At 71.7% G+C, this 57253-nt stretch carries 46 protein-coding genes and 1 tRNA gene (1 of these 47 cut by a window edge); 20 read left to right on the top strand and 27 right to left on the bottom strand.

Features of this window, described 5'->3' with window-relative positions; translation table 11 throughout:
* Together ACFYNP_RS28220 and ACFYNP_RS28215 are read right to left on the bottom strand one after the other, a co-directional pair.
* A protein-coding gene (locus tag ACFYNP_RS28220; RefSeq protein ID WP_388789225.1) for an ABC transporter permease crosses the window boundary here: on the bottom strand, positions 1-2199 show its 5' portion. Its footprint begins 381 nt before the window's first position; only the first 2199 of its 2580 coding nucleotides appear in the window; it begins with the start codon at positions 2197-2199; its stop codon lies off the left edge, out of view.
* Positions 2196-3017: an ABC transporter ATP-binding protein gene (locus tag ACFYNP_RS28215; RefSeq protein WP_388789223.1), complete on the bottom strand. Its 822-nt coding sequence runs from the start codon at positions 3015-3017 to the stop codon at positions 2196-2198. Before ACFYNP_RS28215 ends, ACFYNP_RS28220 begins: the two co-directional genes overlap by 4 nt.
* 238 nt (positions 3018-3255) lie before the next feature.
* Here ACFYNP_RS28215 and ACFYNP_RS28210 point away from each other — a divergent pair, with 238 nt between their 5' ends.
* Complete coding sequence (locus tag ACFYNP_RS28210; RefSeq protein WP_388789221.1) at positions 3256-4839, top strand: MFS transporter; 1584 nt, start codon at positions 3256-3258, stop codon at positions 4837-4839.
* A 29-nt stretch (positions 4840-4868) separates the two neighbouring features.
* On the opposite strand, the gene ACFYNP_RS28205 is transcribed toward ACFYNP_RS28210, so the two are convergent.
* From ACFYNP_RS28205 to ACFYNP_RS28195, 3 genes are all read right to left on the bottom strand, one after another.
* Complete coding sequence (locus tag ACFYNP_RS28205; protein WP_388789220.1) at positions 4869-5768, bottom strand: cellulose-binding protein; 900 nt, start codon at positions 5766-5768, stop codon at positions 4869-4871.
* A gap of 291 nt (positions 5769-6059) precedes the next feature.
* Complete coding sequence (locus ACFYNP_RS28200; RefSeq protein ID WP_388789217.1) at positions 6060-8705, bottom strand: SUKH-4 family immunity protein; 2646 nt, start codon at positions 8703-8705, stop codon at positions 6060-6062.
* Positions 8706-8713: 8 nt separating this feature from the next.
* Positions 8714-9700, bottom strand: a complete 987-nt coding sequence (locus ACFYNP_RS28195; RefSeq protein ID WP_388420491.1) for an SMI1/KNR4 family protein — start codon at positions 9698-9700, stop codon at positions 8714-8716.
* 260 nt (positions 9701-9960) lie between these two features.
* On the opposite strand from ACFYNP_RS28195, the gene ACFYNP_RS28190 reads away from it, so the two are divergent.
* Both ACFYNP_RS28190 and ACFYNP_RS28185 read left to right on the top strand, forming a co-directional pair.
* On the top strand, positions 9961-10485 hold the full coding sequence (locus ACFYNP_RS28190; RefSeq protein ID WP_388789215.1) for a YwqJ-related putative deaminase: 525 nt from the start codon (positions 9961-9963) through the stop codon (positions 10483-10485).
* 104 nt (positions 10486-10589) lie between these two features.
* Positions 10590-11078, top strand: coding sequence for an SUKH-3 domain-containing protein (locus tag ACFYNP_RS28185; protein ID WP_388420489.1), 489 nt, complete (start codon positions 10590-10592; stop codon positions 11076-11078).
* 127 nt (positions 11079-11205) lie between these two features.
* On the opposite strand, the gene ACFYNP_RS28180 is transcribed toward ACFYNP_RS28185, so the two are convergent.
* Complete coding sequence (locus ACFYNP_RS28180) at positions 11206-12525, bottom strand: sensor histidine kinase (RefSeq protein ID WP_388420503.1); 1320 nt, start codon at positions 12523-12525, stop codon at positions 11206-11208.
* Positions 12526-12690: 165 nt separating this feature from the next.
* Between ACFYNP_RS28180 and ACFYNP_RS28175 the strand changes: the two genes are divergently transcribed.
* The 4 genes from ACFYNP_RS28175 to ACFYNP_RS28160 all read left to right on the top strand — a co-directional run bounded on the left by ACFYNP_RS28175 (position 12691) and on the right by ACFYNP_RS28160 (position 16321).
* Positions 12691-13551 (top strand): hypothetical protein, encoded by an 861-nt coding sequence (locus ACFYNP_RS28175; RefSeq protein ID WP_388789212.1) that lies wholly within the window; start codon positions 12691-12693, stop codon positions 13549-13551.
* Positions 13552-13578: 27 nt separating this feature from the next.
* Positions 13579-13650, top strand: a tRNA-Gln gene (locus tag ACFYNP_RS28170).
* 130 nt (positions 13651-13780) lie between these two features.
* Positions 13781-15229 (top strand): bifunctional UDP-N-acetylglucosamine diphosphorylase/glucosamine-1-phosphate N-acetyltransferase GlmU, encoded by a 1449-nt coding sequence (gene glmU / locus ACFYNP_RS28165; RefSeq protein ID WP_388789209.1) that lies wholly within the window; start codon positions 13781-13783, stop codon positions 15227-15229.
* A 117-nt stretch (positions 15230-15346) separates the two neighbouring features.
* A complete protein-coding gene (locus ACFYNP_RS28160; protein WP_100574128.1) occupies positions 15347-16321 on the top strand; it encodes a ribose-phosphate diphosphokinase in 975 nt (324 codons plus the stop codon).
* A gap of 73 nt (positions 16322-16394) precedes the next feature.
* Here the strand turns inward: ACFYNP_RS28160 and ACFYNP_RS28155 are convergent, their stop codons facing one another.
* Both ACFYNP_RS28155 and ACFYNP_RS28150 read right to left on the bottom strand, forming a co-directional pair.
* On the bottom strand, positions 16395-17282 hold the full coding sequence (locus ACFYNP_RS28155) for a serine hydrolase (protein WP_388789206.1): 888 nt from the start codon (positions 17280-17282) through the stop codon (positions 16395-16397).
* Entirely contained in the window at positions 17279-18229 is a 951-nt protein-coding gene (locus tag ACFYNP_RS28150; RefSeq protein WP_388420485.1) for a LysR family transcriptional regulator, read from the bottom strand. The genes ACFYNP_RS28155 and ACFYNP_RS28150 overlap by 4 nt, the downstream gene beginning before the upstream one ends.
* Before the next feature lie 234 nt (positions 18230-18463).
* Here ACFYNP_RS28150 and ACFYNP_RS28145 point away from each other — a divergent pair, with 234 nt between their 5' ends.
* From ACFYNP_RS28145 to ACFYNP_RS28135, 3 genes are all read left to right on the top strand, one after another.
* A complete protein-coding gene (locus tag ACFYNP_RS28145) occupies positions 18464-19051 on the top strand; it encodes a 50S ribosomal protein L25/general stress protein Ctc (RefSeq protein WP_388420484.1) in 588 nt (195 codons plus the stop codon).
* A gap of 148 nt (positions 19052-19199) precedes the next feature.
* Entirely contained in the window at positions 19200-19796 is a 597-nt protein-coding gene (gene pth / locus ACFYNP_RS28140) for an aminoacyl-tRNA hydrolase (protein WP_388420483.1), read from the top strand.
* Between the two features lie 76 nt (positions 19797-19872).
* Positions 19873-20340: a hypothetical protein gene (locus ACFYNP_RS28135; protein ID WP_388789203.1), complete on the top strand. Its 468-nt coding sequence runs from the start codon at positions 19873-19875 to the stop codon at positions 20338-20340.
* Between the two features lie 509 nt (positions 20341-20849).
* Here ACFYNP_RS28135 and ppc read toward each other — a convergent pair.
* Positions 20850-23579: a phosphoenolpyruvate carboxylase gene (ppc, locus tag ACFYNP_RS28130; RefSeq protein ID WP_388789200.1), complete on the bottom strand. Its 2730-nt coding sequence runs from the start codon at positions 23577-23579 to the stop codon at positions 20850-20852.
* Between the two features lie 216 nt (positions 23580-23795).
* Here ppc and ACFYNP_RS28125 point away from each other — a divergent pair, with 216 nt between their 5' ends.
* The 3 genes from ACFYNP_RS28125 (at position 23796) to ACFYNP_RS28115 (ending at position 27526) form a co-directional block, all read left to right on the top strand.
* The gene (locus tag ACFYNP_RS28125; RefSeq protein ID WP_388420480.1) at positions 23796-24794 is read left to right on the top strand and encodes an acyl-CoA desaturase; all 999 of its coding nucleotides are present in this window, start codon (positions 23796-23798) and stop codon (positions 24792-24794) included.
* Positions 24791-25531, top strand: coding sequence for a TetR family transcriptional regulator (locus ACFYNP_RS28120; RefSeq protein ID WP_388420479.1), 741 nt, complete (start codon positions 24791-24793; stop codon positions 25529-25531). The genes ACFYNP_RS28125 and ACFYNP_RS28120 overlap by 4 nt, the downstream gene beginning before the upstream one ends.
* Before the next feature lie 261 nt (positions 25532-25792).
* On the top strand, positions 25793-27526 hold the full coding sequence (locus ACFYNP_RS28115; protein WP_388789197.1) for an FG-GAP repeat domain-containing protein: 1734 nt from the start codon (positions 25793-25795) through the stop codon (positions 27524-27526).
* Between the two features lie 101 nt (positions 27527-27627).
* Here ACFYNP_RS28115 and ACFYNP_RS28110 read toward each other — a convergent pair whose 3' ends face one another.
* Positions 27628-27990 carry a VOC family protein gene (locus tag ACFYNP_RS28110; protein ID WP_388420477.1) on the bottom strand — a complete coding sequence of 121 codons (363 nt, stop codon included), beginning with the start codon at positions 27988-27990 and terminating at the stop codon, positions 27628-27630.
* A gap of 10 nt (positions 27991-28000) precedes the next feature.
* Positions 28001-28849 (bottom strand): trans-aconitate 2-methyltransferase, encoded by an 849-nt coding sequence (locus ACFYNP_RS28105; protein WP_388789195.1) that lies wholly within the window; start codon positions 28847-28849, stop codon positions 28001-28003.
* Positions 28850-28980: 131 nt separating this feature from the next.
* Between ACFYNP_RS28105 and tamR the strand changes: the two genes are divergently transcribed.
* Positions 28981-29478: a MarR family transcriptional regulator TamR gene (gene tamR, locus ACFYNP_RS28100; protein WP_382595847.1), complete on the top strand. Its 498-nt coding sequence runs from the start codon at positions 28981-28983 to the stop codon at positions 29476-29478.
* On the opposite strand, the gene ACFYNP_RS28095 is transcribed toward tamR, so the two are convergent.
* Positions 29437-30204 carry a response regulator transcription factor gene (locus ACFYNP_RS28095; protein ID WP_199846362.1) on the bottom strand — a complete coding sequence of 256 codons (768 nt, stop codon included), beginning with the start codon at positions 30202-30204 and terminating at the stop codon, positions 29437-29439. The genes tamR and ACFYNP_RS28095 overlap by 42 nt on opposite strands.
* 261 nt (positions 30205-30465) lie before the next feature.
* Here ACFYNP_RS28095 and ACFYNP_RS28090 point away from each other — a divergent pair, with 261 nt between their 5' ends.
* Positions 30466-30909: a GNAT family N-acetyltransferase gene (locus tag ACFYNP_RS28090; protein ID WP_388420475.1), complete on the top strand. Its 444-nt coding sequence runs from the start codon at positions 30466-30468 to the stop codon at positions 30907-30909.
* Positions 30910-31839: 930 nt separating this feature from the next.
* Here the strand turns inward: ACFYNP_RS28090 and galK are convergent.
* The 3 genes from galK to galT are packed head-to-tail and all read right to left on the bottom strand — an operon-like array spanning position 31840 to position 35019.
* On the bottom strand, positions 31840-33006 hold the full coding sequence (gene galK / locus ACFYNP_RS28085; RefSeq protein WP_388789192.1) for a galactokinase: 1167 nt from the start codon (positions 33004-33006) through the stop codon (positions 31840-31842).
* Positions 32999-33967, bottom strand: a complete 969-nt coding sequence (galE, locus tag ACFYNP_RS28080) for a UDP-glucose 4-epimerase GalE (RefSeq protein WP_388789189.1) — start codon at positions 33965-33967, stop codon at positions 32999-33001. The genes galK and galE overlap by 8 nt, the downstream gene beginning before the upstream one ends.
* Positions 33964-35019 (bottom strand): galactose-1-phosphate uridylyltransferase, encoded by a 1056-nt coding sequence (gene galT, locus ACFYNP_RS28075; RefSeq protein WP_388420622.1) that lies wholly within the window; start codon positions 35017-35019, stop codon positions 33964-33966. The genes galE and galT overlap by 4 nt, the downstream gene beginning before the upstream one ends.
* Before the next feature lie 229 nt (positions 35020-35248).
* On the opposite strand from galT, the gene ACFYNP_RS28070 reads away from it, so the two are divergent.
* Positions 35249-36919 (top strand): sodium:solute symporter family protein, encoded by a 1671-nt coding sequence (locus ACFYNP_RS28070; RefSeq protein WP_388420623.1) that lies wholly within the window; start codon positions 35249-35251, stop codon positions 36917-36919.
* 14 nt (positions 36920-36933) lie between these two features.
* Positions 36934-37209: a hypothetical protein gene (locus ACFYNP_RS28065; RefSeq protein ID WP_388789186.1), complete on the top strand. Its 276-nt coding sequence runs from the start codon at positions 36934-36936 to the stop codon at positions 37207-37209.
* 62 nt (positions 37210-37271) lie between these two features.
* On the opposite strand, the gene ACFYNP_RS28060 is transcribed toward ACFYNP_RS28065, so the two are convergent.
* The 4 genes from ACFYNP_RS28060 to ACFYNP_RS28045 form a co-directional block, all read right to left on the bottom strand.
* Positions 37272-37949 (bottom strand): LuxR C-terminal-related transcriptional regulator, encoded by a 678-nt coding sequence (locus tag ACFYNP_RS28060; RefSeq protein WP_388420625.1) that lies wholly within the window; start codon positions 37947-37949, stop codon positions 37272-37274.
* Between the two features lie 296 nt (positions 37950-38245).
* Complete coding sequence (locus ACFYNP_RS28055; RefSeq protein ID WP_388789183.1) at positions 38246-40138, bottom strand: PQQ-binding-like beta-propeller repeat protein; 1893 nt, start codon at positions 40136-40138, stop codon at positions 38246-38248.
* A 46-nt stretch (positions 40139-40184) separates the two neighbouring features.
* On the bottom strand, positions 40185-41924 hold the full coding sequence (locus ACFYNP_RS28050) for a PQQ-binding-like beta-propeller repeat protein (RefSeq protein ID WP_388420627.1): 1740 nt from the start codon (positions 41922-41924) through the stop codon (positions 40185-40187).
* Positions 41925-42229: 305 nt separating this feature from the next.
* Entirely contained in the window at positions 42230-44035 is a 1806-nt protein-coding gene (locus tag ACFYNP_RS28045) for an ABC-F family ATP-binding cassette domain-containing protein (RefSeq protein ID WP_388420628.1), read from the bottom strand.
* 161 nt (positions 44036-44196) lie between these two features.
* Here ACFYNP_RS28045 and ACFYNP_RS28040 point away from each other — a divergent pair, with 161 nt between their 5' ends.
* Positions 44197-44916 carry a lipoprotein gene (locus tag ACFYNP_RS28040; protein ID WP_388789180.1) on the top strand — a complete coding sequence of 240 codons (720 nt, stop codon included), beginning with the start codon at positions 44197-44199 and terminating at the stop codon, positions 44914-44916.
* Positions 44917-45016: 100 nt separating this feature from the next.
* Here the strand turns inward: ACFYNP_RS28040 and ACFYNP_RS28035 are convergent, their stop codons facing one another.
* The 6 genes from ACFYNP_RS28035 to rsmI all read right to left on the bottom strand — a co-directional run bounded on the left by ACFYNP_RS28035 (position 45017) and on the right by rsmI (position 50952).
* Entirely contained in the window at positions 45017-45919 is a 903-nt protein-coding gene (locus ACFYNP_RS28035; RefSeq protein WP_388420630.1) for a 4-(cytidine 5'-diphospho)-2-C-methyl-D-erythritol kinase, read from the bottom strand.
* Positions 45920-46231: 312 nt separating this feature from the next.
* Positions 46232-47095 carry a 16S rRNA (adenine(1518)-N(6)/adenine(1519)-N(6))-dimethyltransferase RsmA gene (gene rsmA / locus ACFYNP_RS28030; protein ID WP_388420631.1) on the bottom strand — a complete coding sequence of 288 codons (864 nt, stop codon included), beginning with the start codon at positions 47093-47095 and terminating at the stop codon, positions 46232-46234.
* On the bottom strand, positions 47092-48420 hold the full coding sequence (locus ACFYNP_RS28025) for a ubiquitin-like domain-containing protein (protein ID WP_388420632.1): 1329 nt from the start codon (positions 48418-48420) through the stop codon (positions 47092-47094). Before ACFYNP_RS28025 ends, rsmA begins: the two co-directional genes overlap by 4 nt.
* 145 nt (positions 48421-48565) lie before the next feature.
* The gene (locus tag ACFYNP_RS28020) at positions 48566-49441 is read right to left on the bottom strand and encodes a TatD family hydrolase (protein ID WP_388420633.1); all 876 of its coding nucleotides are present in this window, start codon (positions 49439-49441) and stop codon (positions 48566-48568) included.
* Between the two features lie 68 nt (positions 49442-49509).
* Positions 49510-49872, bottom strand: a complete 363-nt coding sequence (locus ACFYNP_RS28015; RefSeq protein WP_100574101.1) for a hypothetical protein — start codon at positions 49870-49872, stop codon at positions 49510-49512.
* 192 nt (positions 49873-50064) lie between these two features.
* Positions 50065-50952, bottom strand: coding sequence for a 16S rRNA (cytidine(1402)-2'-O)-methyltransferase (gene rsmI, locus ACFYNP_RS28010; RefSeq protein ID WP_388420634.1), 888 nt, complete (start codon positions 50950-50952; stop codon positions 50065-50067).
* Positions 50953-51028: 76 nt separating this feature from the next.
* Here rsmI and ACFYNP_RS28005 point away from each other — a divergent pair, with 76 nt between their 5' ends.
* Together ACFYNP_RS28005 and ACFYNP_RS28000 are read left to right on the top strand one after the other, a co-directional pair.
* On the top strand, positions 51029-52846 hold the full coding sequence (locus tag ACFYNP_RS28005; RefSeq protein ID WP_388789178.1) for a dolichyl-phosphate-mannose--protein mannosyltransferase: 1818 nt from the start codon (positions 51029-51031) through the stop codon (positions 52844-52846).
* A gap of 134 nt (positions 52847-52980) precedes the next feature.
* Positions 52981-54609, top strand: coding sequence for a penicillin-binding transpeptidase domain-containing protein (locus tag ACFYNP_RS28000; RefSeq protein WP_388789176.1), 1629 nt, complete (start codon positions 52981-52983; stop codon positions 54607-54609).
* A 133-nt stretch (positions 54610-54742) separates the two neighbouring features.
* On the opposite strand, the gene ACFYNP_RS27995 is transcribed toward ACFYNP_RS28000, so the two are convergent.
* Both ACFYNP_RS27995 and ACFYNP_RS27990 read right to left on the bottom strand, forming a co-directional pair.
* Positions 54743-55537 (bottom strand): SDR family NAD(P)-dependent oxidoreductase, encoded by a 795-nt coding sequence (locus ACFYNP_RS27995; protein WP_388420637.1) that lies wholly within the window; start codon positions 55535-55537, stop codon positions 54743-54745.
* The gene (locus tag ACFYNP_RS27990; RefSeq protein ID WP_388420638.1) at positions 55534-56697 is read right to left on the bottom strand and encodes a serine hydrolase domain-containing protein; all 1164 of its coding nucleotides are present in this window, start codon (positions 56695-56697) and stop codon (positions 55534-55536) included. The genes ACFYNP_RS27995 and ACFYNP_RS27990 overlap by 4 nt, the downstream gene beginning before the upstream one ends.
* Positions 56698-57253: the final 556 nt, after the last annotated feature.

Here is a 57253-nt window from a genome sequence, read left to right as displayed (position 1 = left end):
GTACACGATGTTCAGGAGCCGGCCGATCTGGTCCTTCAGGTCCTTCTTGAAGTCCGTCTGGTTCTGCACCTTGTACTGCGGATAGGCCTTCAGCGACTCCTTCAGGGAGGCATAGGCGTCCTTGGCCCTCCCGTCGTCGGCCTTGGCGAACATCAGCAGGTTCTTCGGCATCCTGTCGGCCGGCACGTACTGCTCGACGGTCGTGATGCTGGTGTACATCGCGCCCTTGTCGACGTTGGTGTCGTCCGAGGTGATCGCCGCGACCTTCAGCCCGGCGGTGGTACCGCCCTTGAAGGCGACGGTCATCGTGTCGCCGACCTTGATCCCGTGTTCCTTGGCGTAGGCGTCGCCGACCGACATCGCGCCCCTGCCGTACGCCGCCGACAGGTCACCGGCGACGGTCTTGCGCCGCAGGTCGTCCTGGTAGGTGGGGTCGGCGGCGGTGACCTGGCCGTTCTGCGCCTTGCCGTCGGGAGCGGTCAGTCTGGCGTCCACCGACTTGTAGTTGGTGACGTGCGAGATGCCCGGGGCCTTCTTGATCGCGTCGGCGGCCTGCGGCACGATCGGCTGGCCGGCGCCGGAGGAGACGATGAAGTCCGCGCCGACCGACTTGTCGAGCTCGCTGGTGGCCGAGGCGACCATCGAGGAGCCGACCACCGACAGGCAGGCCACCAGGGCGAGCCCGATCATCAGGGCGGCGCCCGTCGCCCCCGTACGCCGCGGGTTGCGCAGCGCGTTGCGCTCGGCCATCCGCCCCACGGGACCGAACATCCGCAGCACCAGCGCGCTGATCACCCGCACCACGAGGCCCGCGAGCAGCGGCCCGACGACGACGAAGCCGATCAGGGTGAGCACGACACCGAGGCCGAGCAGGCCCGAACCGGCCGCCGCCTTCGAGGAGTTGGCGGCGGCGAACAGGGCCGCGGTGCCGGCGCCGGTCAGGACCAGGCCGATGGTGGCCCGGATCGCTCCGGCCTTGCCGTCGGCGGGGGTGCCGGCATCGCGCAGGGCGGCCATCGGCGAGACCTTCCCGGCGCGGCGGGCCGGAACATAGGCGGCGACGACGGTCACCACGACACCGAGGATCAGGCCGATGACGGGGGTCGTCCACTTGACGGTGAGGTCACCGGTCGACAGGTCCATGCCGATGGAGCTCATCAGCTTCATCAGGCCGACCGCGAGGCCCACTCCCGCACCGACCCCGAGGACCGAGCCGAACACGCCGAGCAGCAGGGCCTCCACGAGCACCGAGCGGTTGACCTGCTTGCGGCTGGAGCCGATGGCGCGCATCAGGCCGATCTCGCGGGTCCGCTGGGCGACCAGCATCGAGAACGTGTTGATGATGAGGAAGATGCCGACGACGAAGGCGATCCCGGCGAAGCCGAGCATGGCGTACTTCATCACGTCGAGGAACGAGCCGACGCCGGCGCGGCCCGCGTCCGCCGCCTCCTTCGCCGTCTGGAGCTTGTAGGAGCCCGAACCGAGCGCGGCCGCCACGTCCTGCTTGAGCCCGGCGTCGCTGACGCCGTTCGCGGCGGTGACGTCGATCTGGGTGAACACGCCGCTCGCGCCCAGGAGTTCACGCTGGGCGGTCGGGGTGTCGAAGTAGACGACGGCCGCGCCGGGGTTGGTCACCTTGAAGGTGGCGATACCGGTGATCTTCGCGGTGAAGTCGCCGGTGACGGCGATGGTGCGCAGCTCGTCGCCGAGCTTGAGATGGTGCTTGCCGGCGGTGTCGGCGTCGACCATCATCTCGGTCGGCCCGCGCGGGGCACGGCCGGAGGTGATCTCCATCGCCTTGAGGCTGTTCTCCGTCCAGTTGCCGGCGATGGTCGGCGCGCCGGTGCTGGAGCCCATGTTCTCGTTCTTGGCGTTGACGACCGTGACGCCGGTGCTGCCGATCGCGCCCGCGGCCGTGCGCACGCCGGGCACCTTGGCGACCTTGTCGACGAGCGAGGCGGGCAGCGCCTCGGGCTTGCCGGTCTGGGAGGTGGTGCCGTCGCCGGAGGCCGACTTGGGGCTGACCGTCACATCGGCCGAGGTCGCCGCGAACAGCTTGTCGAAGGTGGTGTTCATGGTGTCGGTGAGGACGAGCGTGCCGCACACGAACGCCACCGACAGCAGGACCGCGACGGCCGAGAGCGCCATCCGCCCCTTGTGCGCGAGGAAGTTGCGCAGCGAGGTCTTGAGCACGCTCATGACGTACGCTCCCGCGCGTCGACGTCGGAGGTCTGGGGCTGTCCCCCGGAAAAGCGCAGCATGCGGTCGAGGACCGCTTCGGCGGTCGGGCGGAACATCTCGTCCACGATGCGGCCGTCGGCCAGGTAGAGCACCCGGTCCGCATAGGAGGCGGCCACCGCGTCGTGGGTGACCATCACGATGGTCTGGCCCAGCTCGTCCACGGACCGGCGCAGGAAGCCCAGCACCTCGGCGCCCGCCCGCGAGTCCAGGTTTCCGGTCGGCTCGTCACCGAAGATGATCTCCGGCCGGGCCGCCAACGCCCGTGCCACGGCGACGCGTTGCTGCTGTCCGCCGGAGAGCTGGGTGGGCCGGTGCCCCAGCCGCCCGGCCAGGCCCACCGTCTCCACCACGCGCTCCAGCCACCGCGCGTCGGGCCTGCGGCCCGCGATGTCCATCGGCAGCGTGATGTTCTCCAGGGCGTTCAGCGTCGGCAGCAGGTTGAACGCCTGGAAGATGAAACCGATCCGGTCCCGGCGCAGCTGCGTCAGCTTCTTGTCCTTGAGCCCGGTGATCTCGGTCTCGTCCAGATGGATCTGGCCGCTCGTCACCGTGTCGAGGCCGGCCAGGCAGTGCATCAGCGTGGACTTGCCGGAACCCGACGGGCCCATGATCGCGGTGAACTGCCCCCGGGCGATGTCCACGTCGACCCGGTCCAGGGCCACCACCCGGGTCTCCCCCGACCCGTACGCCTTCACGACCTGGCGCGCCCGTGCCGCGACCGCCGCACGCCCTCCTCCAGTGCCCCCGTGTCGAGGAATGGTCACAGCCGTGGTCACGGTGGTTCTCCTAGGTCTCATGCAGCCGGTCGCCCGCCAGTGCGGGCGCCCCCTTCGGCTTCGAACCAAGGTAGGGAACGGGCCCCTCCCGCCACCTCCTCCGCCGGGACGAACAGGCCCTCCCCCCACGTAGGGCCCGCCCCCTAGGGGTCTCCACCCCGAGGACCACTACGTGTCAGGGCCCCTCCACCCCTGCCGCCGCTCCGGCCCCCAGTGAGAAGGTGGGGCCCCCAGATGCATGCACAGTGAAGGGATCTCGGTGAGCGTCTCCGGCGGAACACCCCACACCGAAGCGATACCCGGCGCGGCGCCCGCCGCCGCTCCGCGCGGGCGCGGCCCGGTCGTCGCGGCCCTCATGATGGGCATGGCCCTGGCCGCCCTCGACGGCACCATCGTCTCGACGGCCGTGCCCCAGATCGTCGGCGACCTCGGCGGGTTCGCCGTCTTCTCCTGGCTGTTCAGCGGCTATCTGCTCGCCGTGACCGTCACCCTGCCCGTCTACGGCAAACTCTCCGACACCTTCGGCCGCAAGCCCGTCCTCGTCGTCGGCGTCATCGTCTTCCTCGCCGGCTCCGTCCTGTGCGCGTTCGCCTGGAACATGGCCGCGCTCATCGCGTTCCGCATCGTCCAGGGCCTCGGCGGCGGCGCGCTCCAGGGAACCGTCCAGACCATCGCCGCCGACCTGTACCCACTGAAGGAACGCCCCAAGATCCAGGCCAAGTTGTCCACCGTGTGGGCGACCTCGGCCGTCGCGGGCCCCGCCCTCGGCGGACTCCTCGCCTCCTACGCGGACTGGCGCTGGATCTTCCTCATCAACGTGCCCGTCGGCGCCGTCGCCCTCTACCTCGTCATCCGGTACTTCATCGAACCCGCCCGCGAGGCGCCCGCCGCCCGGCCCCGCATCGACTGGGCCGGCGCCCTGTGCGTCTTCGCCACCGGCGCCCTGCTGCTCACCGCGCTCGTCCAGGGCGGCGTCGCCTGGCCCTGGCTCTCGGCGCCCTCGCTCGCCCTGCTCGCGGGCAGTGCCGCGTGCGCCGCCCTCACCGTGTTCGTGGAACGCCGGGCCGCCGAACCCGTCATACCCGGCTGGGTGTGGCGCCGGCGCACCATCGCCGCCGTCAACCTGGCACTCGGCGGGCTCGGCCTCCTCATGGTCGCCCCCACCGTGTTCCTGCCCACCTACGCCCAGTCGGTGCTCGGCCTCAACCCGACCGCCGCCGGGTTCGTCCTGTCCGTGATGACCCTGAGCTGGCCGCTCTCGGCCGCCCTTTCCAGCCGCGTCTACAACCGCATCGGCTTCCGCAACTCCGCGATCACCGGCATCGCGCTCGCCGCCCTGATCCTGGCCGCCTTCCCGCTGCTGCCGTTCCCCGGCCACGCCTGGCAGCCCGCCCTGCTGATGCTGCTGCTCGGCGGCGCGCTCGGCCTGTTCCAGCTTCCGCTGATCGTCGGCGTCCAGTCGACCGTGGGCTGGGCCGAGCGCGGCACCACCACCGCGTCCGTCCTGTTCTGCCGCCAGGTCGGCCAGTCGGTCGGCGCGGCCCTGTTCGGCGCCATCGCCAACGCCACCCTCGCCGCCCGCCTGGCCCATGCCCCCATGCCCGGCCTGCCCGGCGACCTCGACTCCGTCTCGCGCGCCCTGCACCACCCGGCGTCCCTCACCGCGGCTGCCGCCGACTACCTGCGCCGGGCGGTCGCGAGCGCGGTCGACCACGTCTACCTCGGCGCCGCGATCGCGGCCGTCCTGTCCCTGCTCGTCCTGGTGTTCCTCGCCCCGCGCCGCTTCCCCGTCCTCACGGACCCCACCCCCACAAAGGACTGAACTCCCGCACGGACAGGGCGAGTTGACCGTCAGCTCTCGCTCTCCGGGGGGCGTCCGGTGAGGGTGGCCAGGCTGTTGCGCACATGCGTCATGTGCGCCTGCACCTCCTCGCGGGCGGCGGTGTGCTCGCGCAGCACCCGGTCCGTCTCGGCCGCGATCCGGTCCTCATGCGCCCGCGCCCCCGCCACCAGCTCGGCGGCCCGCGCCTCCGCGTCCTCCTGACCGCGGTGCGCGTTCTCCTCCACCTCGGCGAACACCCGCCGCGCCTCGTCGAGACCCGCCTGCGCGACCGCCGTCAGCTCGGCGATCCTCGCGTCCAACTCCGCCTCGCGCGCGGCCCGTTCACGCTCGTCCGCGGCCAGCGCCTCGGCCCGCTCCTGGTCCTGCCCGGCCAGATACGCCTCGCAGCGCCTGCGCATCCCGTCCAGGTCACCGGCCGCCTCCTCGCGGCGCTCCTTGGCCTCGGTACGGGCCGCCAGACGCAGCTCGTCCGCCGCGGTACGGGCCGCGAGCAGGGTCCGCCGCACCCGCTCCTCGGCCTCCGCGAGCAGCGCCTCGCTCCGCGTCCGCGCCGCCTCCCGCAGCGCCCGGCCCGCCTCCTCGGCGGCCAGGACGTCCGCGGCGGCCGCCTCCTCGGCACCGGCCCGCACCGCGTCGGCCTCATCGACCGTCAGCGCGAACAGCGAGGAGGCCCGGCCGCCGAGCACCTCGTACGTCTGCGGGGCGAGCGCGCCGACCTGCTCGGCGAGGGCCGCCGCCTGGGCGCCCATCTGCTTGGCGAGGACGGTGAGCCGGGCCGCCCGCTCCCACGCCGCGTCCCGCTCCTGCGACAGCCGGGCCAGGGTGCGGTCGACCTGATCCGTACGGTAGCCGCGGCCCCGGCCCACCCCGAACGGCTGCGCCGCCGGCGGCAACGATGCTGCGCTCATCCCTGAAGCCTCTCTCCCGCACCCACTGGCGCCCGGTACGCGTTCTGGCTGCCCGGCGCTCATCCTGGCCGATCGAAGCGAAATGGTCATAACGCGACACTCCGCCCACACGGCACGGTCAAGGATGCGTCAATCGGCGCCAGAACCCGGAATCACCCGGGTGCCAGCCCCATCACACGCCGAAGGCGCCCACCGCGACCCGCACGGTGAGCGCCCCGGCACAGCGAAGGCGACGCGAAGGCGACGCGAAGGCGACGCGAAGGCGACGCGAAGGCGCCGCGAAGGCGCCGCTCAGAGCAGCCCGTCCCACATCTGCTCAAGGAGCACCGACCACCAGCTCTCCGGCGACGCCAGCGCCGCCGGGTCGAGGGCCGCGAGCTGCGCCTGGAAGTCGACCGTCCAGCGGCCCGCCTGCTCCGGGTTGAGCCCGAACCGCAGCCGCCACATCCGGCCGAGCAGCGCGAGCGAGCGGGCGAACTCGGGCAGCCCCGAGTTCACGAACTGCGGCGGCACCGACTGCCCGCCCGGCCCCGCCTCCACCGGCACCGCCACGATGTTCGCGGTCCCGTACTGGACACAGATCGCCCGCCCGAAGTCGGAGCCCATCACCAGATATGAACCCGCGTCCGCCGCCGGCTGCACCCCGCGCTGCTGCGCGAGCTCGGCCAGCGTCGGCACCGGCTGCCCCGGCACGGCCTGCGCCCAGAAGAACGGCCCGAAGTCCAGCGGCAGACCCGCCCACACCAGCGTGACCGCCACGACCTCCGGCACGCCCTGCCGCGACACCGCACGCTGGTCGAAGCGGAACACGCCCTGCGGACCGAACGCACCCGCCAGCTCGTGGGCCACGCCCTCCGGCGGCAGCGGAGGCACCGGCTGCACCGCCGGGATCGGCGCCCGCACCGGCTGGGGCCGGGCCGGACCATCCGCGACCTGCGCCAACTCGCCCTGGTGGGTGAGCAGATGCTGGACGCCCTGGCGGCGCGAGCCATGGTCCTTGCCGTACGGGGCGACGTGCGTGATCCGCACCTGCGGCCACTGCTCGCGGATCATCCGCGCACAGTAACCACCCGGCAGCTCGCACGACTCCAGCTCCGTGTGCAGTTCGAGCACATGGTCGGCGGGCACGTTCATCGCCCGCAGCTCGTGGAAGATCTGCCACTCCGGGTGCGCGGTACCGGGCGCCGAACGGCGGATGAGCTGCTGCTCGGAACCGTCGGGCGCGCGGTAGCGCAGCACCGCCTGATAGCCGGGGCCGACCGTCGGCAGCCCCGCCGGGGGCTGCTGCGGATACCCGTACGCGGGCGGCGCCTGCGGCCCGGGACCGCCGGGCGGCATCCCGGGGGGACCCGGCGGCATGGGCGCACCGGGACCGCCGGGGCCCATCTGGCCGGGCCCCGTCTGCGCGGGCCCCGCCAGCATCGTCGCGGCGTGGTGCACCCCACCGGGGGGCGTACCACCGGGCGCACCCGGAGGACCGGGCGGCAGCGGCGCACCGGGACCACCGAGACCGCCAGGACTTCCCGGCGGACCAGGAGGCAGCGGCGCACCCGGGCCGCCCTGACCCGACGGACCCACGTGATGCGGATCCGCGAACATCGTCGCGGCCTGATGCACCCCGCCCGGGGGCGTACCACCGGGCGCACCCGGAGGACCGGGCGGCAGCGGCGCACCGGGAGCACCCGGGCCACCCGGACTTCCCGGCGGACCAGGAGGCAGCGGCGCACCCGGGCCGCCCTGACCCGACGGACCTACGTGATGCGGGTCCGCGAACATCGTCGCGGCGTGGTGCACCCCGCCCTGCGCGGGCGGCGGCGCCGGCGTCTGAGGGGCGGCAGGACCCTGCCCCTCGGGGCCGAGCTGCGAGACCAACTGTGTCGGCAGGTAACCACCCGCCGGACCACCCGGCGGCGGAGTCGAACCCGGAGCCGGAGGAGGCACCGGCGCACCCGGGCGGGCACCCGGAGTGCCGGGTGCGCCGGGCGGGGGCGGAACAGTCGAGCCCCCGACTCGTGCGGCACGCGCACCCGGGGGCGGCCCAACAGCCTTGCTGGTGGCGGCATCCGCGATGTCCCCGACGCCGTCCGGCGCCGAAGGACCCGTCGGCGCGGCCGGAGCGGCCGGAGCCACCGGCGGCGGAGTGGCACCCCGCGGCGGCGCGGCCTGCGGGTCGTACGCGGGCGCGAGCGCCGTCGGCGGAAGCTGGCTGCCGCCCGCCATCAACGCCGTCTTCGCCTCGGGCAGCGCCCTCGGCGGCGCCTCGTCCTCGCCGTCCACACCGGAGAGCGGAGGCGCGAACACCGTCGCCGGAAGCGGCACCGAACCGTCGTCGGACCCGGCGTTGGTGTCCGTCCCGGCCCACGGCGTGGCCCCGGCCGGAGCGCCGGCGCCCGAGCCGGATACGGAACCGGAGGCGGAGGCGGGCGCGGAACCGGAAGCGGGCGCGGAACCCGAACCAGACCCGGAGCCCGAGTCGGAACCAGAGCCCGAGTCGGAACCAGAGCCCGAGTCGGAGCCGGAGCCCGAGTCGGAACCCGACGTGGAACCCTCGCCCCGCCGGTCCGGAATGCCCAGCTTGTCCGCCGCCTCCTGGAGCCACTCCGGCGGACTGAGCAGGAACGACGTCTGGTTCAGGTCGATCCGGGCCGGCGGCTCCGGCACGGGCGGCGCGTCCTCGGGAACCCCGTACTCCTCCTCGTACCGCCGGATCACCTCACCCACCGGCAACCCCGGCCACAGCGTCGCCTCGCCGCTGTCCCGGGCGATCACCAGGCGCTGCGCACCGCCGCCGCCCGAAGGCCCGTTCTCGCGGTCCTCCGCCCACACCACGAAACCCAGCTCGAACTCCCGCACCCGCACCTCACGGTGCTGATACGCGGGCACATCGCCGTTGATCCACTCTTCGGCACGCTCCTGCGCCTGAGCGAAAGTCACCATCGGCCGGCTCACTCCCCTACCGAGGTCGTCTCGACGGCACGCGCGAAGCCACCGTCCACCATCAGGTTCGCCACGGTCTCCAGCTCCGGCGGATTGCCCGCGAGCCGCCCGAGGAACGCGTCGAAGTCCTCACCACAGGGCAGCAGCAGACGCTCCACCCGCTCGTTCACGCTCAACCCGTCCTGATCCCGCGCGTCGTCGTAAGCGCAGAACCACACCGAACCGACCGCCGAACCCTTCACCTTCACCGCGAGGATCCCGCCCTGCACGAAGGCGACACCCAGATAGTCCTTGGTGAGGTGGTCCCGCAAACACTTGTTGACGTAGACGAGATCGTTGACCGCCGCCTCGTCCCGCACCGTGAAGAACGGCTGGTCCACCAGAAGACCCAGCTCCGCGTCGAGCGCCGCACCCACCGGGGCACAACCCCCCGCCGCCTTCAGGAACGACCGGTAGGCGCCCGGCAGGCGGTACCCCAAGTCCTCCTCCACACCCAGGAGTTGGGACTCCGTCACCGACACCGAGCCCTTCGGCAGCCCGAAGTGCGCCGGCCGCGTCTCCTGCAACGGCCGCGTACCGCGCTTGTCGTGCTCGACCCGCGCCGTCGCCAGACCGCCGTAATGCCGCAACAGGGCCTTCACCTCCACCGGCACCAGTTCGAGGCGACGGCCGCCGGGCACGTGGTGCCACGTCCAGCCGTGCGGCGTCGCCACCGGCGCCACCGTGTCCCACAACTCGTGCCCCGCGGCGGCCAGCGCCGCGTTCGCCGACACATAGTCGGTCAGCCGGAGCTCATCCACCCCGAACCCCTCGGGCGGCTCCGCGATCTCCGCCGCCGCACGCGCGTACGCCGAGAAGACCGGGAAACCGTTCTCGTCCACCCGCACCCCCCTGGGATGCCGGGAGGCGCGGACCGGATCCGGGAAGTGCACGACCTGCCCGGCATAGGCCGCGTTCGGTGGCGCGGCATGCTGCCCGAGCCGACCTGTCGTCATGGCGGTTGCCCCCTGCTGCGTGCTCCTGCGTCTGGCTGGTGGGACCAGACTATGCGGTGCCGCAATACCGCCGACCGGCCCCGCGACCGGCCCCGCATTCGGTCACCAACCGTCACCCGCATATCACCCTGCGCCCGCGACGCGCGGCTTATCACGCCCCAGCTTCCGTATCAGCGCCCCTATTTGGCAGGCTGTCCCCGCAACTCGGGGGCGCTGACACGTGCGGCGAAAGCCGCCGCCAGTGGGAGGAACACCGCACCATGCACACCGCACCAGGCGAAACATCCGCAACCAGCGCGATAAACACCGTAAAAGAGACACCCGGCGACCCGCGCCTTCACTGGAGCGCCACCCCCGGCACCGCCGTGCCCTTACTGAGACACCGCCGCGACGGCATCCTCCCCGCCATCGCCGCCGCCCTCTCCGTCCGCGGCGAAACCCTCACCTGCACCGCGGGCAAGGGCGAACAGCCGCCCGCCCTGCACTCCCTCGTCCAGGACTACCTGGACACCCTCACCAGCGGCCAGCGCGAACGCTTCACCGGCCGCTGCCCCGAAGCGATCCTGCTCTCCCGACACCTGACCGCCGTCGAGACCGCACGCTCCAAACGCGCCCAGCGCAAACCCCTCACCCACGGCGAAGCCCGCCGCGCACTCAAACACGCCAAACTCACCGCCCGCCGCATACGCGAGGACGGCGACCCCCTCCACGGCAGCTACGCCCCGCCCTGCCGCTCCTGCGCCGCGCTGCTCGACCACTTCGGCGTCCGCAGCGTCGAACCCTGAGCCGGCCGCCCCGCCGAACTCGCGGCTCTGACCCACCCCGCCCCGCCGAACTCACGGCCCCGACCCAACCCCACGCCCCCGAACTCACGGAAAGACCGCGGCCGATGCCGGACGTCTCCACCACCCGCTTCCCCGTCCCCGTCGACGCCGCCCTGCGCACCGCCGGCTGGCAGCCCGGGCGCTGGGACATCCGCCAGGCCGAAGCCTGGGCCGACGTCCTGCGCGCCCACACCTCCCCCGCCGGCCACCGCCACACCGTCTTCCCCGCCGCCGTCGAAGCCTGGGCCGAATTCGGCGGCCTGCGCCTCACCGCCCCCGGACCCGGCCGCCGCAACGCGCCCGCCGCCCTGCGCTTCGACCCCCTCGCCGGGCTCCACCTCGCCCGCACCCTCGCCGACCTCGGCCGCGCCCTCGAAACCGACATCGCCCCGCTCGGCGAAGAAGGCGACCAGCAGGCCGTGCTGGCCATCGACGCCCAAGGCCGCGTGTACTCCCTCGACCACACCGGCGACTGGTACCTCGGCCCCGACATCGACCACGCCCTCAACACCCTGGTCACCGGCACCCAGCCCATCCGCCTCACCTCGGGCTGACCCCGACCCGGCACGGCTGCCCCCGACCAGGCGGGCCGGCCTCCCCCACCCCACGGCCGTGCGTCGCCGATCGCGCAGTTCTCCGCGCCCCTGTGGGCGACCCGCCGCCCGGGTCACGGGCTACGGGCTACGGGGCCACCGGGGCCCGGTCGGGAAGCACCGCCGACACCCGGAACCCGCCCGCATCCGTCGTACCCGACACGAAGACGCCACCCAGCGCCTTCACCCGCTCCCGCATCCCCACCAGACCATTGCCCCCACTGGGCAACCCCGCATCCGCCGTGACACCGTCCGCCGGACCGTTCTCCACCTGCATCGCCACCTCGGCCTCCCGCCGGGCAAGACGCACCATCACCTTCGCGCCCGCCGCATGCTTGTGGACGTTGGTCAACGCCTCCTGCACCACCCGGTACGCGGTCTGCTCCACCAGCGCGTCATAGTCACGCACCTCCCCCTGCACCATCAGCTCCACCACCATCCCGGCCTCCCGGGACTGCCCCACCAGAGCCTCGATGTCCGCGAGGCAAGGCCCCTCCTCCGCGGCCGCCGCCGCGGCCGCCGCGGCCGCCCCCACCGCGGCCAGCGGCACCGGATCCACCCGCACCGCCACCGGCGGCTGATCCGCCGCGCGCAGCACCCCGAGCATCTCCCGCAGCTCCGTCAACGCCTGCCGGCCCATGTCACCGACCAGCGCCGCGTTCTTCACCGCCTTCTCCGGATCCTTGCGCGCCACCGCCTGCAACGCCGCCGCGTGCACCACCATCAGCGACACCCGGTGCGCCACCACGTCGTGCATCTCCCGGGCGATCCGCGTCCGCTCCTCCGTACGCGCCCACTCCGCCCGCTCCTCGGCCCGGTCCGCGAGCAGCGACAACTCCCGCTCCAGCGAATCCGCCCGCTCCCGCAACGACTCCATCAACCGCCGCCGCGCCCCTATATACAGCCCGTACAGCAGCGGCGGACCCGTGATCCCGAGCGACATCACCGCCGACATCAGCGGCACGTACCAGTACCCCGGGTCGTAATCACCCCGCGCCACACTCTGGTGCAGCCGTACGAACGTGACGATGAACGTCCCCGCCACCGACATCCCCGCCAGCGCCGCCGTGATCCGGCGCGGCACCTCCGACGCGGCCAGTGTGTAGAGCCCCACCACGCTCAGCAGAAAACCCATGCTGGTCGGCGTCACCGCGATCGAGACAAGCACCACCGCGATCGGCCACCGACGCCGCAGCGCCAGCGAAGCCCCCGCCATCAGGCCGAGCACCATCCCGGCCGGCACGGGCAGCCCCGAGCCCCCCGCGAAACCCACACCCTCCAGCGCACACTCCAGCGCGGAGAACACCCCGAGCGAGACATCCAGCACCGCGCTGCGTCTGCGCTCCCACCACCACCAGCCACGGGAGGTCAACCCCGTGGCTTCCTGGTCAGCCCCCGTTGCGGTCATGGCTCCCAGACTACGGGCGGGCGCGAACGATTTTCCTATGGCTTTCGTCCCGCGCGCGCTGCACAGAATCTCCCCCAACACGCCGTGAAGCGGTACGAATCCTACGATCCGGTGAATCACCCGGACATTCGAGCGGGCGTCCGGACGCCGGACGAACGTGTCCGTATGACATCAGCCACACCCGGCAAGTACGCCGACTTCGAGGGCCTGCGGCGGCAGGCGATCGCGCTGCGGCGCGAGGGGCTCAGCCGCCGCCAGATCCGCGACCGCCTGTTCGTCGACAACAACGACCTCCTCAACCGCCTCCTGAACGGCGAGCCCGCCCCCGAGTGGACCAGGCGCCCCAACGCCAAGGACGACCTCCGCGACCGCGCGCGGGAGCTGCGCGCGCAAGGCATGACGTACGACGCGATCCAGGCCGAGCTCGGCTGCTCGAAGAGCTCCATATCGCTCTGGGTGCGGGACCTGCCGAAGCCGGCGCCGCGCTACACCGACGAAGAGCGGCGCGCCCTGATGAACGAGGGGCTCGCGCGCCTGCGCGCAGCTCAGGACGAGGAACGCCAAGCGACGAAAAGGGCGGCACGCGACGAGATCGGGCGGCTGTCCGAACGGGAGCTCTTCATGGTGGGCGTCGGGCTCTACTGGGCGGAGGGAGCCAAGGACAAGACGTATCGACGCACCGAGCAACTGCAGTTCATCAACAGCGACCCCGACGTGATCAAGATCTACCTGCGATGGCTGGAGCTACTGGGGGTCTCGCGCGAGCGGATGCGCTTCCGCGTCAGCATTCACGAGTCCGGAGACGTGGCCGGCGCCGAGCAGTTCTGGGCCGACCTGGCCGAAGTCGATGTCTCCGTTTTCCAGCGGGCCACCCTCAAGAAGCACAACCCGCGCACCAGGCGAAAGAACACCGCAGAGACGTACCGGGGGTGTTTGGTGGTCTACATGACGAAAGGTGCTCATCTATACCGTCGCATGGAAGGCGCTTGGTACGGCATAGTGTTGGGTGCCCATCCGGCAACCTGACCGAATGTCCGGTTTAGCCGGTTTCCATCCCCCGTGGTGTAATTGGCAGCACTGGGGCTTTTGGTGCCCTATGTCCGGGTTCGAGTCCTGGCGGGGGAGCATCGCGGTCACGGGTCCTGACGATTTCCGTCAGGACCCGCCGCATTTCCCCAGCCCCCACCCCGATTTCATCCGCGAAGCCCCCCGGTATCCTTCGGGTGTCCACCCCCCGAAGCCGAAGGGCACCTCCGTGAGCGCAACCCGCCCGGCCGCCGTCGTCGTCCTCGCCGCGGGTGAGGGCACCCGCATGAAGTCGGCCACTCCCAAGGTTCTGCACGAGATCTGCGGGCGCTCGCTCGTCGGGCACGTCGTGGCAGCCTCCCGTGAGCTGGACCCCGAGCACCTCGTCGTGGTCGTCGGCCACGCCCGCGAGCAGGTCTCCGCGCACCTGGGTGCGATCGACGCCGGAGTGCGGACCGCGGTGCAGTACGAGCAGAACGGCACCGGGCACGCGGTCCGGATGGCGCTGGAGGAGCTGGGCCAGTCCATCGAGGGCACGGTCGTCGTGGTGTGCGGCGACACGCCGCTGCTGACCGGCGCGACGCTGGCGGAGCTGACCCGTACGCACGAGAACGACCGCAACGCGGTGACCGTGCTGACCGCCGAGGTCGCCGACTCGACCGGCTACGGCCGCATCGTGCGGGACGACGTGTCGGGTGCGGTAACCGCGATCGTCGAGCACAAGGACGCCTCCGAGGCGCAGCGCGCGATCCGTGAGATCAACTCGGGTGTGTTCGCGTTCGACGGGGCGCTGCTCGCGGACGCGTTGGGCAAGGTGCGTACGGACAACAGTCAGGGCGAGGAGTACCTGACGGACGTGTTGGGGATTCTGCGGGAGGCGGGGCACCGGGTGGGTGCGTCGCTGGCCGGGGACTTCCGGGAGATCCTGGGGATCAACAACCGGGTGCAGTTGGCCGAGGCGCGCCGTTTGCTGAACGACCGGCTGCTGGAGCGGGCGATGCTCGCGGGTGTGACGGTGGTGGATCCGGCCACGACGTTCGTGGATGTGCAGGTGACGTTCGAGCAGGACGCGGTGGTGCTTCCGGGGACGCAGTTGCTCGGTTCGACGCATGTGGCGTCGGGTGCCGAGGTGGGTCCCAATACGCGGCTGACGAACACGGTGGTGGGCCGGGACGCGCGGGTCGACAACGCGGTGTCGTACGACTCCGAGGTGGGCGAGGGTGCGACGGTCGGTCCGTTCGCGTATCTGCGGCCGGGGACGCGGCTCGGGGCGAAGGCCAAGATCGGTACGTATGTGGAGACGAAGAACGCGTCGATCGGCGAGGGGACGAAGGTTCCGCATCTGTCGTACGTGGGCGACGCGACGATCGGTGAGTTCACGAACATCGGCGCGGCCAGTGTGTTCGTGAACTACGACGGTGAGGCGAAGCATCACACGACGATCGGCTCACACTGCAAGACGGGTTCGGACAACATGTTTGTTGCTCCCGTCACAGTGGGGGACGGTGCTTACACCGCCGCGGGTTCGGTGATCACGAAGGATGTGCCGCCCGGTTCGCTGGCCGTCGCCCGGGGCCAGCAGCGGAATATCGAGGGTTGGGTGGAGCGCAAGCGTCCGGGAAGTGCTGCCGCGCAGGCTGCTCAGGCTGCGGCCGAGCAGTCGGGCGGGGAGAACTGACCGGATTCGGGTGCACCTTTCTCGGGCTACCGTGATAGGTGCACATATTCGGCTGGCTCGCCGCGAAAGGGACCGCGCGGGTGCAGCAGCATCGAACACGTCTGAGGAGACTGTGCTGTGACCGGGATCAAGACGACCGGCGAGAAGAAGCTGATGCTCTTCTCCGGCCGCGCCCACCCCGAGCTGGCCGAGGAGGTTGCGCACCAGTTGGGTGTGGGCCTCGTGCCGACGAAGGCCTTCGACTTCGCGAACGGTGAGATCTACGTTCGTTTCCAGGAGTCGGCGCGTGGTGCGGACTGCTTCCTGATCCAGAGCCACACGGCTCCGATCAACAAGTGGATCATGGAGCAGCTGATCATGATCGACGCCCTGAAGCGGGCGTCGGCGCGCTCCATCACCGTGATCGTTCCGTCGTACGGCTATGCCCGTCAGGACAAGAAGCACAAGGGCCGTGAGCCGATCTCGGCGCGTCTGGTGGCCGATCTGCTGAAGACCGCGGGTGCGGACCGCATCCTGACGGTCGATCTGCACACGGACCAGATCCAGGGCTTCTTCGACGGTCCGGTGGATCATCTGACGGCGCTGCCGGTCCTCGCGGACTACGTGGGCGCGAAGGTGGACCGCTCGAAGCTGACGATCGTGTCTCCGGACGCGGGCCGGGTGCGGGTCGCGGACCGCTGGTGCGACCGGCTGGACGCGCCGCTGGCGATCGTGCACAAGCGCCGTGACAAGGAAGTCGCGAACACGGTGACGGTGCACGAGGTCGTCGGTGACGTGAAGGGCCGTGTCTGCGTCCTGGTGGACGACATGATCGACACGGGCGGCACGATCTGTGCCGCCGCGGACGCGCTGTTCGCGCACGGTGCGGAGGACGTCATCGTGACGGCCACGCACGGCATCCTGTCGGGTCCGGCCGCGGACCGTCTGAAGAACTCCAAGGTGAGCGAGTTCGTGTTCACGAACACGCTGCCGGATCCCTCGGACCTGGAGCTCGACAAGATCACGGTGCTTTCGATCGCTCCGTCGATCGCCCGCGCGGTGCGCGAGGTGTTCGAGGACGGCTCGGTGACGAGCCTCTTCGAGGAGAACTAGCCTTAGTCTGCTGGGAGTTGGGGCCGCGTCCGGTGTCGGACGCGGCCCTTCCTCATGTCCGTTCCCGCCTTCCTCATGTCCTTTCCCGGCCGTTGCGCAGGGCGTCGACGGCGATGCGGGCGGCGCGTCCGATGGCGGCGTCGGCGGCGGGCAGGGTCGCGGCGGTGGAGGCGGCGCGGGTGAAGACGGCGACGGCGTAGCGGCCGCCGTCGGGGTATTCGACGACGCCGGCCTCGTGGCGCTGGGTGGGCAGGGTGCCGGTCTTGCCGCTGACGCGTACGTCGTCGAAGGGGAAGCCGGAGGCGAGGCGGTGGCTCCAGGCCTGGACGCCGAGGACGGCCCGGAGTTCCTCGCCCCAGGCCCCGGCGCACACCTCGTCGCGCCAGACGGCGGTGAGCAGGGCGGCGATCTCGCGCGGGGTGGAGCGGTTGGTGCGGGCGGGGTCGAGGACGGTGAGGCGGGCGACGGCGGCGGGGTCGACGAGGGCGGCGGGTCCGCTGTCGCCGGTGTCGGCGACCATCGTGGCGTAGAGGCCGGCCTGGTTGTGGACGGCGATGGTGCGGGTCAGGCCGAGGGCGTTCATGGTGGCGTTGACGGTGTCGAGGCCGAGGTGGTCCCAGAGGATGTCGGCGGCGGCGTTGTCGCTGACGGCGACGGCGAGCGAGGCGAGGTCGCGCAGGCTGAGCCGGGCGGCGTCGCGCATGACGGCGAGTCCGGTGGGGCCGGGTGCGCGGGCGCCGGCGGGGATGTCGACGGGGGTGGTGGGGTCGAGGCGGCCGGCGGCGGCTTCGCGGTAGAGGGTGGCGACGAGGCACAGCTTGTGGACGCTGGCGGTGGAGACGGGGGTGTCGGCGGCCAGGGCGACGGTGGCGCCGGTGTCGATGTCGGTGGCGCAGAGCGCCCCGCCGAGGCCGGCGTCGGTGAGGGCGGCGGTGAGGCGGCCGCGTACGGGGGTGTTCACAGCGGGAACTCCGATGCGGGGCGGGGGAACAGGCGCCGCGGGGTGGCGGTGGGGAGGAGCCCGGCGTGTTCGCGCAGGACGTCGTGGGCGGCTTCGGTGAACAGGCGCACGGCGGGCCCGTCGCGTCCGGCGGGCCAGGCGGTGGAGGTGCGCCAGGTGAGGGGGTTGCCGCGCAACGGGCGCCAGGTGGTGCCGGGTTCGGGTGCGGGTCTGGGCACGAGGGCGGCGACGTGGGTGCCGGACAGGATGAGGGCGCGGGTGAATTCGATGCCGGCGACTTCGCGTACGGCGCTGGGGGTGCAGCCGTGGCGGGCGCAGGCGGTGAGCGTTTCGTCGTGCAGGGCGGGGGCTGTGGGGCGGGGGAAGAGGACGAGTTCGCGGCCGTCGAGGTCGGCGACGTCGACCTCGGGGTGCTCGGCGAGCGGGTCCTGGTCGGCGAGGAGGGCGCCGAGCGGCTGGTGGAGCTGGGGGCCGAAGCCGAGGCCGGTGGCGGGGCAGGGGTGGCGGACGATGCCGGCGTCGAGGGTGCCGGCGGCGAGTTCGGCGGTCAGCTCGGCGGTGGTGAGTTCGCGAAGGTCGAGTGCGCCGCCCGGGCTGCGTTCGCGGTAGGCGGTGAGCAGGGCGGCGACGGTGGCGCCGCCGAGCTGGGGCGGGACGGCGGCGCGCAGGGTGCCGGCGGCGCCGCCCTGGACCCGGCCGACGAGGGTGCGCAGCCGGTCGGCGGCGTCGAGCAGGGCGTCGGTTTCGGCCAGGACGAGGCGGCCGGCGGGGGTGAGGGTGGCGCCGGTGCGGCCGCGGTCGAGGAGGCGGACGCCGAGTTCGCGTTCCAGGCGCTGGATGCGCTGGGACAGGGAGGGCTGGGCGACGCGCAGGCGTTCTGCGGCGCGGCCGAAGTGCTGTTCTTCGGCGACGGTGCGGAAGTACCTGAGGTGCAGCAGCAGGTCCATGAACAGCAAGGATAGGCGAGTGCCTATGGGACTGACTTCGATCGTCCGGTTCGGCCCCCGGCCCGGCTGTTGATCCAATTGGGCGGCCGGGGGGTGTCCGGGTACTCTGGGTCAGTTGCTCGGCGAGGGAGGCCGTACCTGAGGTACGGCGGTCCGTTATCGACGCGCTCTTCGTAGCAGGCCAGTCGTGGCCGGGTGACCACCTTTTCTGGATCACCTTTACGAGGAGTGCACATGTCTGAGGTCAAGCTCGCCGCTGCCGTCCGTGACAGCTTCGGCAAGGGCGCCGCCCGCAGCATCCGCCGCGAGAACAAGGTTCCCGGCGTCATCTACGGTCACGGCACCGAGCCGGTCCACGTCACCCTTCCGGGCCACGACCTGCTGCTCGCGCTGCGTACCCCGAACGTCCTGCTCTCCCTGGACCTCGACGGCAAGACCGAGCTCGCGATCCCGAAGGCCGTCCAGCGTGACGCCATCAAGGGCTTCCTCGTCCACGTCGACCTGCTGCTCGTCAAGAAGGGCGAGAAGGTCACGGTCGAGATCGCGGTCGAGACCGAGGGCGACCTGGCCCCGGGCAGCTTCCTGGTCGAGAACGTGCTGAACACGATCTCCGTCGAGGCCGAGGCCACCCACATCCCGACCTCCGTCTCCGTCTCCATCGAGGGCCTTGAGGCCGGCGCGGCGATCCACGCCAAGGACATCAAGCTGCCTTCCGGCACCACCCTGGTCACCGACCCCGAGGCCGTCGTCATCCAGATCCTGGCCGCGCAGGCCGAGGAGCCGGCTGCCGAGACCGAGGACGCCGAGGGCGCCGAGGCCTGAGCCGCACGCTCTGCCTGAGACCGTGCCGGGCACGGACTCCGACGGGGCGGCGGGCCACACTTGGCCCGCCGCCCCGTTTTTCTGTGTACGTGTTGTTCCTGCTGTACGTGTTGTTCCCGCTGTACGTGACCGAGGAGACGCAGCCCCCATGACGACCGACGACGCGAACGCACCCTGGCTGATCGTGGGCCTGGGCAATCCGGGTCCGGAGTACACCGCGAACCGGCACAACGTCGGATTCATGGTGGCGGACCTGCTTGCCGAGCGGATCGGCGGCCGGTTCAAGGCGCACAAGGCGCGGGCGCAGGTGGTGGAGGGACGGATCGGTCCGCCGGGCCCGCTGAACCGCCGGGTGGTGCTCGCGAAGCCGATGTCGTACATGAACCTGTCGGGCGGGCCGGTGACCGCGCTGCGCGACTTCTACAAGGTGCCGGTCGCCAACATCGTTGCGATTCATGACGAGTTGGACATCGACTACGGGGTGCTGAGGCTGAAGCTGGGCGGCGGGGACAACGGGCACAACGGCCTGAAGTCCATCACCAAGTCGCTGGGCGCGGACTATCACCGGGTGCGGTTCGGCATCGGGCGCCCGCCGGGGCGGATGCAGGTGGCGGACTTCGTCCTGAAGGACTTCTCCTCGGCGGAGCGCAAGGAACTGGGTTACTTCGTGGACCGGGCGGCGGATGCGGCCGAGGCGCTGGTGATCGAGGGCCTGGAGCGGGCCCAGTCGACGTACAACTCCTGACAACGGCACGCAAAGGGGCCGTCGGCACGGGCCCGAGGTTGACCGTGTGCGGTCATTGCCGCCAGGATCGCGCCCCATGACGAAGCGGAGCCGTACCTTCCTGCTGGTCGTGGTGCGGGCAGCGGCGGCCCTGGTCGCCGTGGTGCTCGTGGTGGCCGGGTTCTGGTCGTCGTGGGGCACGGCGCAGCACGTGATGCTGGCGAAGGGGCGCGATCACGGGCGGCTGACGGTGACGTCCTGCGCGGCCGACGTGTGCACGGGGCGGTACGCGCCCGCGCCCGGGTCCGCCGCGCACGCCCGCGTGACGATCGCGGAGTCGGTGGCGGCTCGGCGGGGCGACGATCTGCCGGTGGTCCTGAAGCCCGGCACGGATGACGCGGTACGCAGCGGCCTCGCGGGCCTCCTCTACGCCTGGCTCCCGCTGGCCGGAGCGCTGCTCCTGGCCTCGCTGCTGGTCGCGGGGGGTGTGCGGATGCCGCGGACGGCGTGGGCGGTGGGGCTCCTCGGCGCCGCCGCGATGGCCTCGGCGTTCATCGCCCTGTAGCGGTCTGCTCCTCATGCGCCGGAGTGGCTGGGACCTCCCTCGCGCCCCGTGCGGGCCCGCCCTTTCGCGCAGTTCCCCGCGCCCCTCAAAAGCGCCTTCGTCCGCGGACCGTGCGGCCTGTTCGCGCAGTTCCCCGCGCCCCTCAAATCCGCCTTCGTCCGCAGACCGTGCGTGGCCGTTCGCGCCGTTCCCCGCGCCCCTGTAGGCGAACCGGGGTCCACCCCTCGCGCCCACCGCGGCGGAGCCGCGCAAGGTCACAGCCCCGCGCCCCTCGGTGGATCAACGCCCGCCCGTATCGGGGCATTTCAGCCCGTCATGGGGGGCTCCCCTGGCCCTCCACGCCTTGGGGGGTTCGAGGACGAGCGCCGTTCAGGCGCGAACGGGGTCGGGGGCGGAGACCCGGGAACGGCCCCGCCCCTCCCTGCATCCCCCGGAGGGTTGTGGGAAGGGGCGGGGCGGGGCGAAAACCCGGGGTCCGGGGCGGAGACCCGGCGCACCCCGGGCCGGGGTCAGCCCGTGTTGCGGAGGCCCGCCGCCACGCCGTTCACCGTGAGGAGAAGGGCACGGGACAGCAGCGGGTCCGGGGCCTCGCCCCGGTCGGCCGCCGCCCGCTGACGCGCGAGCAGCGCGACCTGGAGGTAGGAGATCGGGTCGAGATACGCGTCCCGGATCGCGAACGTCTGCTGCAACACGGGGCTGGCGCCCAGCAGTTCGTCCCGCCCGGTGATCCGCAGAACTTCGCGCACCGTCAGCTCGTGCTCCGCCTCGATCGCCGAGAACACGTGCTTGAGCTCCTCCGGCACGAGCGTGTCGACGTAGTGCCGGGCGATCCGCAGGTCCGTCTTCGCGAGCGTCATCTCCACGTTGGAGAGGAAGTTGCGGAAGAAGTGCCAGCGCTCGCTCATCTCGCCGAGCACCTCTTCGAGTCCCGCCTCACGCAGTGCCTTGAGCCCGGAGCCGACGCCGTACCAGCCGGGCACGATCTGCCGGGACTGGGTCCAGCCGAACACCCACGGGATGGCCCGCAGCCCGTCGAGGCCCGCACCGGAGTCCGGGCGGCGCGAGGGCCGCGAGCCCAGGTGCAGCTCGGCGAGCTGGTCGACGGGGGTGGACGCGAAGAAGTACGCGGGCAGGTCGGGGTCCTCGACCAGCGTGCGGTACGCGGAGTGCGCGGCGTCGGACACCGTGTCCATGGCCGCGTCCCAGCGCGCGAGCGCCTCGTCGGACTGGCGGGGCGCGGTGTGCAGGGCGGAGGCCTGGAGCGTGGCCGCGACGGTCAGCTCCAGGTTCTCCCTGGCCAGGGACGGGATGAGGTACTTGTCGGAGATGACCTCGCCCTGCTCGGTGACCTTGATCTCGCCTTCGAGGGTGCCCCACGGCTGGGCGAGGATCGCGTCGTGCGAGGGGCCGCCGCCGCGGCCGACGGTGCCGCCGCGGCCGTGGAAGAGCCGCAGCCGTACGCCGTAGCGGTGGGCGACGTCGCGCAGGCGGCGCTGGGCGCGGTGGATCTCCCACTGGGAGGTGGTGATGCCGCCGAACTTGGAGGAGTCCGAGTAGCCGAGCATGACCTCCTGGACGTCGCCGCGCAGCGAGACGAGGCGCCGGTAGGAGGGGTCGGCGAGCATCTCGTCGAGGATGACGTCGGCGGCGCGCAGCTCGTCGGTGGTCTCCAGGAGCGGCACGATGCCGATCTTGGCCCAGCCGCCGTGCAGGTCGACGAGGCCGGCCTCGCGGGCGAGGACGGCCGCGGCGAACACGTCGTCGGCGCCCTGGCACATCGAGATGATGTACGACTCGATGACCTCGGGTCCGAAGCGTTCGAAGGCTTCCTTGATGGTGCTGAAGACGCCGAGGGTCTTCTGTCCCGCCGCGTCCAGCGGGGCCGGGGTCGGGGCGAGCGGACGGCGCGAGCGGAGCTCCTTGGCGAGGAGCTTCTGCCGGTATTCGCGCGGCATGTCGGCGTAGCGCCAGGACTCCTCGCCGAGCCGGTCGAAGAGCTGGCCGAGCGCGTGGTGGTGGGCGTCGGCGTGTTCGCGTACGTCCATGGTGGCGAGCTGGAGGCCGAACGCCGCGAGGGTGCGGATCGTGCGGTCCATGCGGCCGTCGGCGAACAGGGCGCCGCGGTGGGCGCGCAGCGAGGTCTGGATGAGGGTGAGGTCGGCGATCAGGTCGGCGGTGCCGAGGTAGTCGCGGCCGGGCTGGTGGGTGGTGCCCTTGGCGAGCCGTTCCTTGGTGTGGACGAGCTTCTGCCGGATGGCGGTGGCCTTGAGCCGGTAGGGCTCCTCGGCGTTGAGCCGCTTGTAGCGGGGGCTGATCTCGGGGAGGGCTTCGAGGTCGGCCTGGAGCGAGCTGAGCAGCTCTTCGGTGGCGCCCGCGTAGCGGATGGAGTTGGAGAGCAGTCCGCGCAGGAAGTCGATCGTGTCGAGCGCGTCGTTGATGCCGTGCTCGTGCTGGAGGATCAGCACGTCCCAGGTGACCTTGGGGGTCACGTTGGGGTTGCCGTCGCGGTCGCCGCCGATCCAGGTGCCGAAGGTGAGCGGGCGGGTGCCGGGCGGCAGCTCGACGCCGACGCGCTCCAGTTCGGCCGCCAGGTCCTCCAGTACGTCCCCGACGGCGCCGGCGTGCAGCTCGTCGAGGTAGTAGATGGCGTTGCGGGCCTCGTCGGCCGGCTCGGGGCGTACGACGCGGAGCTCGTCGGTCTGCCAGACCAGGTCGATGTTCTCGGCCAGGCGCAGGTCGTGCCGGCGCCGGTCGGACTCGACGACCGGGGTTTCCAGGAGTTCGGCGATGCGCCGCAGCTTGTTCAGGACGGAGCGGCGGGCGGCCTCGGTGGGGTGGGCGGTGAAGACCGGCCGGACGTTGAGGTTCTTGACGCTCTCGCGGACGTGCTCGGGGTCGCCGTCCTTGAGCATGTCGGCGGTGCGGGCGAGCAGGCTGCCGTCGGCGGCGCGGCGGGCGCGCAGTTCGCGCCCGCGGTGGACCTGCTCGGCCACGTTCGCGAGGTGGAAGTAGGTGGAGAACGCGCGCACCAGCTTGGCGGCGGTCTCGACTTCGGTGCCGCCGAGGAGGTCGGCGGCGGCTTCGCCGTCACTCCGGGTCAGCGCGCGGACCCGCTCGACGAGCTCCAGGAGCTCGGGTCCCTCCTGTCGGACGAGGGTCTCGCCCAGGAGGTCACCCAGTCGGCGGATGTCGGCGCGCAGCTCGTTGCTGGCGGCGGGAGTCTGGTCGGCACTGCTCACAGGTGCGGCTCCTTGCAGTGTTTGAGCACGTCTGGAGGGTTCTGGAGGCTTGCGGACCGCGCTGTCCGACGACACCCAGGATAGGTGTCCCGTTCCGCCCCGCCGTCACGGGCTCTTGTCCCCAGCCTTGGCGCTGCCATACTTACGTTGCCGTAGGTTACGCATCCGTAGCCGGGCCTTCCGCTCGTTTTCCTCACCCTGCCGGGGGTACTCCCCATGACCACCAGTCCCGATCTGCTTCCGTCGTCGGACAAGGATCCCCTGCCGTCCGCGACGCTGGGCGGCGAGAAAAAGCGCAGCATCGAGCAGATCGCCCTGCTCCTCTTCATCACCGTCCCGTTCGTGGCCCTCGTCCTGGCGGTACCGCTCGCCTGGGGCTGGGGAGGGGTGAGCTGGCTCGATCTGGGCCTGCTCGTCTTCATGTACTACCTGGGCTGTCACGGTGTGACGATCGGCTTCCACCGTTACTTCACGCACGGCTCGTTCAAGGCGAAGCGCCCGCTGCGGATCGCGCTGGCGGTCGCGGGTTCGATGGCGGTGGAGGGGCCGCTGGTGCGCTGGGTGGCCGACCACCGCAGGCACCACAAGTTCTCGGACGCCGAGGGCGACCCGCATTCGCCGTGGCGTTTCGGCGAGACGCTGCCCGCGCTGATGAAGGGCCTGTGGTGGGCGCACATCGCATGGATGTTCGACGAGGAGCAGACGTCGCAGGAGAAGTACGCGCCGGATCTCCTCGCCGACCCGGCGATCCGCCGCATCTCGCGCGACTTCGTGTGGTGGACGATCCTGTCGCTCGCGATCCCGCCGCTGGTGGGGGGTCTGGTGACGATGTCGTGGTGGGGCGCGTTCACGGCGTTCTTCTGGGGCTCGCTGGTCCGGGTGGCGCTGCTGCACCACGTGACGTGGTCGATCAACTCGATCTGCCACGCGGTGGGCAAGCGTCCCTTCAAGTCGCGTGACCGCAGCGGCAACGTGTGGTGGCTGGCGGTGCTCTCGTGCGGCGAGTCGTGGCACAACCTGCACCACGCGGACCCGACGTCGGCCCGGCACGGGGTGATGCGGGGGCAGATCGACTCCAGTGCCCGGATCATCCGCTGGTGCGAGCAGCTGGGCCTGGCGTACGACGTGCGCTGGCCGAGCGCAGCACGTATCGACTCCAAGCGGAACGAAGCCGACCGGTCCCGGCGCAAGGACAAGGCCGCCGAGGCGGCATGATGGACGACGTGGCGACCGACTCCAGCACCACCCGCACCACCAGCACCACTGGTTCCTCTCGCACCACTGGTTCCTCCCGCTCCGCCGGGGCGACCGGCTCCGCCGAGAAGCCCCGACGCACCCGCCGGACCCGGATGACCGGGGCCGAGCGCCGGGAGCAACTGCTGGACATCGGTCGCACGCTCTTCGCCGAAAAGGGCTTCGAGGGCACCTCGGTCGAGGAGATCGCCGCGAAGGCGGGTGTTTCCAAACCGGTGGTGTACGAGCACTTCGGCGGCAAGGAAGGCCTGTACGCGGTCGTCGTGGACCGGGAAATGCGCTCACTGCTGGACGGGGTGACGGGCGCCCTGACCGCGGGCCATCCGCGCGAACTCCTGGAACAGGCCGCATTCGCGCTGCTCGACTACATCGAGACGTATACGGACGGATTCCGCATTCTGGTGCGCGACTCCCCGGTCGCCCAGTCGACCGGAACCTTCGCCTCACTGATCTCCGACATCGCCACCCAGGTCGAGGACATTCTGGGCCTGGAGTTCAAGGCACGGGGCTTCGACGCGAAACTGGCGCCGCTGTACGCGCAGGCGCTGGTCGGCATGGTGGCACTGACCGGGCAGTGGTGGCTGGACGTGCGCAAACCCAAGAAGGCGGAAGTCGCGGCCCATCTGGTGAATCTGGCGTGGCACGGTTTGGACGGTCTTGAACCGAAACCGCGGCTCATAGGACACCGGAAGAGCTGATTCGGCCCACCCACGGTCAAGATCAATCACCACCTGCCCCAATTTTCACTTCAACTACACAAGAATCGGCGGTAGTCTTCACCCACAATCCCGGGGGGGATTCCCGCCATTCCTCGCGTGCCATCACCCGTGACGGCCGTCAGTGCCGTCACGGTGTACGAGCCGCGCACCTTTCCGCGCGCCCATGCGACGACGAATACGCAGCGACGCGATTCTCCCCGGGTCTACCCGCTTATTCCCATGGGGGGAATTTTGTCCTCTGTGCGCACCAAGCGCGCGAGCCGCCTCGCGGCCTGCACCGCCATCGTCCTGTCGGCGGGCATGCTGCTCGCCGGCACGGCCTCGGCAGACTCCAACCCGGCCGGCCCGCACGCCGTCGTGAAGACGCCCAGGTCTGCCGTCGCCCCGAACATCACGCTGCCTCACCCCAAGGCCCCGCTCAAGGCGCCCGGCAAGGCCAAGCGCTCGCTGGCCGCGGACGCGGCCGGGGTCGCGAAGCCCCGCTTCGACGTGAGCGGCGACGGGTACACCGACCTGCTCGCCCGCGAACCCGACGACAAGCTGTACCTGGAGGACGGGAGCAGCGCGCAGAACCCCGAGTTCTACGGCCCCCAGAGTGCCTACAAGGACCTCATCCTGCCGGGTGACCTGGGTGGCGGCTCCGCTCCCGAGGCCCTCGACCTGTCCCCGAACGGCGTCCTGACGCTGCACCCGGACGCCGACCCCAACGGCATGTACTCCAGCGGCTGGTCCGGCTCCGGCTGGAACATGTTCAACAAGGTCGTGTCGGTCGCCGATGTCACCGGCGACGGCCACAACGACCTGATGGCCCGCACCCCCGGCGGCGACCTCTACCTGTACGCCGGCACGGGCAACCTGAGCGCGCCGTTCGCGGCGGGCAAGAAGGTCGGCAGCAGCTGGAACATCTTCGACCAGATCGTCGGCGCCAACGATGTGAACGGCGACGGCCTGGGCGATGTCTACGGCCGCACGCCCAACGGTGACCTGTACTTCTACGCGGGCACCGGCAACGCCGCGAACCCGCTGAAGGCGGGCGTCAAGGTCGGCTTCGGCTGGGACGCCTACAACCAGATCGTCGCCGTCGACGACCAGAGCGGCGACGGCCGCGGCGACCTGGTCGGCCGCGACCTGTCGGGCACGCTGTGGATGTACGTCTCCCTGCCCGACGGCCGGCTCCAGGCCCGCAAGCAGTTCGGCAAGGGCTGGCAGGGCGCCCAGCTCTTCCCGTCGGGCGCCAACGTGGCGTACGGCAAGCAGGACCTGTTCGGCCTCGACGGTGCCGGCACCCTGTCCTACTACTACGGACAGGGCGACGGCTACCTGTCGGCCGCACACCCCGGAGACAAGGGCGGCTGGGCCGGAGCGAACTACATCTCCAGCCCCTCCTCGCTCAACAGCGCCAGCCGCTGGGCCAACGTCCTGGAGATCGCCTCCTGGGGCAACCTGTACGTCAACGGGGCCGACCTCGGCGGCGGCTGGGGCATCTACAACACCGTCATCGGCGTGGGCGACCTCACCGGTGAGGGCAACGGCGACCTGCTCGCCCGTCAGGGCGGCAACGGCCACCTGTACCTGTACCCGGGCAACGGCCAGGGCACCGGCGTCTACTCGCGCATCGACGTGGGCGCGGGCTGGAACGCGTACGACAAGCTCTTCGGCGCCGGTGACATCAACGGCGACGGCCTGCCCGACCTGCTGGCCCGCACCCCGGGCGGCGAGCTCTACCTGTACGCGGGCACCGGCAACGCCAAGGCCCCGTTCAAGAGCCGGGTCAAGATCGGCACGGGCTGGAACACGTACAGCGGCAAGATGCTCGCGGCCCCCGGCGACCTGACGGGCGACGGCCGCTCGGACATCCTCGCGGTGGACTCGGCGGGCAACCTGTGGCGTTACGACGCCGATGGCTCCGGCGGGCTCAAGGGCCGGGTGAAGATCGGCTACGGCTGGAACACCTACAAGTACGGCATCTACTAGGCCGGCACCAGCGGTACCGAGCGCCCTGTCCCCTCTGTGCGAGGGGGCAGGGCGCTCCCGTTTCAGGGCGAGTGGCTCGGCGAGTGGCTCGGGCGAGCGGTTCAGGCGAGCGGCTCCAGGAACTCCAGGCGGTTGCCGACCGGGTCCTCGGAGTAGAACCTGCGGTGCCCCGGCAGGCCCTCGTCCCACCCGACCGGGGCGCCGTGTTCCGCGAGCCGGCGGGCGTACGCCTCGATCGAGGTGACCCGCAGCCCGGGGTGGGCCTTCCTCGCGGGCCGGAAGTCCTCCTCGATGCCCAGGTGGAGCTGGACGTCCCCGGACACGAACCAGCAGCCGCCGCGAGCGGCGAGGGGCGGGGGCTTGGGGATCTCGGTCATGCCGAGGACGTCGCGGTAGTACGTCCTCAGCCGCGGCTCGCTGCCCGGCGGGGCGGCGAGTTGGACGTGGTCGACAGCGGAGAGCATCGCCGGGCCCCTACTTCTTCCTGGCGACCGCGAAGATGCGGCGGAAGGGGAAGACCGTGCCGTGCGGGCCCGGCGGGTAGGCCTCGCGCAGGCGGTCGCGGTATTCGGCGAGCAGGGCGTCGATGGCTTCCTGGTCGCCGTCGAGGGCGGTCAGGACGGGGCGCAGGGCGGTGCCCTTGACCCAGTCGAGGACGGGGTCGAGGCCGGTCAGCAACTGGCAGTAGACGGTTTCCCAGACATCGGTCTCGCAGCCGAGGTCGGCCAGGCGGGTCAGGTAGTCGGCGGGCTCCAGAATGTGGACGTAGCGGCGGCCGTGGTCGTCGAGGCGGCTGCGCCAGCGCGGGGACTCGCAGAGTTCGGCGAGGATCGCGTGGCTGGGCGAGGTGAAATTGCCCGGAACCTGGAAGGCGAAGGTGCCGCCGGGTGCGAGCCCGTCGATCCAGGCCGGGAACGACTCGGGGTGGTTGGGGACCCACTGCAGGGCGGCGTTGGAGACGATCAGGTCGTACGGCTCGCCGGGGGTCCAGTGCGCGGCGTCGGCGACCTGGAAGTCGAGCCAGCCGCCGCCCGCGGTGGTGCCGGCGAAGTCCTTGTCGGCCTGGGCCAGCATCTGCGGGGAGAGGTCGAAGCCGGTGATGCGGGCGTCGGGCCAGCGGTCGGCGAGGCGGGCGGTGACGTTGCCGGGGCCGCAGCCCAGGTCGGCTATCCGGGGCGAGAGGCCGCCGGTCGTGGGCAGGTCGGGTATGCGGGTCAGCAGGTCCAGGAACGGCCGGGTGCGGTGCCCGGCGTGACGCAGATACTGCTGCGGGTCCCAGACCGGCGGCCCGGGTGGTGTGGTCGACGATGAATCGGAATGCATGTTCGAGCCCCCTTGCAGGTACGGCCGGTCGAAGCGGAACAGGGTCCCGGCCCCTCCATGCCCAATGGTGGCTCGATATATATCTTGACGTCAAGAGACTTCACATCGAGGGACCCTCTACACTGATCGACATGGAGGATGAGGTCGACCGATTGGTCGCTGCATGGCGCCGCGAGCGCCCGGACCTCGACGTGGAACCACTTGAGGTGCTCAGCCGGGTGAGCAGGCTGGCCCGCCATCTCGACCGGGCCCGCAGGCTCGCGTTCGCGGAGCACAGCCTGGAGCCCTGGGAGTTCGACGTCCTGACGTCGCTGCGCCGGGCCGGCGCGCCCTACCAGCTCTCCCCCGGCCAGCTCCTGACCCAGACGCTCGTCACCTCGGGCACGATGACCAACCGGATCGACCGGCTCGCCAAGAAGGGCCTGGTCGAGCGGCTGCCCGACCCCAGCGACCGGCGCGGGGTCCTGGTCCGGCTCACCCCCGAGGGGCGCGACCGCGCCGACCAGGCACTCGCGGGCCTGCTCGAACAGGAGCGGGCCATCCTCGGCGAGCTCAGCCGCCAGCAGCGGGGTGAACTGGCCGCGCTGCTACGCCAGTTGACCGCCCCGTTCGACAACATCCCCGGCTAGGTCGACCGGGCCCACACCGGCCCGGCGGGCCAGCGCGACGGCCGCGAGCGTGGAATGCACGCCCAGCTTGCCGAGCACGTTCTGCATATGGGTCCGCACGGTGTGCGGGGACAGGAACAGGCGCTCGGCGACCGCCTTGCGCCCGAGGCCGGCCACCATGCAGCGCAGCACTTCGCGCTCGCGCGGGGTGAGCGACTCCACGAGCCGCTCGGACTCGGTGCGGTGCTTGCGCGCGGCCGTCAGCTCCCGCAGTACGCCCGTGAGCAGCGCGGGCGGCAGATGCGTCTCGTCGCGCAGTACGCCCCGGATCACGGCGAGCAGCCGTTGCAGGGAGCAGTCCTTGGCGACCCAGCCGCACGCTCCGGCCTGGAGGGCCAGGGCGGCCCGGCGCGGGTCGTCCTTCTCGGCGAGCACGACGGTACGCACCGCGGGCTGGCCCACGCGGACGCCCGCGACCAGCGAGATCCCGTCCACCAGGCCGTCCGCACCACCCCCGTCGGGCACCACACGGGCGACCGGGACCGCGGCCGATGCGCCCAAGTCCGCGTCGACGAGCATCACATCGAATCTGCGGCCCTCGGCCGCGCCCCGCTCCAGACAGCGCAGCGCCGCGGGACCGCTGCCGGCCGCGGCGACGTCCACGTCGGGCTCCGCGGCCAGGGCCGCGGCGAGCGACTCGGCGAAGATGCGATGGTCGTCCACCACGAGAACTCGGATCCGTACCAAGTGACACCCCCAGGGTTCGGTGGCGGACCGGTACGGGTACGACGCCCGGAGCCGGCGACCGCAGTCGCACGGCCGCCGCCGTGCACTGAGTTCTACCCCACCCCGGGCGACGTACCCGACTGTCTCGCCCCCTGATCAACACCGGCCCCCACCGGTGCTGTGCATCAGCGTAGGGCCGTGAGCTGTGAGCGGAAGGCACTTTGCCGAACTGAGGGAACCCGTCCGGCTACTTGGCGTGTGCGAATGTTTAGGGTGAGTTCCATGTTTCGTCTTGAGACAGAAGTGGACAAGGCCCGGCAGGCGCAGTTGGGGCGGCGCCTGCGGGACACCAACACCGAGCGGTCGCCGGCGCTGCGGGCCCTGCGGGGGACGCCGGCCGGGAAGGAAGTACCGCTCCACGTCTGGGGGTTGAACGAGGAGGGCCTGCTGGCCGGGGGCCTGACCGGGCGGACCTGGGCGGGCTGGCTCCACGTCGACCTCCTGTGGGTGGACGCGGGGCTCCGCTCCGGGGGGCTCGGCAGCCAACTCCTCGCCCGCGCCGAGGAGTTGGCGCGCTCCGAGCGGGGGTGTGGGTTTGCCCGGGTGGAGACGTGGGACTTCCAGGCGCCGGGGTTCTACCGGGGGCGGGGGTACGAGGTCGTGGCGGTGATCCCCGACTATCCGCCGGGGGTCACGGAGTACACCCTGACCAAGCGGCTGCCCTGACCCGGGGGCGGCAGGTCTGGGGCCCCAGGGGCCCCAGACCCCGGGGGTTTGCCCACCCACCCGCCCGTTGCCCGGAGTTGGAGAGTTCCAGCCCCTGGGGCTCCGCCCCAGACCCCGGGGGTTTGCCCACCCTCCCGCCCGTGCGGCGGGGTTGGTGGGTTCCGGCCCCTGGGGCTGCGCCCCAGACCCCTGCGGGGGCTCTGCCCCCTGCACCCCCTGGGGGTTTGCCCGCCCTCCCGCCCGTGCGGCCGGGTTGATGGGTTCGGCCCCTGGGGCTGTGCCCCAGACCCCCTTCGAGGGGCTGCGCCCCTCGGACCCCCGCAGGGGGCTGCGCCCCCTGCACCCCCCGGTTCGGGGCTCCGCCCCGGACCCCGTATCGCGCCTAAAGGGCGCTCGTCCTCAAACGCCGGACGGGCTGAAGGTGCCCGGTACGGGCCCGTACCGATCAGCCGGACGGGCTGGAGATACCTCCACCGGCCCCTACCGATCAGCCGGACGGGCTGAAGTGCCCGATGCGGGCCAGCACCAAGGCTTTTAGGGGCGCGGGGAACTGCGCGAGAAGCGACCACGATCCGCAGACGGAAACGGGGGTGAGGGGCGCGGGAAACCGCGCCACCAACCACCCACGGTGGACGGACGAGAGGGAGGTGGGGGCGCGGGGAACTGCGCGATCAGCCACGCACGGTCCGCAGCCGGACCAGGGGCCCGGGGCCCAGCCCCGTAAAGCCGGCCGCCCCTATTCCACCCCCGGAGGGTTGCGGGAAGGGGTGGGGCGGGGCGAAAACCCCGGGGTCTGGGGCAGAGCCCCAGCGCAGAGGTCCACCACAGGGGCCCAGCACAGGGACCCAGCGCAGAGCCCCAGCACAGAGGCCCAGCACAGGCGCCCAGCGCAGAGGCCCAGTACACCCGCCCCGGACGAGGGGGGGACCCTCAGGCCAGGCGCCGCGCCCCCGGCGAGGGGGCCGCCTCGAAGATTCGGGGCGAGGCCCACCCGGACCGCTCGAAGGCCACGGCCACGGCCTTCGAGACCGCACCCAGCACCGCCTCCTCGGCCAGGACGATCGCCGAGCCCCCGAAGCCCCCGCCCGTCATCCGCGCCCCGAGGGCCCCCGCGGACACCGCCGTGTCCACCACCAGATCCAGCTCCGCACAGGACACCCGAAGATCGTCCCGGAGGGAGGCATGGCCCTCGGTGAGCACCGGGCCCACCCCGCGGACGTCGCCCGCCGCGAGCAGCCCCGCCACCCGCGCCACTCGCTCGTTGTCGCTCACCACGTGCCGCACACAGCCGCGGACCGTCTCGGAGGACAGCTCCCCCAGCGCGTCGGGGAGTCGCGCGTAGGGGAGTTCGCGCAGGGTGCGTACACCCAGCTCCCGCGCGCCCCGCTCACAGCCGGCGCGCCGCTCCGCGTACGCGCCGTCTCCCAGCGCGTGTTTCACGCGGGTGTCCACCACCAGCAGCCGCAGCCCCTGCGCGGGGAGGTCGAAGGGAATGTGACGTGTCGTCAGGTCACGCGCGTCCAGGTGCAGGACATGGCCCTCCACGCAGCACGCCGACGCCGTCTGGTCCATGATCCCGCACGGCACGCCGACGAACGCGTTCTCCGCCCGCTGCGCCAGCGCGGCCAACTCCGGGAGGGAGAGCGGGAGTTCGTACAGGTCGCGCAGGGCGAGGGCGGTGACCACCTCAAGGGCGGCCGAGGAGGACAGGCCCGCTCCCGTCGGCACCGTCGACGTCAGGTGGATGTCCGCGCCCGGCACCGCGTGGCCCGCCTCGCGCAGTGCCCACGCCACGCCCGCCGGGTAGGCCGCCCAGCCCGCGCCGGACAGCGGTTCCAACTCGTCGGCGCGCAGCTCCACCACGGGTCCCGCGATGTCGGCCGAGTGGATCCGCAGGACCCCGTCGGTGCGTCGGGACACCGCCGCGACCGCCGTGTGCGGCAGGGCGAGCGGCATGACGAAGCCCTCGTTGAAGTCGGTGTACTCGCCGATGAGGTTGACCCGGCCGGGCGCGGCCCACACCCCTTCGGGCCCGTACCCGTACAACTCCCGGAAGGCGGCGCCCACTTCCTCGGCCGGCGTGCTCCGTTCACTCACCGGTGTGCTCCGTCCGGCGCGCGAACGCCCAGGCGTCCGCCACGATGGCGGCGAGGTCGGCGCGCGAGGGCTGCCAGCCGAGGCGCTTGTGGGCGCGGGCCGCGGAGGCCACCAGGACCGCCGGGTCGCCGCCGCGCCGCCCCGCGACGACCTCGGGGATCTCGTGGCCGGTCACCTTGCGCACGGTCTCGACGACCTCGCGGACCGAGAACCCGTTGCCGTTGCCGAGGTTGCAGACGAGGTGCTCGCCGGCGGTCGCCGCGTCCAGGGCGAGCAGGTGCGCCTCGGCCAGGTCCGCCACGTGGATGTAGTCGCGGACGCAGGTCCCGTCGGGGGTGGGGTAGTCGTCGCCGTAGATGGAGATGAAGTCCCGCTCCCCCAGGGCCACTTGGAGGATCAGGGGGATCAGGTGGGACTCGGGGTCGTGGCGTTCTCCGCACCTCCCGTACGCACCCGCCACGTTGAAGTAGCGCAGGGACACCGCGGCCAGGCCGTGGGCCGCGCACTCCCCGGCGATCATGTGGTCCACGGCCAGCTTGGAGGCTCCGTAGGGACTGGTGGGGGCGGTGGGGTCGGTCTCGGTGATCGGGGTCGAGACGGGTTCGCCGTAGGTGGCCGCGGTGGAGGAGAACACCAGCCTGCGCACGCCCGCCTCGCGCATCGCGGCGAGCAGCGCCATCGTGCCGCCGACGTTGTTGGTCCAGTACTTCTCGGGGACCGCCACCGACTCGCCGACCTGGGAGAACGCCGCGAAGTGGAGGACGGCGTCGAAGGACGCGTCGAGCCATCGGGCGGCGTCCTGGATACGGCCCTCGACGAACTCGGCCCCGGCGGGAACGGCCTCGCGGAAGCCCGTGGAGAGGTCGTCGAGGACGGTCACCGTGTGGCCGGCCTCGACCAGGTGGGCCGCCACCACGCTGCCCACATATCCCGCACCGCCCGTCACCAGGTACTTGCTCACTTGCTGGCCACCTCTCGCAGTCGCTCGGCCGCGGCCTCCGGCGGCACGTCGTTGATGAACACGCTCATGCCGGACTCGGAACCCGCGAGGTACTTCAGCTTGCCGGAAGTGCGGCGGATGGTGAAAAGCTCAAGATGGAGCCCGAACTCGCCCCGGTCGACGGCGCCCTCGCCCCGGAACGGCGCCTGGTGCCAGGCGGCGATATAGGGGGTGGGCGGCTCGTCGGGGCCGAAGATCCGGTCGAAGCGGCGCAGGAGTTCCAGGTAGATCCGGGGGAACTCGGCGCGGGCGTCGTCGTCGAGGGCGCGCAGGTCGGGGACGCGGCGCTTGGGGTGGAGGTGCACCTCGTAGGGCCAGTGGGCGGCGTACGGCACGAAGGCCACCCAGTGCTCGCCCTCCAGGACCACCCGGTCGCCTTCGGTGAGCTCGCGCCGGACCACGTCGTCGAAGAGGTTGCGGCCGCCGGTGCGCTCGCGGTGTTCGGCGAGCGAGCGGAGCATGAGGGCGGTGCGCGGGGTGGTGAAGGGGTAGCCGTAGATCTGGCCGTGCGGGTGGCCGAGGGTGACGCCGATCTCGGCGCCCCGGTTCTCGAAGCAGAACACCTGCTGGACCTGCGGGAGTTCGGCGAGTTCGGCGGTGCGGTCGGTCCAGGCCTCCAGGACGAGGGCGGCCTGGTCCTCGGTGAGGTCGGCGAAGGACGCGTCGTGGTCCGGGGTGAAGCAGACGACCTCGCAGCGGCCGGAGTCGCCGGCGAGCGAGGGGAAGCGGTTCTCGAAGACGACGACGTCGTAGTCGGCGGCCGGGATCTCGCTGTCGCGGCCCTCGCGCGAGGGGCACAGGGGGCAGGCGTCGGCGGGCGGCAGATAGGTGCGGCCCTGGCGGTGCGAGGCGACGACCACCGTGTCGCCGAGCAGCGGGTCGTGGCGCAGCTCGGACGCGGTGGAGACCGGGTCGAGGGGGCGGTGGTCGGTCTCGTCCCGGACGAGGTCGTCCCGCGCGTCGTAGTAGAGCAGCTCACGTCCGTCGGCGAGCCGGGTCGACGTCTTCTTCACCTGCAACCTCCACCATCCAACAGAATCGCACACAACAAACCACAAGCCAACAGCACCCGTCAATGGGCGCGCAAGCGCCTGGCGGGCCCTGAACGATCACTGCCAGTGCCGTCGCCGAAACGCACCCTCGATCACAATCAAACAAACAATCTCATCAAAACTGTTCAGTTTCTGAACATGGAGGCGTAGGTTCCCGTCCGGATCAGTAAGCGCGACGAAGCGAGTACGCATGCAATATCTGGCCGCGGGGCTCCGGCTCCCCACCAACGGGCTCGACTACACGATTCTGGCGATCTACTTCATCGTCGTTCTGGGCATCGGCTTCGCCGCCCGCGCCAGCGTGAAGACCAGCCTCGACTTCTTCCTGTCGGGCCGCTCGCTGCCGGCCTGGGTCACCGGCCTCGCCTTCGTCGCGGCCAACCTCGGCGCCACCGAGATCCTCGGCATGTCCGCCACCAGCGCCCAGTACGGCGTGGCGGTCGTGCACTGGTACTGGATCGGCGCCATCCCGGCGATGGTGTTCCTCGGGCTCGTGATGATGCCCTTCTACTACGGTTCGAAGGTCCGCTCCGTACCGGAGTTCCTGCTCCAGCGCTTCGACAGGTCGGCTCACCTGCTCTCCTCGGCGCTGTTCGCGTTCGCCGCCGTCCTGATCGCGGGCGTCAACCTCTACGCCCTCTCGATCGTCGTGGAGGCGCTGCTCGGCTGGCCGCAGTGGGTGGCGATCGTGGTCGCCGGTCTCTTCGTGCTCGCCTACATCACCATCGGCGGCCTCTCCTCGGCGATCTACAACGAGGTGCTCCAGTTCTTCGTGATCCTGGCCGCGCTCATACCCCTGACCATCCTCGGCCTCAAGCGGGTCGGCGGCTGGGACGGCCTGACCAGCTCGCTCAAGAGCAGCCACGGCCACAACTTCCTGTCCGCGTGGGGCGGCACCGGCATCGGCCAGTCCAACCCGCTCGGCGCGAACTGGCTGACCATCGTGCTCGGCCTCGGCTTCGTGCTGTCCTTCGGCTACTGGACGACCAACTTCGCCGAGGTGCAACGGGCGCTGTCCGCGAAGAACCTGAGCGCGGCGCGGCGGACCCCGCTGATCGCGGCGTTCCCGAAGATGTTCATCGTGTTCCTGGTGATGATCCCGGGCCTGGTCGCGGCCGTCCTCGTGCCGAAGATCGGCACCCCGGGCTCGTCCCTGACGTACAACGACGCGATCCCGCTGCTCATGCAGGACCTGCTGCCCAACGGTGTGCTCGGCATCGCGGTCACCGGTCTGCTCGCCGCTTTCATGGCGGGCATGGCGGCCAACGTGTCGTCCTTCAACACCGTGTTCACGTACGACATCTGGGCCAAGTACGTGAAGAAGGACCAGCCGGACGGCTACTACCTGCGCTTCGGGCGGCTGATCACGGCGATCGGGGTGCTCGCCTCGATCGGCACGGCGTTCATCGCGTCCTCGTTCTCCAACATCATGGGCTACCTCCAGACCCTGTTCTCCTTCTTCAACGTGCCGATGTTCGTGGTGTTCGTGATCGGCATGTTCTGGAAGCGGGCGTCGGTGAAGTCGGGCGTGTGGGGCCTGCTCGCGGGCACCACCGCCGCGATGGTCAACTACTTCTGGATCTACAAGCAGGGCGTCATCTCGATCCCGACCGACCAGGGCGCCAACTTCGTCTCGGCGATCGTCGGATTCGTGGCGGGCGCGGTGGTCATGGTGGCCGTCACCCTGTTCACGGCGCCCAAGCCCGCCGCCGAACTGGCCGGCCTGGTGTACGGGACGAAGTCGCCCGGCGTCGAGGAGCCGCCCGCCGAGGGCGACAGCGCCTGGTACCGCAAGCCGGCCCTGCTCGGCTGGGGCGCGATCGTGCTCGCCGCGCTCTGCTACGTCCCCTACTCGTTCTGACCGGAGGCCAAGACATGTCCGAACTACAGCGTGAAGTCTCCGAGTTGGAGAAGAAGTCGGCGTCGGCCGCGCGGCTCTTCGACATCCGCCGGATCATCGGCGGCCTGTTCACCCTGTACGGGGTGATCGTCGGCGCGGCGGGGGTCTTCGCCTCCGACGCGGATCTGAAGAAGGCGCAGGGCATCAACATCAACCTGTGGACCGGGCTCGGCATGCTGGTCCTCGGGGTGTTCTTCCTCGTGTGGCTGAAGCTGCGGCCCACCGCGCCCCCCGTCCCCGAGGAGAGCTGACGTACTGGGCGCCGGCCGGCCGATGACGGGGCGCCCCGGCCGGGGCTCGAAGTGCGGCCCGGCTAGGGCGTCTTGGCGTGGGTGGCACGGTCGAGCAGGCCCGTCCGGGCGGCGAGGGCCGCCGCCTCAAGGCGGGAGCCCACCCCCAGCTTCATCAGGACCCGCTGGACGTGGGTGCGGGCGGTGGACGGCGCTATGCCCATGCCGGCCGCGATCAGCCGGGTGTCCTCGCCGTCCGCGACCCGCACCAGGACCTCCACCTCGCGCGGGGTCAGCAGGTGCAGCAGCCGCTGGCCCTCGTCGTCGGGCTGGGCGGCGGGGTTGAGGAGTTCGGCGAAGGCGCCCTGGAGGAGCTGCGGGGCGACCGCCGCCTCCCCCGCCCTGGCCTTCACCATGGCCCGCTCGACACCCTCGATGCGCTCGTCGTGGCGCACATAGCCGGACGCCCCGGCCGCGAACGCCGCCGCGATCCCGCGCGGGCTCGGCACCGGGCCGAGCACCACCACGGCGACCTGCGGCCGCTCCCGCTTGATCCGCACGATCGGGTCGAACACCCCGGGTTCGGCGGGTGCCGCCGTGCCGAGCAGGCACACCTCCGGCGCCCGGCTCACCACCAGATCGGCGGCCCCGGCGACCGGAGCCGCCGCGGCGAGGACCCGGTGGCCCCGCAGTTTCAGCGCCGAGGCGAGTGCCTCGGCGAGCAGCCGGTGGTCGTCGACCACCATGAGCCGCACGCCCATCGAGCTACCCCCATCCCCCCGGCCCCTCTTGCCCCGGCAAGCTACACGCTTGTTCGACGCCGCGCGCCGCTTACCTGTAAGAAGCCCCCAGAATGCCGAATTCTCCTGCATTCAGGCGTGGTTGAGGAAGTACGAGGGACGGCGAAACGACAATCTCGGCCGTTTTCCGGCTCACCACGCGCCCCCGACCTGCGGCGGAGGACACCGGGAAGGGCAGCACGAAAGGGGGCGGAAAAGGCGCGGGCCCCGCCGGCGGAGAACGGACTCCGCCGGCGGGGCCCGCGCCGGGCGGCGGCTCAGCCCGTGCCGGTCGCCATGAACAGGAACTTCTTCTCGGCGTCGGTATCCGAGTACGGCTTGCTCAGGAGCTGCGCGCCCAGGTAGAGGCGGCCGTTGCCGTACAGGATGTCGGCGTACTTCCCGGAGAACGACGTGATCGCGTCGCGGACCGTCCGGTCGGCCGGGTTCTCCAGGAGCAGCGTCGACTTGAGGCTGCCGCCGTCGATGCTGACGACCTGGGTGCCCTTGTCGTACGGGGCGTTCTTGTACGCGATGACGTTGTTGCCGTCCATGCGCAGCGGGAACATCGTGTAGCCGTCGCCCGCGTCCGCCCTGCCGGGGACGGGCTGGCCGGTGGCCAGGTCGAAGGCGAGGATCTCGTTGGTGCGGCCGAGCGAGCCGGTGGAGCCGCTCGCCGCGTTGTCGTGCTCCTCGGTCGGCACGTACAGCTTGCCGCCGCCGGCCACGACCATCGTGCACTTCTCGACGGAGGTGCTGTCGCAGCTGGCCGAGTACTTGTCGCCGGGGGCCGGGATGCGCGCGAGGAGCTTGCCGGTCTTGTCGTCGACGGAGAAGAAGTCGGAGATGCCGCTGCCGTCGCCCGCGCTGTCGCCGACGTCGGCGGCGAGCACCAGCGGCTTGGAGGACACGATGTGGAGGTAATCGATGCCGGGCAGCACCTTGTACGTGGAGAGCGGCTGGCCGCTCTTGGGGTCGAGGGGCTGCACGGTGAGGGTGGGCTTGTCGTAGTCGCCGCACTTGCGGACGGCCACCAGTGCGTCACCGCCGCCGTAGCCGACGTCCTTGCACTGGTCGGCGGTGGTGGTGGGCTTCCACAGTTCCTTGCCGGTGTTCAGGTCCCAGGCCGCGCCGCCGTCGAGGCCGCCGGCCGCGACCGTGCCCGCGCCGACGGTGATCTCGTCGAACCGGGTCTTGCGGTCGCCGTTGGCGCCCTTGATGTCAGCCTGCCACAACAGCTTGCCGGTGTTGAGGTCGAGGCCGGCGGCCTCGGTGCAGGAGGCGTACTTGGAGCCGCCGTCCTGGCTCTCGAAGGCGAACGCGGTCTTGCCGTCGGCCGAGACGTGCGTGCTCGCCTCGCAGACGTTGCCGGTCAGCGGGAGCTTCCAGACCTGCGTCCCCTTGGCTGGGTCGTAGCCGACGATCTCCTTGACCCCGGCCTTGACGTACACCTTGTCGGTGAGCCAGGAGCCGTGCACCGAGGTGAGGTCGGTGACCTTGGGCTGGGGGGTCTGGAAGAGCACCCTCGCGGCGGTGTTGGCCGGTGCCTTCTCCTTGCCGCCGCCCCCGGTCGTGCCGCCGCCGCCCTTGGCGCCGCCGGTGTCGCCCGACTTGGCATCGCTCTTGCCGTCGTCCTTGCCGGAGGCGTACCAGATGCCGCCGCCGACGATCAGGGCCACCGCGACGACCGCCGCGATGATGATCGTCAGCTGGGTGCTGGGCCTCTTGCCACCGGGCTGCCCGCCGGGAACGGGCGCGCCGGGCGTCCCGTACTGCGGCTGCGCGGGCTGGCCGGGATAGCCGTAACCGGCCTGCGCGGGCTGGGTCGGGGGCTGGCCCGGGTAGCCGTAGCCCGGCTGCTGGGGCGGGGTCGGAGGCTGGCCCGGGTAGCCGTAACCCGGCTGCTGGGGCGGGGTCGGAGGCTGGCCCGGGTAGCCGTAGCCGGGCTGCTGCGGAGGGGCCTGGGGGTAGCCGTAGGCCGGGGGTCCGGCCGGCGGCGGGGTGCTCGGCGGGCCGGCGGGCGGCGGCGGGGTGGGTGCGCCGAAGCCGCCGGCGGGTGGCTCCTGGGGCGCGCCGAAGCCGGGGGCCGGGGGCTGTTGGGGCGCGCCGAAGCCCGGGGGTGTGTCCTCGGGGCGCGGGGGCTGCTGCGGGGGCTGGGGTGGCTGGCTCATACCGGGGGGACCTCTGACTGGAAGGCGGGGACGGGGAGTTGGGGCGTCACTTGCCGAAGGACAGGAGCGTGATGTCCTTCTTGTCGCCCTTGGGGCTGCTCACCCTGGTGTTCATGAGGAAGAACCGTCCGCCCGCCCACGCTGCCGTGGGCTGGAAGAAGTAGCGTTCGGTGCTCGCGGCCGAGGACGGGCTCTGCAGGGTGATCTGCGGGGTGCCGCCGGTCAGCGGCATCGACGCGATCGCGGCCGCGTCCTCGACGCCGGCCTCCATGTAGAGCACGACCTTGCCGCCCTCCACGGCGACGGGCTGCATCATGCGGCCCTTGGGCGCCGCCGCGTGCCACTTCTCCTCGCCGGTGTTCAGGTCGATGGCGACGACGTCGTTGGTGCGGCCGACCCCGAGCTCTCCGCTGTCCTTGCCATCGGTGGGCATGTAGAGGGTGTCGGCGTCGGCGGCCGTGCCCCAGCAGCCCTGGAGCGTGCCCACGCCGAAGCCCAGGCCGGTGCAGTTCGCGGTGAGCGCGGACTTGGACTTGACCGACGAACGGAGCTTGCCGTCCGCGGTGAAGGTCGAGATGTTCGCCGTCTTCTTGTCCTTGTTGGTCGAGTAGACGATCAACGGGTCCACCGAGTAGACGCGGCTGATCGTCCAGCCCTTGGCGTACTGGTAGCTCCACTTGGGCTTGCCCGTGGCCGGGTCCAGCTCCTGGAGGAGGTCCGACTCGGGCGCGTCGATGTTGTCCGCGTCGACGCACGGGCTGACGGCGATCAGCTTGGCCCCGCCCGCGAAGGACTTGGCACTGCAATTGCCGGTCTTCGGGGTGCCGTAGAGCTTCTTGCCGTCCGTGAGGGAGAAGCCGCTCGCTCCGCCCATGTCACGCGCCACGGCCACGGTGTTGCCGCTGATCGCCATGTCGAAGCTCTCCATGAAGTCGAAGAGCCCCTCCGCCGGCACCGGAGCCTTCCAGCCGGCCTTGCCCGCGGCGAGGTCGATCAACTGGAGCTGGTTGCACTTCGCGTTCTTGGTGTTGTCGCCCTGCACACCCAGGACGATCCGTCCGTCCGCGGTCGGGCTCTGCGGCGCACCGCATATGGCGGTGTCCAGCGGCACCGACCACTTCTGCTTGCCGTCGGCCACCGCGTAGCCGACGACCTCCTTGTACATGGCCTTGACGACGGTGTCCCCGAGGACCCACGGCCCGTACTGATCGGCGCCGTTCTGGGTCAGCGGGGTGTCGTTCTGGTGCAGCCAGACCCGCGCGTCGCCCGCCTTGGCACCGGAGTTGATGTCGTCGCTGCCGGTGCGGCCGGTGCCCTTGCCGTCGCCCTCGTCCACGGAGGGGGAGCCGGAGGGGAGCGCGCTGTGGCTCTTGTCGGCGACGGGCTTCTTGTCGTCACCTCCGCCGCTCGTCGCCAGGTACACGCCGCCGCCGATGACCAGGAGGCCCGCGACCGCCGCGGCCACGATCATCGCGGGCTTGCCCTTGAACGGGTTCTTGCCACCGCCCTGCGGGGGCACCGGAGCACCTGGGTACTGCGCCTGGCCGGGGTACGGCGGCTGACCGGGGTAGCCGTAGCCGCCCTGCGGGGTCCCCGCGTACGGGTTGGGCTGGGTGGGAGGCTGTCCCGGGTAGCCGTAGCCGCCCTGCGGGGAAGGGGCCGCGGGGTATCCGTAGCCCGGCTGCGGCCCGGGCGCCTGCGGATAGCCGTAGCCGGGCTGCCCGGCCGGCGGGGCCGGGGGCGTCTGCGGCGGCTGCGCCGGGGGCGTGGGCGGAGCGGCCGGCATCCGCGGCGGCTGCGCCGGCGGTCCGGGCGGCTGCGCGGGCGGTCCCTGGGGCTTGTCCTGCGGTGCTCCGAAGCCACCCTGCGGTGGCTGCGAACTGGGCGGCTGAGTCACAGCGAGATACCCCCGAATTTGCGTCTTTGCGTCTTTACGCCAGTCGAACGGAGCTACTTTCTATCACTCGGGGCAGGACGGGCCACGGGCCGGTCATCCCTGTTCCCAAGGGAGAACCGGCCCGTAATGCCGCCGTTACTGAGTTCCCACGCCGTCTCTACGCGAGCGCCGCAACACCTCCGCAGAGGTATGCCTCAGGCGTCCTCGGCGAGTTCGAGCCAGCGCATTTCCAACTCGTCGCGTTCGACGATCAGTTCGCGCAGTTCGGCATCCAGTTTCGCCACCTTCTCGAAGTCCGTGGCGTTATCGGCGATTTGCGCATGCAGATGCGTCTCACGCTCATTGATCTTGTTGAGCTGCCGCTCGACCTTCTGGAGTTCCTTCTTCGCGGCCCGGGCGTCCTGGGCCGAAACGGCGCTCACGGGCCGGGCGGTGGGGGCCGCGCTCGGCGCGGGCGCGGACTCGATCATCCGCTGCCTGCGCTCCAGGTATTCGTCGATGCCGCGCGGCAGCATCCGCAGCGCGGCATCGCCGAGCAGCGCCCAGACGTGGTCGGTGGTGCGCTCGATGAAGAACCGGTCGTGCGAGATGACGACCATGGAGCCGGGCCAGCCGTCGAGGAGGTCCTCCAGCTGGGTCAGCGTCTCGATGTCGAGGTCGTTGGTGGGCTCGTCGAGGAAGAGGACGTTGGGCTCGTCCATGAGGAGCCGCAACAGCTGGAGCCGCCTGCGCTCACCGCCGGAGAGGTCACCGACCGGCGTCCACTGCTTCTCCTTCGAGAAGCCGAACTGCTCGCAGAGCTGACCGGCCGTCATCTCGCGGCCCTTGCCGAGGTCGACGCGGTCGCGGATCTGCTGGACGGCCTCCAACACCCGCAGCGCGGGCGGGAGTTCGGCCACGTCCTGGGAGAGGTAGGCGAGCCTGACCGTCTTGCCGACCACGACCTTGCCCGCGGCGGGCTGCGCCTCGCCCGCGGTGCGCCAGGCCTCGGTGAGCGTACGCAGGAGCGAGGTCTTGCCCGCGCCGTTCACACCGACCAGGCCGATGCGGTCCCCGGGGCCGAGCTGCCAGGTGAGGTGCTTGAGCAGCAGCTTCTCGCCGGCCTGTACGGTCACGTCCTCCAGGTCGAAGACGGTCTTGCCGAGCCGGGCGTTGGCGAACTTCATCAGCTCGCTGGTGTCGCGCGGCGGCGGCACGTCCGCGATGAGCTCGTTGGCGGCCTCGATGCGGTAGCGCGGCTTGGAGGTGCGGGCCGGGGCACCGCGGCGCAGCCAGGCCAGCTCCTTGCGCATCAGGTTCTGCCGCTTGACCTCTTCGGTGGCCGCGATGCGCTCGCGCTCGGCACGGGCGAAGACGTAGTCGGAGTAGCCGCCCTCGTACTCGAAGACCGAGCCGCGCTGGACGTCCCACATGCGGGTGCAGACCTGGTCGAGGAACCAGCGGTCGTGGGTGACGCAGACGAGCGCCGAGCGCCGGGCCTGGAGGTGGCGGGCGAGCCAGCTGATGCCCTCGACGTCCAGGTGGTTGGTGGGCTCGTCGAGCACGATCAGGTCCGGCTCGCCGATGAGCAGCTTGGCGAGCGCGATGCGGCGGCGCTCGCCGCCGGACAGCGGCGCGATGACGGTGTCCAGGCCCTGCGCGAACCCGGGCAGGTCGAGCCCGCCGAACAGCCCCGTCAGCACATCGCGGATCTTGGCGTTGCCGGCCCACTCGTGGTCGGCGAGGTCGCCGATGACCTCGTGCCGCACGGTGGCCTGCGGGTCGAGCGAGTCGTGCTGGGTGAGCACGCCGAGCCGCAGCCCGCCCACGTGGGTGACGCGGCCGGTGTCCGGCTCCTCCAGCTGCGCGAGCATCCGGATCAGGGTGGTCTTGCCGTCGCCGTTGCGCCCGACGACACCGATCCGGTCCCCCTCGGAGACGCCGAGGGAGACTCCGTCGAGCAGGGCACGGGTCCCGTACACCTTGCTGACTGCCTCGACATTGACCAGGTTGACGGCCATTTCACTCCTGAGCAGGGGGATGGATCGTCGTCCAGAGTAGTCGCCGCGGCGGGGTGGCGACGGGCGGCGGCGATCAAGGGGGCGTCCGTGAGGTCATACGATGGTCAAATCCTCGGATTGCGAGGTTTATGGGGCGGACAACGCATATAAGGGGCGGGGTTGTGAAGCGGTATGTGGTGCGGGGCACGGTCGCGGCGGCACTGGTGGGGGCGGCCCTGGCCGGGTGCGGCGAGCAGAAGGAGCCGGCGTCGCGGAACGCGACGGCAACGGCTGCCTCCCCTTCAGGGGGCGGCAGCCCGTCGGCCTCGGTGAGCCCGTCCCCCTCCGCGGGCGGGAGTTCGACGGCCGGGGCCTCGCCCGCACCGGGCCGGAACGCGGCGACGAAGGACGGCAGGGTGGGCGCCCCGGGGACGGCCTGCGCCATGCCGGTCTCCTTCGAGCTGGCGCCGGACTGGAAGCCGAAGCCGGCGCCACGGCCGGCCGCCGACTCCCCGCTCGCCTCGTGGACCAAGCAGGGCCCGTTCGATCTGGTCTGCGAGATCGACGCGAAGCCCGCGGGGCACCTCGGCTATCTGCGGACCTGGGTCCAGAACACCTCAACGGGCACGCCCCGCGCGGCACTTGAGTCCTTCGTCGGCTCCCAGAGGAACGCGAGCAAGGCGACGTACGAGGAGATCGAGGCGGGCCCACTGCCGGCGGCGGAGGTCGTCTTCGAGACGTACAGCAAGCTGCTGGACGAGTCGAAGCAGGAACACGCCCTGGCGGTCGTCACCCCCAGGGGCACGCTGGTGCTGCACCTGGGCGGCCTGGACACCGAGGAGCACCGGGAGATGCTCCCGGCCTACGAGCTGGCCAAGGGGAGCATGCGGCTCGCGTCGTAGGCGCACGCGTACGTCCACCTGGGCTTGCGGCGCGAGCGGCTCAAGGCCGGCAGGCCGTACGTCATCGAGGTCGACCTCACCGCGATCGACGAGCTCTGACTCAGCCCGTCAGTACCGTCGCGCCCGGGGCCGGGGACGTGGTGGCGCGGGCGGTGCGGCAGGTGCCGGAGCCGGTGAGGGCGGTGGCCACCCGGTGGGCCGCTTCGGCGTCCGCGCACAGGAAGGCCGTGGTCGGGCCCGAGCCCGAGACCAGGGCGGCGAGGGCGCCCGCCGCCGTGCCCGCCGCGAGGGTGTCCGCGAGTGAGGGGCGCAGGGAGAGCGCGGCGGCCTGGAGGTCGTTGGCGAGGGTGGCCGCGAGTGCCTTGGCGTCGCCGGTGCGCAGTGCGTCGAGCAGGGCCGGGGCGGCGGCGGGTTCGGGGGCGTCCGGGGTGAGGCGGTCGAACTCGCGGTAGACGGCCGGGGTGGAGAGCCCGCCGTCGGCGACCGCGAACACCCAGTGGAAGGTGCCGCCGACCTCCAGCGGGGTGAGCTGCTCGCCGCGCCCGGTGCCGAGGGCCGCGCCGCCGACCAGACTGAAGGGGACGTCGCTGCCCAACTCGGCGCAGATGTCGAGGAGTTCGTCCTGGCTCGCCCCCGTGCCCCACAGCGTGTCGCAGGCCAGGAGGGCGCCCGCGGCGTCGGCGCTGCCGCCGGCCATGCCGCCCGCGACGGGGATGTCCTTGTCGATGTGGATGTGCACACGGGGCTGGATGCCGTGGCGTGCGGCGAGCAGTTCCGCGGCGCGGGCGGCCAGGTTCGTCCGGTCCAGGGGGACCTGGGCGGCGTCCGGTCCTGTGCAGGTGATGCGGAGTTCGTCGGCGGGGGTGACCGTGACGGTGTCGTGGAGGGCGACCGCGAGGAAGACGTTGGCGAGGTCGTGGAAGCCGTCCGGGCGGGCGGGGCCCACGCTCAGCTGGGTGTTGACCTTGGCGGGGACGCGGACGGTGACGGTGCGGGGGGTCACGGGGGGCGGGCTCCTTCGGCTGGGGCGCCCCCATTTTCCCCCACCCCGGGGGGTCGAAGCGCCCTGGGGCTCCGCTCCGGACCCCGGTTCGGCCCCCGCCCCGCCCCTTCCCGAGACCCTCCGGGGGTTGAAAGGACCCTGGGGCTCCGCCCCAGACCCCGTTCGCGCCCAAACGCTCGTCCTCAAACGCCGGACGGGCTGTAGGTGCCCCAGCACCGGTACGGCCAGGGGCGGGCGCGACCAGCCACGCACGGTCCGCAGCCGCACTCGAACCCGAAAGCGCACCCCAACGCCTCCCACCCCCCGGAGGGATCAGCCGGGCCGGTGCTCCGCGATCGCCGCGAACTCCTCCACCGTCAGTGCCTCGCCCCGCGCCTGGGGCGACACCCCGGCCGCGACCAGGGCCGCCTCGGCCGCCGCGGGCGAGCCCGCCCATCCGGACAGCGCGGCCCGCAGGGTCTTGCGGCGCTGCGCGAACGCCGCGTCGACCACCGCGAACACCTCCGCCTTGGAGGCCGTCGTCGCGACGGGAGCCGAGCGGCGGACCAGGGACACCAGGCCGGAGTCGACGTTCGGCGCGGGCCAGAACACGTTCCGCCCGATCGACCCGGCCCGCTTGACGTCGGCGTACCAGTTCGCCTTGACCGACGGCACCCCGTACACCTTGTTGCCCGGCTTCGCCGCGAGCCGGTCGGCGACCTCCGCCTGGACCATGACCAGGGTGCGCTCGATGCTCGGGAAGCGGTCCAGCATGTGGAGCAGGACCGGGACCGCCACGTTGTACGGGAGGTTCGCGACCAAGGCCGTGGGGGCCGGGCCCGGCAGTTCCCGGACGAGCATCGCGTCGGAGTGGACCAGCGCGAAGCGGTCGGCCCGCGCGGGCATCCGCGCCTCGATCGTCGCGGGCAGCGCCGCCGCGAGCACGTCGTCGATCTCGACGGCCACCACCCGGTCCGCCGCCTCCAGGAGCGCGAGCGTCAGCGAGCCGAGACCCGGCCCCACCTCGACCGCGACGTCGTCGGGGCGGACCTCGGCGGTCCGCACGATCCGGCGGACCGTGTTGGCGTCGATGACGAAGTTCTGGCCGCGCTGCTTGGTGGGGCGTACGCCAAGCGCTGCGGCCAGTTCACGGACATCGGCGGGGGTAAGGAGTGCGTCGGGCTCAGTGGTGCTCACCGATACAGCCTACGGCCGCAGTGCGGCCACGGGCTCGCCCCCCGGCTCACGAAGAGCTTCTTCGCCCGGAAGGTCTGCTCGGCGGCAGGGGCCTGCTCGGCCCGCCCGCTGCCGCCGAGCGCGTGCCAGGTGCCGGGGTCGAACTGGTAGAGCCCGCCGTAGGTGCCCGACGGGTCGAGGGCGCCGGGCCGGCCGCCGGACTCGCAGTGGGCCAGGCCGCTCCAGTTGAGGTGCTCGGCGCCGCCCACCGAGGACGGCAGCGCCTTGGTGCCGATCTTGATCTGCTGCGTGACCGGCTCGCGGACGACCTCCTCGGCGATCTTCCTGGGCTTCTGCTTGACGCCGTTGACGGTCCGCAGCGCGTACGTGACCCTGCGGGCGCCCTTCTCGCCCTGGCGGACCACGACCTGGGTGCCCGCGAAGAGCGTCGCGTCCTTGGTCTTCTCGACCTTGAACGGGATGGGCTCCTCGCGCACCTCCTTGGTGCCGCTGATCCGCATCACGGTGACCGTCTGCCCGTCGCGCGGGAAGGAGGCGCCGGGCACGGACGTGGTGTCCTGGCCCTGGAGGGAGATGCCGGCTTCCTGGAGCGCCTCGGCGACGGTGGCCGCGTTGGTGCGCAGGGTGCGTTCGCGGCCGTCCGCGAGGAAGGTCACCGAGCGTTCGGTGCGTACGTCCAGGGCGAGGCCGGCGCGGCCGATCTCCGAGGAGCGGGACGCCGACAGATAGGCGCCCTCGGCGCGCACCCCGAGCTGGCGCAGGGCGCCCTCGACGGTACGGGCCGTCGTCCACACCTGGCGGCGCTGTCCGTCGAGGGTCAGCTGGACCGGGCGGCCGTAGCGGACCACGACCTCGTCGCCGCCGGCGAGCGCGGCATCGGGGCCGGGCGCCACGATGTCGTGCGTGCCGACCGGTACGTGTTCGTCGGCGAGGAGTTCCTCGACACTGCCGGCGAAGGTGTGCATGGTGCGCGGCACGCCGTCGACGGTGAGCCGGACGGCCTTGTCGGTGACCAGGAACGCGGAGGTGCCGCCCGCCAGGAACGCGACGACCAGGGCCTGCGGGATGAGCCGGCGCAGCTTGTCGGGGCCGCCCGACGACTTGCGGCGCCGCGCCGCCCGGCGGGCCCCGGCGCGGCCTCCGTCCGCATCCGGTGCGGGCGCCGGCTCGAACGCTTCGGGGCCGCGCGGCTCGGGGACGGGGGCCACGGGCGCGATCCGGGTCTCGTGGCCGGCGTACGCGGTGGCGTAGGGAGGCGGCGCCGTGACGGTCGCGGCGCGGTGGCCGCCGCGTGCGGCACGGTGACTGCCCTGCGAATTGCTCACGACGCTCCAGGGTCCGGTCCGGTGGTGCGGGCCGGGACATTAGCGGAGGGACGGTCACTCTCCAAAGCGGCTCGACTACCCAGCGTCGTGGCATTACCCTGCGCGCCACCGCGGAACGGCGCCGGAGGGCCGGATTCGTTATCGCTCAGTAATCAAACGCCCGCGCGGTGTTGTCGGCGATCGCCGCGGCCAGCAGATCTTCGCCGACGCCCTTGACGGCCGCCATGGCGCGCACCGTGACCGGAATGAGATACGGCGCATTGGGCCGTCCGCGGTACGGCGCCGGCGTGAGGAACGGCGCATCCGTCTCGACGAGAACGAGTTCTTGCGGGGCGACCGCGAGGGCGTCCCGCAGCGGCTGGGCGTTCTTGAAGGTCATGTTTCCCGCGAAGGACATGAAGTACCCGTATTCGGCGCAGAGTTCGGCCATTTCCGCGTCGCCGGAATAACAGTGGAAGACGGTACGTTCGGGGGCGCCTTCCTCGCGCAGAATGCGCAGCACATCGGCGTGCGCCTCGCGGTCGTGGATGACGAGCGCCTTGTTCTGCCGCTTGGCGATCTCGATGTGCGCCCGGAACGACCGCTCCTGGGCGGCCTTGCCCTCGGGCCCGGTGCGGAAGTAGTCGAGACCGGTCTCGCCGACGGCCTTGACCCAGGGCAGCGCGGCGAGCCGCTCGATCTCCGCGAGGGCCTCGTCGAGGGCCCCTTCGCCGCCGGGGCCGCGCGCGCCCTGGCGCGACCATCCGTCCGGGTCACCGAGGACGATCCGGGGCGCCTCGTTGGGGTGCAGGGCGACGGCCGCGTGGACGGCCGCGTACGCCTCGGCGGTGTCGGCGGCCCACTGGGAGCCCTTCACATCGCAGCCCACCTGGACCACCGTGGTGACGCCGACGGCCGCGGCCTTCTCCAGGGCCTGTTCGACCGTGCCGTCCTGCATGTCCAGGTGGGTGTGCGAATCGGCCACCGCCACGCCGAGCGGCTCGGGCAGCGGGGGCGGGGCGTCCTTCTTGGCGGCACTCATGCCGCCGATCCTACGAAAGGGCCCGTGCCCCCGGCGCCCTGGCGCCTACTTGCGGTGGAACCTGGTGCCTACTTGCGGTGGAAGGGGTGCAGGAGGTCGGACAGGTGCCAGTGGTGCTCCGGCTTCACGGTGGCGTCGGCCGCGTCCTGGGGCCCGGGCTGTGCCGGGGCGGACGCGCGGTGCTGGACCTGCTGCGCGGAGGACACCCGCCCGGCGCGCATGATGCGCACCACGTGGCCGCCGCAGTTGAGGCAGGTGGGGGCGGACAGCGGGGAAGGCACCCGGTCGCCGTTGGCCTTGTATATGACGAATGCCTGGCCGGAGGCGTCTACGTGGTGCTCTATCTCGTACGCCTGTTCCCAGCCGTATCCGCACCGCATGCACGCGAAGGCGTACGCCTCGTGTGCCGTGGTCTCAGCGATCTCACTCATGTGCCGGCTCCTCTTGTCCGCTGGACAAGCTCTTGCGAGCGCTCTTGCGAGCGGGGGCGAAAGGTCCCCCGATCCAGGAGACGCCTTTCGCTGCCAAAACGCATCAGGTGCTGTCGAGAGTTGGCGCGGTCTTGGCCTTTCCTAGGGCTGCGTGCATTTCCCTGCCCCGGTGCGCGGCCTGCGTTTTACTTTTTACGATAGTCCTTTACCGTCCGCGGGGCTCTGACGTGCCGCGTTCTTTGCCGCCACCACCGCGTCGAAGACCTCCCTCTTGGGTAGACCGGTCTCGACGGCGACGGCCGCGATGGCCTCCTTGCGCCGCTCCCCCGCCTCCTCCCGGACCTGTACGCGCCGCACCAGCTCGGCCGCGTCGAGGTCGGCCGGGCCGCTCTCGGGCGCCCCCTCGACCACGACGGTGATCTCGCCGCGCACCCCCTCGGCCGCCCACACCGCGAGGTCCTTCAGGGGGCCGCGCTTGACCTCCTCGTACGTCTTGGTCAGCTCCCGGCACACCGCCGCGCGCCGCTCGGCGCCGAACACCTCGGCCATCGCCGCGAGGGTGTCGTCGAGGCGGTGCGGGGCCTCGAAGTAGACGAGGGTGCGCCGCTCCCCGGCGACCTCGCGCAGCCGCCCGAGGCGCTCGCCGGCCTTGCGGGGCAGGAAGCCCTCGAAGCAGAAGCGGTCCACGGGCAGCCCGGACAGGGCGAGCGCGGTGAGCACGGCGGAGGGGCCCGGCACCGCGGTGACCTCGATGTCCTTCTCGACACAGGCCGCGACCAGGCGGTAGCCGGGATCGGAGACCGAGGGCATGCCGGCGTCGGTGACGAGCAGCACCCGGGCGCCGCCTTCGAGTGCCTCGACGAGTTCGGGGGTGCGCGCCGACTCGTTGCCCTCGAAGTAGGACACGACCCGGCCCGTGGTGTGCACGCCGAGCGCCTGGGTGAGGCGGCGCAGCCGCCGGGTGTCCTCGGCGGCGACGACGTCGGCCCGCTCCAGTTCGGCGGCGAGCCGGGGCGGGGCGTCCGCGGTGTCGCCGATGGGGGTGCCTGCGAGTACGAGTGTTCCGGTCACACCGACCATCCTCCCAGCCCGCCGGAGCCGAGGCCGCCGGGCCCGGCCACGGGACTCCCATAGGTGAGTTCCCTACGATGGCGCGGTGACCAGTACTGCGCCACCGACCCTTCCGGGCCACGAAGCCGGGGACGAGCCGCCCTCCTGGGCGCACCGCATGCGCCGGTTCGGCCATGTCGTGCGGCCGAGAACCGGGCTGCGCGAGCGCCTGGTGCCGCCCTTCGCCCGGCCCGCCGGGCAGCTGTGGACGGTCCTGGGCATCGGACCGGAGGCGGCGGCGCGCATCGTGCGCTGGTCGGCGTGGGTCGGGCCGCTCCTGGTGACGCTGGTCGCGGGCCTGATGCGGTTCTGGCACCTGGGCTCCCCGGATGCGGTGATATTCGACGAGACGTACTACGCCAAGGACGCCTGGGCGCTCATCAACCACGGCTACGAGGGCGACTGGCCGAAGGACATCGACAAGTCGATCCTCGCCAACCCCGACCTCATCTCGGTGCCGACCGCGCCGGGCTATGTGGTGCATCCGCCGGTCGGCAAGTACCTGATCGGCATCGGCGAGAAGATGTTCGGCTTCACGCCGTTCGGCTGGCGGTTCATGGTCGCCGTCCTGGGCACCCTGTCGGTGCTGCTGATCTGCCGGATCGGGCGGCGCCTGTTCCGCTCGACGTTCCTGGGCTGCCTGGCGGGCGCGCTGCTCGCCGTCGACGGGCTGCACTTCGTGATGAGCCGCACCGCGCTGCTCGACACGGTGGTCATGTTCTTCGTCGTGGCCGCCTTCGGCTGCCTCCTGGTCGACCGCGACCGTACGAGAGCCCGGCTCGCGGCCGCGCTGCCCGAGGGCGAGGACGGGCAGCTGCGCCCGGACGCCGGGATCGCGGCGAGTCTGCGGTTCGGGTGGCGGCCCTGGCGGATCGGGGCCGGGGTCATGCTGGGGCTCGCCTGCGGCACCAAGTGGAACGGCCTGTACATCCTGGTCTTCTTCTGTGTGATGGCCGTCCTGTGGGACGTGGGCGCCCGGCGCACGGCGGGCGCGGTCAGCCCCTACCGGGCGGTGCTCCGCCGGGACGCGTTCTGGGCGTTCGTGTCCACGGTGCCGGTGGCGATCGCCACGTACATGGTGTCGTGGACGGGCTGGTTCGTCACCGACAAGGGCTACGGGCGGCACTGGGCGGACGGCCGCGCGGGCCTGTCCCCCGACCACATCAAGCTCCCGGTCATCGGCACCGTCAACCACCTGCCGCAGTTCGACCTGAGCTGGGTGCCGGCCTCGCTGCGCAGCTTCTGGCACTACGAGACCGAGGTCTACAGCTTCCACGTCGGCCTCACCGAGGGCCACACCTACCAGTCGAACCCGTGGAGCTGGCTCGTCCTCGGCCGGCCGGTCTCGTACTACTACGAGAGCCCCGGTCCCGGCACCGGCGGCTGCCCCTCGGACGCGGGCGGCAAGTGCGCCTCCGAGGTCCTGGCGCTCGGCACTCCGCTCCTGTGGTGGGCCGGCTGCTTCGCGCTCCTGTACGTCCTGTGGCGCTGGATCTTCCGGCGCGACTGGCGGGCGGGCGCGATCGCGTGCGGCATCGCGGCCGGGTACCTGCCCTGGTTCATGTACCAGGAGCGGACGATCTTCTTCTTCTACGCGGTCGTCTTCGTGCCGTTCCTGTGTCTCGCGGTGGCGATGATGATCGGGGCGATCATCGGGCCGCCGCACGGGGCGCGCGGCGCGGCCGCTCCCGTGGAGCCGGGGCTTGCCGCCGGGGAGAGGCGGCGGGCGGTGGGGGCGATCGGCGCCGGTGTCCTCGTCCTGCTCATCATCTGGAACTTCGTGTACTTCTGGCCGATCTACACCGGTACGCCCATCCCGCTGGACTCCTGGCGCAGCCGGATGTGGCTGGACAGTTGGGTGTGATGCCGGTCGCGTTCCGGTAACCGTTCGGACAACTGCGAGACCCTCTGTCACTCCTGTCCCGTAGAGTCACTCCCAAGTAACTCCTTGAACATGTTCAAGGAGTTCGGGGGACTCCTGGGGAGGGGAACTGCGGGATGCGCAGCGGAGCGAAGGTCGCCATCGTGGGCGGGGTGTTCGTGGTGGTCGCCGGAGGCGTGGCGTACGGGGGATACGCGCTGGTCGGCGGGAGCGACGACAAGGGCCCCGGCGGTACGCACACGCAGGGCGCGCCCGCCCGCACCGGGCCGCCGGGAGCGGACGAGATCAAGGAGACGTCGACCGCCTTCCTCCAGGCCTGGGCGAAGGGCGACGCGGCGGGGGCCGCCGCCCTCACCAACAACCAGGCGGACGCCTCGACGGCCCTGTCCGGATTCAGCGAGCAGGCGCACATCACGAACGTGACGGTCACGCCGGGCGCGCCGAACGGCGCGGTCGTCCCGTACACGGTGAAGGCCGACGTCTCGTTCGGGGGAAAGACGGCTCCGCTCGCCTACGCCTCCCAACTCACCGTCGTACGCGGTCAGTCCACGCACAAGCCGCTGGTCGACTGGCAGCCCGCGGTGCTCCACCCGCAGCTGAAGAAGGGTGAGCGCCTGGTGACCGAACCGGCGCAGAACCCGGAGATCCAGGCGGTCGACTACAAGGACCGCCCGCTGACCAAGGAGAAGTACCCCTCGCTCGGCGCGATTCTGGACGGGCTGCGCGAGAAGTACGGCGCGAAGGTGAACGGCACGCCGGGCGTCGAGCTCCAGATCCAGGGCAACGGCAGCCCGGCACGCACCCTGATCACCCTCCAGAAGGGCACCCCGGGCAAGCTGAAGACGACGCTCGACGCGGATGTGCAGGCCGCCGCCGAGCAGGCCGTGAAGCGCTTCGGAGAGTCCTCGGTGGTGGCCGTCAAGCCGAGCACCGGCGAGATCCGGGCGGTCGCGGACAACCGGAACGACAAGTTCCCGGCCTCGCTCCAGGGCCGGGTGGCCCCCGGCTCGACGATGAAGATCGTCACGGCGACGATGCTGATCGAGCAGGGCAAGGTGTCCGCGGACAAGCCGGCCGTGTGCCCCTCGGACGTGCAGTGGGAGGGCGTCACCTTCCACAACCTGGACAACTTCTCGCTCCCCAGCAGCGATCCCTTCTCGAAGAGCTTCGCCAGGTCCTGCAACACCGCCTTCATCAAGCACATCCACGAGGTGAACGACGACGGAGCGCTGGGCCGGGTCGCCGCCAACTACTTCGGCATCGGCCAGGACTGGAAGGTCGGCGTGCCGACCTTCGACGGCAGCGTGCCCGCGTCGGCCGGCGCCGAGACGGCCGCCGCCTACATCGGGCAGGGCAAGGTCCAGATGAGCCCGCTCGACATGGCGTCGGTCGCGGCGACCGCGAAGTCGGGCCGGTTCCGCCAGCCGGTGATCGTGCCGCAGTCCCTCGACGGCCGCGAGCTGGCCCAGGCCGACCCGCTGCCGTCGAACATCGCCGCCCAGCTGCGCGAGATGATGCACATCACCGCGACCGCCCCGTACGGGACCGCGACGGAGGCCATGGCGAACGTCGGCGGGGTCAAGGGTGCCAAGACCGGCTCCGCGGAGAAGGACGGCCAGAACAAGTCGGACAGCTGGTTCGCCGGCTACAGCGACGACCTCGCGGCCGCCGCGCTCGTGCAGTCCGGCGGGCACGGCGGGACCGCGGCCGGGCCCATCGTCGCGCAGGTCCTGCGCGCGGGCTGAGACCGGCTCGCGTCCGGCGCGGGGTGGAACCGGCTCGCCCGGCCGCTTCGCGCGGCGCCGCGGGCGGGTCGAGGCCCGGGCCGGGCTGCCGCGGGGGCGCCTCACCGGCCGCGGTCATGGCCGCCGGGGTGCCTCACCCGTCGTGATCCGTGCGCCGGAAGCCGGTGTTGACGGCGAGGATGCCGCCGTCCACGCGCAGGGTGGTGCCGGTGATCCAGGACGCGTCGGACGAGGCCAGGAAGGCGACGGCCGCCGCGATGTCCTCGGGCTCCCCGACCCGGCCCAGCGGGTACAGCGCCGCCAGCCGCTCCAACTGGCCCTGGCGGTCCTCCCATGCGGGGGTGCGGATGGTGCCGGGGTGCACGAGGTTGACCCGTACTCCGCGCGGCGCGGCGTGCCCGGCGAGCGTACGGGTCAGCGAGGCGAGGCCCGCCTTGGCGGCACTGTAGGCGTGGTTGCCGAAGTCCTGCTCGCCGTTGACCGAGCCGATGCTCACGATCGCGCCCCGGCCGGAGGCCGCCAGGTGCGGGAGGGCGGCGCGGGCGCAGCGGAAGGCGCCGGTGAGGGTGACGTCCAGGTCACGGGCCCACTCCTCGTCGTCCTCGTCCTCGAAGCGGTCGGCGTCCGGGGTGCAGGAGTACGCGTTGTTCACCAGGACGTCGAGCCGGCCGAACTCCTCGACGGCGAAGGCGACCGCGGCCTCAACCGAGGCGCGGTCGGAGACGTCGCAGTGCCGGGCCACGGCGCCCTTCAGTTCGGCGGCCGTCGCCTCCGCACGCGCCAAGTCGACGTCGGCGACGAGGACTCGGGCGCCCTCGTCGGTCAGTCTGCGCGCGATGGCGGCGCCGATGCCGCGCCCCGCGCCGGTGATCAGCGCGGCGTGTCCCTCGAAACGTGCGGTGCGCGAAGCGAATTGAGGATGCGTCATACGGTCGAACGTAGCGCCCTTACCAGGGCCTGGGCACGCGGGTCCGCGGTGACTCCCTTCTGGAGCCCGTTGGTCACATAGCCGAACGCGAGGCCCGACTCCGGGTCGGCGAAGCCCAGCGAACCGCCGCGTCCGGGGTGCCCGAAGGAGCCGGGGGCGAGCAGCGGGGCGGCGGGGCCGTGCAGCATGTAGCCGAGCCCGAAGCGGGTGTTCACGACCAGGACGCGGTCGGGCCCCGCGCTCTCCTCGGTGCGGGCCAGGGTGAGCGTGGCGGGCGCGAACAGGCGCCGCCCGCCGTCGACTTGGCCGATGGTGGCGGCGTAGAAGCGGGCCAGCGCGCGGGCGGTGGAGATGCCGGCGGAGGCGGGGAGCTCGGCCGCGCGGTAGGCGGGGTCGTTCTCGTCCGGCATCGGGTCGATCGCGCCGAACGCGCGACGGGTCGGCGAGGTGGGGTCCGCGTAGGCCTCGCTGACGTTCCGCTTCGGCCGCAGCCGAAGGCCGCCCTCGCCCTCGGGCGCGTCGACGGGGCCGATGCGGCCCACCCGGTGCGCCTCGATGTCCGGCACGCCCAGCCAGAAGTCCAGACCGAGCGGCCCGGCTATCTCCTCGGCGAGCCAGCGGCCGATGGTGCGTCCGGTGACCCGCCGGACCAGCTCGCCGAGCAACCAGCTGTACGTCTGCGCGTGGTAGCCGTGCGCGCTGCCGGGCTGCCAGAGCGGGGCCTGGGCGGCGACGGCCGCGGGGCCGCTCTCGCCGTCGATGGCCTCGGCGGGGGTGAGCGGGCGGTCCAGTGCGGGTACGCCCGCCCGGTGTGCGAGCAGATGCCGCACCAGGGTGCGGTCCTTGCCGGCCGCCTTGAACTCCGGCCAGTACGTCGACACGGGGGCGTCCAGGTCGAGGCGGCCGCGCTGGTGCAGGAGCAGGGGGACGGCCGCGGCCACGCCCTTGGTGGCCGAGCGGACGATCTGCGCGGTGTCCAGGGCCCAGGGGGCGGTGCCGTCCACGTCCTTGGTGCCGGCCCACAGGTCGACGACCTTCTGGCCGTCGCGGTACACGGCTACGGCTGCGCCGTGGTCGCCGCGGTGCGTGAAGTTCCGCACGAACGCGTCCCTCACCGGTTCGTAGCCCGGTGTTACGGCGCCCTGTACGTCGACCACGATCCGCTCCCAACGCTGCCGGGCGCCCCACCGACCCCCTCCCCTCCCATGGTGCCCGAACCCCCTCGGTGCGGGGTTGATCGGCCCCGCCCGTGACCCGGGGTTGGTTGGTTCCGGGCCCCCTGGGGCTCCGCCCCAGACCCCGGGCATCCTGCCCACCCGCCCGCCCGTGCGGCCGGGTTGATGGGTTCGGGCCCCTGGGGCTGCGCCCCAGACCCCCTGAGGGGCTGCGCCCCTCGAACCCCCTGCAAGGGGCTCCGCCCCCTGCACCCCCGTTCGCGCCTAAAGGGCGCTCGTCCTCAAACGCCGGACAGGCTGAAGATGTCCATGCTGGCCAGCACCCAGACCCTTGGGGGCGCGGGGAACTGCGCGAGAAGCGGGCACGGTCCGCGGACGGAAACGGGGTTGGGGCGCGGGGAACTGCGCGAGAAGCAACCACGGTCCGCAGACCGGAACGGGGTTAGGGGCGCGGGGAACTGCGCGAGAAGCAACCACGGTCCGCAGACCGGAACGGGGTTAGGGGCGCGGGGAACTGCGCGAGAAGCAACCACGGTCCGCA

Source organism: Streptomyces sp. NPDC006691 (assembly GCF_042869955.1).
Taxonomy (GTDB): domain Bacteria; phylum Actinomycetota; class Actinomycetes; order Streptomycetales; family Streptomycetaceae; genus Streptomyces.
This window is presented reverse-complemented; position numbering and strand designations above follow the sequence as displayed.

Coding starts and splice junctions, on each gene's coding strand:
- ACFYNP_RS28145 (WP_388420484.1), top strand. CDS start 18,464: ATGTCTGAGGTCAAGCTCGCCGCTGCCGTCCGTGACAGCTTCGGCAAG.
- ACFYNP_RS28180 (WP_388420503.1), bottom strand. CDS start 12,525: ATGACCGCAACGGGGGCTGACCAGGAAGCCACGGGGTTGACCTCCCGT.
- ACFYNP_RS28105 (WP_388789195.1), bottom strand. CDS start 28,849: ATGCATTCCGATTCATCGTCGACCACACCACCCGGGCCGCCGGTCTGG.
- ACFYNP_RS28135 (WP_388789203.1), top strand. CDS start 19,873: ATGACGAAGCGGAGCCGTACCTTCCTGCTGGTCGTGGTGCGGGCAGCG.
- ACFYNP_RS28050 (WP_388420627.1), bottom strand. CDS start 41,924: ATGCCGGCCGCTCCGCCCACGCCCCCGGCGCAGCCGCCGCAGACGCCC.
- ACFYNP_RS28175 (WP_388789212.1), top strand. CDS start 12,691: ATGACATCAGCCACACCCGGCAAGTACGCCGACTTCGAGGGCCTGCGG.
- ACFYNP_RS28015 (WP_100574101.1), bottom strand. CDS start 49,872: ATGAGTGAGATCGCTGAGACCACGGCACACGAGGCGTACGCCTTCGCG.
- ACFYNP_RS28195 (WP_388420491.1), bottom strand. CDS start 9,700: ATGACGACAGGTCGGCTCGGGCAGCATGCCGCGCCACCGAACGCGGCC.
- ACFYNP_RS28120 (WP_388420479.1), top strand. CDS start 24,791: ATGATGGACGACGTGGCGACCGACTCCAGCACCACCCGCACCACCAGC.
- ACFYNP_RS28045 (WP_388420628.1), bottom strand. CDS start 44,035: ATGGCCGTCAACCTGGTCAATGTCGAGGCAGTCAGCAAGGTGTACGGG.
- ACFYNP_RS28200 (WP_388789217.1), bottom strand. CDS start 8,705: ATGGTGACTTTCGCTCAGGCGCAGGAGCGTGCCGAAGAGTGGATCAAC.
- ACFYNP_RS28020 (WP_388420633.1), bottom strand. CDS start 49,441: ATGAGTGCCGCCAAGAAGGACGCCCCGCCCCCGCTGCCCGAGCCGCTC.
- pth (WP_388420483.1), top strand. CDS start 19,200: ATGACGACCGACGACGCGAACGCACCCTGGCTGATCGTGGGCCTGGGC.
- ACFYNP_RS28190 (WP_388789215.1), top strand. CDS start 9,961: ATGCACACCGCACCAGGCGAAACATCCGCAACCAGCGCGATAAACACC.
- ACFYNP_RS28065 (WP_388789186.1), top strand. CDS start 36,934: ATGTCCGAACTACAGCGTGAAGTCTCCGAGTTGGAGAAGAAGTCGGCG.
- ACFYNP_RS28125 (WP_388420480.1), top strand. CDS start 23,796: ATGACCACCAGTCCCGATCTGCTTCCGTCGTCGGACAAGGATCCCCTG.
- ACFYNP_RS28000 (WP_388789176.1), top strand. CDS start 52,981: ATGCGCAGCGGAGCGAAGGTCGCCATCGTGGGCGGGGTGTTCGTGGTG.
- ACFYNP_RS28185 (WP_388420489.1), top strand. CDS start 10,590: ATGCCGGACGTCTCCACCACCCGCTTCCCCGTCCCCGTCGACGCCGCC.
- ACFYNP_RS28205 (WP_388789220.1), bottom strand. CDS start 5,768: ATGAGCGCAGCATCGTTGCCGCCGGCGGCGCAGCCGTTCGGGGTGGGC.
- rsmI (WP_388420634.1), bottom strand. CDS start 50,952: ATGGTCGGTGTGACCGGAACACTCGTACTCGCAGGCACCCCCATCGGC.
- ACFYNP_RS28060 (WP_388420625.1), bottom strand. CDS start 37,949: ATGGGCGTGCGGCTCATGGTGGTCGACGACCACCGGCTGCTCGCCGAG.
- ACFYNP_RS28055 (WP_388789183.1), bottom strand. CDS start 40,138: ATGAGCCAGCCACCCCAGCCCCCGCAGCAGCCCCCGCGCCCCGAGGAC.
- ACFYNP_RS27995 (WP_388420637.1), bottom strand. CDS start 55,537: ATGACGCATCCTCAATTCGCTTCGCGCACCGCACGTTTCGAGGGACAC.
- ACFYNP_RS28110 (WP_388420477.1), bottom strand. CDS start 27,990: ATGCTCTCCGCTGTCGACCACGTCCAACTCGCCGCCCCGCCGGGCAGC.
- tamR (WP_382595847.1), top strand. CDS start 28,981: ATGGAGGATGAGGTCGACCGATTGGTCGCTGCATGGCGCCGCGAGCGC.
- ACFYNP_RS28090 (WP_388420475.1), top strand. CDS start 30,466: ATGTTTCGTCTTGAGACAGAAGTGGACAAGGCCCGGCAGGCGCAGTTG.
- ACFYNP_RS28210 (WP_388789221.1), top strand. CDS start 3,256: ATGCACAGTGAAGGGATCTCGGTGAGCGTCTCCGGCGGAACACCCCAC.
- ACFYNP_RS28070 (WP_388420623.1), top strand. CDS start 35,249: ATGCAATATCTGGCCGCGGGGCTCCGGCTCCCCACCAACGGGCTCGAC.
- ACFYNP_RS28150 (WP_388420485.1), bottom strand. CDS start 18,229: ATGGACCTGCTGCTGCACCTCAGGTACTTCCGCACCGTCGCCGAAGAA.